Here is a 57,221-nt window from a genome sequence, read left to right on the forward strand (position 1 = left end):
TTCTGAGATTCTGAGATTCTGAGATTCTGAGATTCTGAGATTCTGAGATTCTGAGATTCTGATAAATTTACTGCGTAAATTTATTACCTGCAAGTCTGCAAATAAAAAAAGCCTCTTCAAAAGAAGAGGCTTTAGTACTCAGAGCGGGACTTGAACCCGCACGAACATTGCTGTTCACTGGATTTTAAGTCCAGCGTGTCTACCAATTTCACCATCCGAGCATTGTATGGTTTTAGAGCGAAAAACGGGGCTCGAACCCGCGACCTCGACCTTGGCAAGGTCGCGCTCTACCAACTGAGCTATTTTCGCATTTCAAATTTTATTAAGAACTACAACACTTGATTTGTTCTGTATTGCGAGTGCAAATTTAGGACATTTATTCAATTAAACAAGCGTTTCTCTAAAAAAAAATCCACTTATTTTATAACATTCTGATAACCTAAACTTTAAAATTGAAATTTTTCTGAAATTTATTTTTTAACCAGCATCCTTTTGATTTCATTGAGCTTCATCAATGCTTCGACTGGTGTAATTGCATTAATATCGAGGTTTAAAATTTCCTCTTTTATTTCTTCCAACAACGGATCATCCAAGTTAAAGAAACTCATCTGCATTTCATCGTTGGACGATTTTATTCCGTTTAAAGCATCACTCGAATGATTCTTCTCCAATTTTTTCAAAAGTTTCTGAGCTTTCGAAATTACCAATTGCGGCATTCCAGCCATTTTAGCAACATGAATACCAAAACTATGTGCACTTCCTCCTTTTACCAGCTTTCTAACAAACAAAACCGTATCCTTAAGCTCTTTTACTGCAACATTAAAATTCTGAATTCTCGGCATCGACTCTGTCATTTCATTCAATTCATGATAATGTGTCGCAAAAAGCGTCTTTGCTCTTCCTGGATGTTCGTGTATAAATTCGGCAATTGCCCAAGCAATCGAGATTCCATCGTATGTACTGGTTCCTCTTCCAATTTCATCTAACAAAACCAAACTTCTATCTGAAATATTATTCAAAATCGAAGCAGTTTCATTCATCTCCACCATAAAAGTAGATTCTCCCATTGAAATATTATCCGAAGCTCCTACTCTGGTAAAAATCTTATCTACAATTCCCATTCTAACACTGTCAGCAGGAACAAAACTTCCCATTTGAGCCAGAAGAACAATTAAAGCCGTCTGTCTTAAAATAGCCGACTTACCCGACATGTTAGGACCAGTAATCATAATAATCTGTTGCGTTTCTCTATCCAAGAAAACATCATTTGCAATATAAGGTGTTCCAACTGGCAATTGTTTTTCAATTACAGGATGTCTTCCGTTTTTGATATCCAATTCAAAAGTTTCATCAATTTCAGGCTGTACATATTGATTTTCAACTGCCATCTGCGTAAAAGAACACAAACAATCTAATTGCGCCACCAAATAAGCATTCATTTGAACTGGCTTAATATAAGTAGAAATCCATGCTACTAACTGCTCAAAAAGCTCACTTTCGATTTTATAAATCTTTTCCTCGGCGCCTAAAATTTTCGTTTCGTATTCTTTTAACTCTTCCGTAATATAACGCTCCGCATTTACCAAAGTCTGCTTACGAATCCATTCTTCTGGAACTTTATCTTTATGCGTATTTCTAACTTCAATATAATATCCAAATACATTATTAAACGAAATCTTCAATGAAGAAATCCCCGTTCTTTCGGATTCCCTTTTTTCGATTCCTTCTAAAAATTCTTTTCCCGAAGTTGAGATTGCACGCAACTCATCCAATTCTTCATTGACACCTGCAGCAATTGCATTTCCTTTCGAAATTGCAACAGGTGCATCTTGATTTAGAGTGTTTTTTATCTTTTCGCGAAGCAAATCACAAGCATGAAGACTATCTCCGATCACTTTAACTGCTTCCTGCGGACTCTCGAGCGCAATTGTTTTTATCGGAATAATAGCATCCAGTGATTCTTTTAAATAAACCACTTCACGTGGCGATACTTTTCCTGCTGCAATTTTAGAAATCAGACGCTCTAAATCCGAAATCTGCTTGATTTGATATTGAATATTATGTAAAATCTCAGGATTTAACTTTAAATAAGCAACAACTTCATGTCGACTCTTTACTTTATTTGCATCTTTTAATGGCAACGCCAGCCAGCGCTTAAGCAAACGTCCTCCCATTGGAGAAAGTGTTTTATCAATAACATCCAAAAGTGTTACTGCATTTGGATTATAACTGTGGTATAATTCTAAGTTTCGAATCGTGAAACGGTCCATCCAAACATAAGCATCTTCTGCAATACGTTGAATCGCCGTAATGTGTTGTACACGATTATGCTGTGTTTCGGACAAATAATATAAGATAGCTCCAGAAGCAATAATTCCTTCTTTCAATTCTTCAACCCCAAAACCTTTTAACGAATTGGTCTGAAAATGCTTCGTCAATGTTTCTAACGCATAATCTTCTTTATAAATCCAATCTTCCAGATAGAAACTATGAAAATCTTCGCCAAAAGCATTCTTAAAATCACTTTTATTGTGTTTTGGAACTAAAACCTCACTCGGGTTAAAATTCTGCAATAATTTATCAATGTATTCAGCGTTTCCTTGAGCAGTCAAAAACTCTCCCGTAGAAACATCTAAAAAGGAAATTCCGATATTTTTATTAGCAAAACAAACCGAAGCCAAAAAGTTATTGGACTTAGATTGCAAAACTTCATCATTCAAAGAAACTCCAGGAGTTACAAGCTCAGTAACTCCCCTTTTCACAATCGTTTTAGTCATTTTTGGATCTTCTAATTGGTCGCAAATCGCAACACGAAGTCCAGCTTTAACTAACTTTGGCAGATAAGTATTTACAGAATGATGCGGAAACCCAGCAAGTGCGGTTTCTGTATCAGACCCTGCACCTCTTTTAGTCAATGTTATACCTAAAATTTTAGAAGCCCTTATAGCATCTTCACCAAAGGTTTCATAAAAATCCCCTACTCTGAAAAGCAGACATGCATCAGGATATTTAGCTTTAATTTCATTGTACTGTTTCATTAAAGGTGTTTCCTTCACCACTTTCTCTTTAGCTGCCAAATTATTATGTTTTAAATGAAAAATTAAGACAGCGAATTTATGATTTTTTGACGGTATATCGAAAACTTCAAAAATTAAAATATTTTAAGATTTTTTTAGTTTGCAGTTGAAGTTTTTTACATAGCTTTGTTTATCATTAAAAAAAGACCCTTAAAGATGAAAAAAATAATTTTATTCGCTATGTTAGCTGTAGCTGGTATTACAGCTACTAATGCACAAACAACTAAAAAAGCTAAAGCTACTAAAGTTGCTAAAGTTGAAGGAGCAGGGATGCTTTTCGAAACAGAAACTATTGACTACGGAACTATTGCTCACAATGCTGATGGAAAACGTGAGTTCGTTTTTGTAAACAACGGAACTAAACCATTAATCATCACTAACACTCAAGGATCTTGCGGATGTACTGTTCCAACAACTCCAAAAGAACCAATCGCACCAGGTGCAAAAGGTGTTATCGGTGTAAAATATGCTACTGACAGAGTTGGTGCTTTTACAAAAACTGTAACTGTTACTTCTAACGCTGAAGGACAACCTACAAAAATCCTTACTATTAAAGGTACTGTTTTACCAGATCCAGTAAAAAGCTAATCTGAAAAACACCTAAATAATCAAAAAGCTTCCTTATCTTTGGAAGCTTTTTTTATGACTAGAATTTAACATCAATGAGAAAACTCGAAAACAGCGAACTAGACCGTAAATCTATTGAAGATTTTAAGAAATCTGAAAAAACACCTTTAATATTAGTTTTGGACGATATTCGAAGTCTGCACAACATTGGTTCTGTTTTTAGAACCGCCGATGCGTTTTTGATTGAAAAAATAATCTTATGCGGTATTACTGCAACTCCTCCTAACAAAGAAATCCACAAGACTGCTTTGGGCGCAACTGAAACCGTAACTTGGGAACATCACGAAAATGTGCTTGAAGTTATTGAGAACTTAAAAAAAGAAAATGTTCTTACCATGGCAATCGAACAAGTCGAAAGCTCTATTTTCCTTCAAGATTTTCAAGTCGAAAAAGGACAAAAGTATGCTTTGGTTTTTGGCAATGAAGTTTATGGTGTAGCTCAAGAAGCTGTTGCTATTTGCGATGGATGTATTGAAATTCCACAACTCGGAACAAAACACTCTCTAAACATTTCGGTAAGTGCCGGAATTGTCGTTTGGGATTTATTTCAAAAAATGAATTGGCCAAATAACAATTAAAACAACATTGCTGAAAAATTGTGATTTTATAATTATTCCAAACACATAAATGTTATAAATGTAAAAATATTTTTTTATCATTACAAAATTGATACTTTTATAAAATGAAAAGTGTCAATTTCTCAAAAATATCCTTTTTATTTTTTTTACTGCTTTCAAGTTTTTTTGGATTTGCCCAGCAATATACTGCAATTCCAGATCCAAACTTCGAGAAAGCTTTAATTGATCTTGGCATTGACTCAAGCCCTATTGACGGAAGGGTTTTAACTGCAAGTGTTACTGGTGTGATCTCTTTAAATATTTCAAGCAAAGGATGTACAAATTTAACAGGGTTACAAGATTTCACCTCGTTGCAAGAATTATACTGTGTCCAAAATGCATTATCTAATTTAGATGTTTCACAGAATACTGCTCTTGTTAAGTTAAGTTGTGGCCTTAATATGGTTACAAGTTTAAATACTTCTAACAACACTGCTTTAAAAGAAATCGATTGTCAAAAAAATCGAATAACGAGTTTAGACCTTTCTAAAAACACGGCTCTTACTATTCTTTATTGCAATGAAAATCAATTAGCTGATCTGGATGTTTCTAAAAATACAATGCTTAATTTTTTACAATGTGAACAAAATCAAATCATAAATCTAAATGTTTCTGCGAATCCTTCATTAAATCATTTAAGTTGCGAAAATAATCTAATTACAAATCTAAACATTGCTGCAAGTACGATTTTAACCAATTTAGAATGCAACAATAATAGATTATCTAGTTTAGATGTTTCTAAAAACACTGCTTTAGTCAACATATATTGCAACAATAATCAAATAACCGAACTTGATTTTTCCAAAAATCCTGCTATTCAACGTTTAATCTGCGATAACAACCAGCTTAGTAAATTGAATTTTAAAAACGGTAAAAACACCTATCTTTCTCTTGGTGCTTTTCAAAAAAATTCTTCTCTTACTTGCATAGAAGTTGATAATGAGAACTACTCCACGATAAATTGGCCAAGCTACAAAGACGCAACTTCTGTTTATTCGAATGACTGCAACAAACCTTCAGCTGCAACTGCTCCAATTGTTAGAGCAACTGGAGATCAGTTATACTGCCCACAAAATGCAATAAAAATTGTAACTGATTTTAGCATTACACACGATCCTGCAGAAACAGGAACTAAATCTGTTTATATTCAAATCTCATCTGGCTATTCAAGTGGTTTAGATCAGCTTATGCTTTCAAATCCAGCAGTACATCCTAACGTAACGACAACCTGGGACGTTACAGCAGGAAAATTAAACATAACAAGCCCAACAGGTACTGATGTTTTATATTCCGACTTAGTTAACGCAGTAAAAGATGTAGTTTTCACAAATTCTTCGGCCACAGCTTCTGGAATAAGAACTTTTTCAATAACAATTGGCAATGCCAATTATTTACCTTCAACACAACACTTTTATTTATTTGTTCCAAGTATCGGAATTACATGGAGCGCTGCAAAGGCTGCTGCAGAATCAAACACATATTATGGTCTTAAAGGTTATTTAGCCACAATATTATCTGCTGATGAAGCTAAATTAATTGGCGAACAAGCTTCTGGAACAGGATGGATTGGCGGAAGTGATGCCGAAACAGAAGGTGTCTGGAAATGGGTTACCGGCCCCGAAGCTGGAACTATTTTTTGGAATGGCAACGCTAACGGCTCAACACCAAATTTTGCTTTTTGGAATACTGGCGAACCAAACCAACAAGGTGATGAAGACTACGCACATATAACACAGCCAGGCGTAGGAATCAGAGGTTCTTGGAATGATTTATCAAATACCGGATCAACAATTCCTGGAGACAATTATCAGCCAAAAGGGTATATTGTTGAATATGGCGGAATGCCGGGCGAAGCACCTTTAGAAATCGCTGCAAGTACCAAAATTACTATTCCTGCCGCAATACCAGCAAACCCGCCATCTCCAATTTGTGACTCTGGAAGTTTTATCCTTAACGCAACGGCAACAGACGGAACAACAATTAGATGGTTTGATGCTCCAACGGGAGGAAATTTATTGGCAACAGGAACAACTTATACTACTCCAATTATTAATGCAACTACAACTTATTATGTTGATGCTGGCTGTGAAACGAATAGAAAATCTGTAACAGCTTCTGTTAATATCACTCCAAATACGCCGATTGCAGAACAAAGTTCTTATTCAAACTGCGGAACTGGAACTGTAACTATTCAAGCCACTTCCAATATTGGAAATATTAATTGGTTTACAGGTCCAACAGGAGGCACAAGCATATTCTCTGGAAACAATTTTACAACCCCCACCCTATCAACTAATACAACGTATTATGCTGAGGCTTCAAATAACGGATGCATTAATCCCAATCGAACTCCAATAAACATTATCATTTATACTCCTCCTGTTGTTACCAATGAAAATGTAACATTATGCCAGTTTCAAGATGTAACCTTAGATGCTGGAATTTCAGGAATGAATTATCTATGGTCCAACGGAGCTACAACTCAAACAACCACTGTAAATTCGGGAGGAACTTATACTGTTAAAGTCACAAGTCCGAATCCTGAAAATTGTTCAAGTACAAAAACCATAGTGGTTGAAGAACATAAAACTCCACAAATCGACCGTATTGTAGTCGAAGGAACAAGAGTAATTGTTTATCCTGTAAAAGCAGAAGAATATTATGAATATTCTGTAGACGGAACCAACTTTCAAGATTCTTTCATCTTTTACGATGTTCCAGCTGGGCTACAAACAGCTTACATCAAAGAAAAAAACGAATGCGGACAAGTTACAAAGTTATTTGTAGTTCTTGTTTTTCCTCCATTTTTCACTCCTAATAACGATACTTTTAATGATGTTTGGGAAGTAACCGGAATGGAAAATTATCCTCAGGCAGAAGTCACTATTTTTGACCGATACGGAAAATTAATTGCACAATTAAGCAGATTCAAAATGAGCTGGGACGGAACTTTAAATCAAGTACCTCTTCCTGCTTCAGATTATTGGTATGCACTAAAAATTGATGATACTATGCCCGTTTTAAGAGGTCATTTTACATTAAAAAGATAATTTTTCAATTAGAATGCAGCAATTTGATAATTAGAAAATTCAACCAATTCTTTACTAATTAAATCATTTTACACTTGATTTCATTCAGTATAAAAATATAATCTTCATGTTTTTTCACAAAATCACGATCTGAAACATCTATGATTAAAACATTCAAATCAGTTTGGGATTTAATGTATTCCAAATAACCGTTATTGATTTTTTCTAAATAGGAAGCTTCGATATTTTGTTCGTAAGTACGGCCGCGTTTTTTAATGTTCTGCAAAAGACGTTTTGTATTTTGATATAAATAAACATACAAATCAGGCTTTGGCATTTCTTTGTAGATAATATCGAATAGATTTCTGTACAAACGATATTCGTCTTCCTGCAACGTAATCTTGGCAAAAATGAGCGATTTAAAAATATGATAATCCGCTACGATAAAATCTTTAAACAAATCAAACTGTGCTAAATCATCTGATAGCTGCTGATAACGATCAGCCAGAAAAGACATTTCCAACGGAAAAGCATATCTATTTTGATCTTTGTAAAACTTCGGAAGAAATGGGTTATCTGCAAATCGTTCTAAAACAGTTTTTGCATTAAAATCCTCCGCAATTTTATGCACCAGAGTAGTTTTTCCAGCACCAATATTTCCTTCAAAAGAAATGTAATTAAACTGATTTAAAGGAATTTCGTCAAGCGGATTTTCTAAATCCTGAACGACCGTGCAGACACTTTCGTCTGGGCTAACCGCAATCAATTCGACTATTGTTTTGTGTAAAATAGGATGTTTCCAATTTAATTTTAAATCCTGCATTGGCAGTAAAACAAAATTCCTGTTTTGCATGAAAGGATGCGGAATCTGAAGTTTTTCAGAATCGATAATCTCATCATCAAAAGCAATCAAATCAACATCTATGATTCTAGATTGATAACCTTCTTGATTAGAGCGGATTCGTCCTAATTCTTTTTCAACCTTTAAAACCTGATTTAATATTTTCTGTGCAGAAGAATTGGTATGCAACAGCAGTGCACAATTATAAAAAGCATCACTTTCAAAACCCCAGGCCGGAGTTTCGTAAAGTTTGGAAACCTGAATGACAGTACCTACATTTTGATGGATTAGATCAATACAATTTTGGATATTTTCTAGTCTGCTGCCTTGGTTGCTGCCTATCGATAAAACGACTTGATGCTGTAATTTCATAATTAATGCAAATTAACTAAAACTATTTTAGAATTAACCAATATATTTGTGAAACGACGACTAAGGTTGAATTACAATTTTAGAAGTCTAATTTGTAACATTTTGCCCTTTTTCGCTACTTATTAAAAAAATATACACATGAAATTTTTAGGAAATGTACTTGCTACAGTAATTGGTATTTTTGTTTTCATCATGCTCTTTTTCTTTGGAGTAATATTTATTGCAGCACTTTTTGGTGGAGACGACTCCGTTTCTGTTAAATCTAATTCGGTTATCGAATTGAATTTAAAAGAAATCAAAAACGATTACGCAGGAAAATACAAAGATCCTTGGGTGACTCGTTTTTCTGAACAAAAAGGTGTTGGTCTAACTGATGTACTTAATGCTATCGAAGCGGCCAAAACGGATGACAACATCAAAGGGATTTCGATTTTAAACGACGAATCTTCTCTTGGTCTGGCTCAATACAAAGACTTGAGAAATGCTTTGGAAAGCTTCAAAAAATCAGGAAAATTTGTTTGGGCTTACGCCAATGATTATTCTCAGAAGGAATATTATTTAACTTCTGTTGCCAATACAATTTATATCAATCCAGCGGGAGATTTAGATTTTAAAGGTCTTTCTTCTGAAGTTATGTTTTTCAAAGATTTTCAAGATAAATCAGGAATTCATATGGAAGTAATTCGTCACGGAAAATATAAAAGTGCCGTTGAGCCTTTCTTAGAAAATAAAATGAGTGATGCCAACAGAGAACAAATTACTGCTCTTTTAAATTCAATTTGGAGCACTATTTCTACAGACATATCAAAAAGCAGAAACATTCCGCTTACAAAATTAAACGAAATTGCAAACGGACTTTTAGCCAGAACTCCCGAAATGGCAAAACAACAACATTTGGTTGACGTTATTGCTTATGAAGATGTCTATCACGATGCCATTAGAAAAGCTTTAAAAGTTGATAAAAACGAAGATTACAACAAAATTTCGATTTTAGATTATACTCAAAACAATGTAACAACTGCCTTAACCAATACTGCAACCGATCAGATTGCAATTATTTACGCTCAAGGCGAAATCGGAAGTGGTGAAGGAGATGTTAATACTATTGGTGAAGGTTCAATGCGCCGTTCTTTACAAGAAGCAAGAAAAAATGACGATGTAAAAGCAATTGTTCTTAGAATCGACAGTCCGGGAGGAAGTGCTCTTACTTCTGATTTAATCTGGAGAGAAATTGAAATTACTAAAAAAGTAAAACCAGTTGTAGTTTCTATGGGGAATTATGCAGCATCTGGAGGTTATTATATTGCCTGCAACGCTAACAAAATATTTGCCGAAAACAATACCATTACAGGTTCTATTGGAGTTTTTGGAATGCTGCCAAACTTTAGCCCATTAGCCAACAAATTAGGAATCAATTCTGAGCAGGTTAAAACACACGAGAATGCAGCAAATTACAGTCCGTTTGTTCCTGTCGACGAAAAATTTAAAGCATTCACTTTAGAAGGAGTTGAAAAAATCTACAACACTTTTGTTACTCATGTTGCAGAAGGACGAAAAATGACTTTCGAACAAGTTGATGCTATTGCACAAGGAAGAGTTTGGTCTGGAACAGAAGCTGTAAAATTAGGATTAGTGGATAAAATTGGAGGTTTAAACGATGCTATTGCTGAAGCGGCTAAAATTGCTAAAATCAAAAAGTACAGTACTCAGAATTACCCAGAGTATGAAAAAACTTTAAACGATATTCTTTCTGGACTGCCTTTTGCGAAATCTAAAGAAGCTTTCATAAAAGAAGAAATCGGAGAAGAAAATTATATGCTAATCGAGCAGGTTAAGAAATTCCAAAAACAAAAAGGAATCCAAACCATGATGCCTTACGGAATCAATATTTATTAATTGACTGAAAGATGAATAAGATTATTCTTTTTTTGACGGTTTTATTTTTGAGTGTTTTAAATGCTCAGACTAAAAAAGAGATCACTTTTAAAGAGACTCCAGCTGTTTTAAAAATAAATACCGATCAGTTATTTGGCACGTTGACCACTCCAGATTTAACGAAAAAATATCCCGCTGCTTTAATCATTGCAGGTTCTGGCCCAACTGACCGAAACGGAAATAATGCCATGATGAAAAATAATTCGCTGAAAATGCTGGCAGAAGCTTTAGCTAAAAACGGAATTGCATCGTTACGTTATGATAAAAGAGGAATTGGAGAAAGTAAAGCCGCTGGCGGAGATTCTGAAAGCACTTTGGTTTTTGAAAACTACATACAGGATGTAAAAAGCTGGATTAACTTTTTAAGACAAGACAAACGTTTTTCAAAAGTAATTGTAATCGGTCACAGCGAAGGGTCTCTAATCGGAATGATTGGCGGTGCAAAAGCAGATAAATTTATATCGATTGCTGGAGCTGGAGATTCGGCAGATAAAATCATCAAAACGCAGATCGGAGCCAAAAAGATGAAGCAGCTCGATGATATGACGTTCCCAATAATTGATAGCTTAAAAAGCGGACACACCGTAAACAAAATCGATCCAATGCTGAATTCTCTTTTCAGACCCAGCATTCAGCCTTATCTGATTTCTTGGTTTAAATACAATCCCCAGACAGAAATAAAAAAACTTACAATTCCAATTTTGATTTTACAGGGAACTAGTGATTTACAAGTTTCTCTTCAAGATGCCGAAAATTTAGCCGAAGCTAATAAAAATTCGGAGAAGCAGGTTATTGATAAAATGAATCATATTATGAAAATCATTGAAGGCGACCATAACGATAACATGGCCAGTTACAACAATGAAACACTTCCAATATCGGAAACACTAGTAGACAGGATCGTTTCATTTATTCAGAAATAATAAAATAAATAAGACTTAAAATCCGTTTGAAACTATTTCAAACGGATTTTTTTCATTTAACAAAATAAGTATAATTCTTACATTTTTAAGAAAACTTTATCTTCACACTCTGCTAAAAAAAACTATTTTTGCATGAGTCGATTTTAAAATAGTAAACCCTCAAATCTAATTATATGCTAAAGAAAGTTTTAAAAATAAGTGCCATTGTTATAGTGGTATTTGTTGCTGCATTATTTGCCATTCCGTATTTCTTTAAAGATCAGATTAAAGCCAAAATTGCCGAAGCTATTAACGAAAGCGTCGATGCCAAAGTAAGCTTTAAAGATGCCGATTTAAGTTTATTCAAAAATTTCCCGAATGCAACTGTCGGAATTGAAAAACTGGTTATTATCAACAAAGCACCTTTTGAAGGAGATACTCTGGTTTCTTTGGGAGAATTAAATTTAAAAATGAGTGTTAAAGAACTTTTCAAAGGAAAAGATGAGCCTTTGAGCATTCAGGGAATTAGTTCTACAAACGGATTAATAAATATTATCTTCAATAAAGATGGCGTTGGAAACTTCGACATTGCTTTGAAAGATCAAAAAGAAGATAAAAAAGACGAAGCAAGCAAACCGCTTTCTTTAAAGATTCAAAACTATAAAATTGAAAACTTTACTTTTAGATATATCGATCAAGGCTCTAAAATTAAAATGGTAATTGACAGTTTAAATCACGAAGGAACTGGAGACTTTACCAATTCAAAATTAGATTTAACTACAAAATCTACTGCTAAAGTTTCCTTAGACATGGATAAGATGAATTACATGAAAAATGTAAAACTGACTTTAGATGCGGTTCTTGGAATTGATTTAGACCAAAGTAAATATACTTTTAAAGAAAATAAAGCTTTAATTAATCAATTGCCTTTGGAATTTGATGGATTCATTCAAATGGCTGAAAACAAACAGATTTATGATCTGAAGTTTAAAACTCCTACTTCATCATTTACCAATTTCCTTGGTTTAATTCCGTCTGCTTATGCTTCAAGTTTAGATGGTGTAAAAACTACCGGAGATTTTACTGTAAACGGTTTTGCTAAAGGAGAATTAACAGAAACAACTGTTCCTAAATTCAATATTGAAATCGCTTCTAACAATGCTTCTTTCCAATATCCTAACTTACCAAAATCGGTTCAGAATATTGTAATTGATACTAAAATTATCAACGAGACAGGAATTCTAAATGATACTTACGTCAACTTAGACAAACTTTCTTTCAGAATTGATCAAGATGTTTTTAACGCTAAAGCAAATATTAAAAACATAACTGTAAACCCAATTGTAGATGCGGCTTTGAAAGGAACAATCAATTTGGCTAATCTTTCTAAAGCATATCCAATTAAAATGGACAAACCTCTTGCAGGTATTTTAAAAGCAGATGTGACGACTAATTTTGATATGGCTTCTGTAGAAAAAAGCCAATATGAAAACATCAAAAATGCGGGTACAATGAGTTTATCAGGATTTAAATATACTGATGAAAACAATAAATCGATGAACATCAGCACGGCATTAGTAGAGTTTAATCCGAGCAAAATCAACTTGAAACAATTTGATGCTACAACTGGAAAAAGTGATATTAGCATTAATGGAGTTTTGGAGAATTTCTACGGTTTTATGTTTAAAAAACAAGAATTGAAAGGAAACTTCAATATGAGTTCGAATCAATTGGCTGTTGATGATTTTATGACTGCCGGCGAACCTGCAAAAGAAGAAACCAAAACTGCAGCAAAACCAGCTGAAGCAATGAAGATTCCAGCGTTCTTGAATTGTACTTTAAATGCAAAAGCGACAACGGTTTTATATGACAATTTAAAACTAAAAGACGTTTCTGGGAAACTGTTTATTAAAGATGAAAAAGCAACATTAGAAAACTTTAAAACAAGTATTTTCGGAGGAACAATTGGTTTAACAGGTGCTGTTTCTACAAAAGAAAAAGTTCCAACATTTGATATGAATCTTGGTTTTAATCAAGTGGATATTGCGCAGACTTTTACACAGTTGGATATGATGAAAAAAATTGCTCCAATTGCTGGAATTATCAACGGAAAATTAAATTCGACTATTAAATTGAACGGTAATTTAGATGCAAAAGAATTGACTCCTGATTTAAAATCAATTTCTGGTGATTTATTAGGACAGTTATTATCTACTACGGTAAATGCTAATAATTCTACGCTTTTAAATTCATTAAGTTCAAATGTTAAGTTTCTTAATTTAAACAACTTGAATTTGAATGACTTAAAAATGGCTTTGACTTTTGACAACGGAAAAGTAAATGTAAAACCATTTGACATTAAATATCAAGATATTAAAGCTACAATTGGAGGAACTCACGGTTTTGATCAAACGATGAATTACACGATTAAATTTGATGTTCCAGCTAAATATTTAGGAACTGAAGCTAATAATTTGATTGCTAAATTATCTCCTGCTGATGCTGCAAAACTGGATAATATTCCAATCAACGCTTCTTTAACTGGTAATTTTTCGAATCCAAAAATCAGTACGGATATGAAAACAGCTGTTACCAATTTAACTACGCAATTGGTAAATCAGCAAAAAGAAAAATTGACTCAAAAAGGAACTGCGGCTCTTACAGATTTGATCAACAAAAACACCAAAGCCAAAGATACGACGCAAGCTGCTAAAACAGAAAAAGAGCAAAAAACACAAGAAGTTACAAAGAAAGCCAACGACTTGCTGAATGGTCTTTTTAAGAAAAAGAATCCGTAATTTTTAAGATACTAAGATGCTAAGGCAATAAGATTCTAAGTTTTTACCATAAAAAAATCCTGTTCTTCGAACAGGATTTTCTTTTTATCATTTAATTCTATTTGTTTAGAATCTTATTTATCGCTTTAATAAAATCTGGAACTCCAAGAACACTTGTATCTAAACCTACACTTCCATTTCCATAAGGCTCATATTTTTTCAAGTTTGAAACCGAAAAAAGACCAATTGTCGGCGCTTTTGAAGCGCTTGACAAATGCATAATGCCACTGTCTGCTCCTACAAATACATCTACATTTGCCAAAACAGAACCAATTTCGCGGACATCTTTACTGTAAAAAGTAGGCGCTTCAAAATTGATTTGAGAAACATTTTCTACTGGTAAAACTTCAAAAATATTCTCGTTTGGGTATTCTTTTTTTAGTGCTGCATAAAATTCTCCCCACCATTCAGGATTATAACATTTTTCGCCTGTGGCAAAAGTAAAAATGGCAATAGTTCTTTTATTAGGATCAATAATTTTATCTAAAATCTGCTTACCGTTTGCAATTTCAGTTTCAGATAATTTTAAATCTATTAGCGCTATTGATTCATTTTTATCTTCTATCCCAATCTGGCTTAAAAAGTACCGAAAATTATATACCGGATATTTCGCAATATGTTCGTAATCGTCATACTCCAGAGTAACATTTTCAGGAAGATTTCCAAAAAACTTGTATTTAGCGTTTGAAAATTTTACTGCTAGTCTTCCAGATGAAGAATTTTGATCGACATTGATGACCATGTCGTAATTCTGTTTTTTTATTAAAGTCCAAACCTTAAAGTATTTTACTAATTCTTTAAAAGGCTTCTTAGGAAGAGGAATAATTTTATCTACAACCTCATAATTTTCAAAAACAATTGGCGCAACAAAACCTTTTACAAACACATCGATTTTACAATCTGGAAATGTTTTGGCTACTTCTTCAACTAATGGAGTAATTAAAAGCATATTCCCTAATCGGCCATTTGGTCTACATATTAAGACTTTTTTAATCTTACTATTATCAATAGATCCAGTATTACTGACATTAGAATTGCCGATATTCTTCGTCAGATTGCGCATTAAAGAACGCCTAAAAGCATTAACTTTTTTTAAGTTACTCATGTGGTATTTGTTTGAGGTATTTGTTTTTGAAAATTAAACTTGCTTCAACAATTCAAAGCTATAACTATTCATCAACTAATTAACACAAAACCACAAAATAAATTGTAAATTTTAAATTAAAATAACTTAAAATCAAAAAAACATAACAATTTCATAATAAAAACCCTATACGTTTATTGTCACAACGTATCCTTCTGAACCTCTTACATTAAATACTGTTCCGTTTTCAAACAATAAATACTGTCCTTTAATTCCGGTTAATTTACCACTAAATGATGGCGTTTTATCCAAATTTAAACTGTTTACTTTTGCAGGATAACTCAAAACTGGATATTGCAATTCGTATAAATCATTTTTTTGTGAGTAAAAGTATTCTTTAACCTCAGCAGGAATTAAACTTTCAATCTTTTCTTTTTCTGCCACCAAATCAAAAGCCATAATGTCGTTTTGCAGCATTTTTCTCCAGTTGGTTTTATCTGTATAATGATCTTTTAGCGCCACCTCTGTAATTCCTGCCAAATATCGATTTGGAACCTCAACCACTGCAATCGCCTGCGAAGCGCCTTGATCAATCCAGCGCGTCGGAACTTGAGTTTTACGGGTTACGCCAACTTTAATTTCACAAGCAGCTGCCAAATACACAATATGTGGCTGCAACTGCACTTTTGATTCATACTCTAAATCTCGGTCTGCAATTCCCAAGTGTGCTGTACTTAATTCTGGTCTCATAATCCAATCCCCAACTGCAGGACTAGAGTAAAAACAATCGTAACAAAAACCTTGTCGATATATTTTTTTCTTTTTACCGCAATTCAAACATTGAAATCCAACAAAATTGATTTCGATTTCTTTATCCAGTAATTGATTCACGTTTAGAAAACTATCTTCAAAAACTAAATAATATTGAATTGGACTTCCCAATTCAGTTTGCATTTTTGTCAGGACACCTTGATATTGCATTCGTCTTTTATTTATATTGCTGATTTAGATTGATCAAAAAGAATTAAAGTTTTTAGTGTTAAAATTCGACCTAATTAGTAGAATCTTTGTCTCAAATCGAATTGTTTTTTACAAAAAAATACTATTTTTGATATGACGGCAAAGTTACTATTTGTCTCTCGATATTCAAATTTTAAGTTTTTAGTTTTACATGGATTGTGAGATTTAAAACCTGAAATCAGTAATTTAAAAATCAAATTCATGCCTTTATCCATAATCAATTCGTTTGCCTCTTGGGTTCTTAAACAAAGGATTCATCAAATAGAGCTTTTTTTAAAATATCCAAATGAAGTTCAGGAAGAATTATTGCATAATTTAATCACGGCATCCGAAAATACGGTTATTGGAAAAAAATATGAATTTTCGACAATTAGCTCTTATCAAACCTTTGCCGAAAGAGTTCCTATTGCCACTTACGAAGAATTACAGCCTCTTATCGAACGTACCCGTTTAGGCGAACAAAACGTTTTTTGGGAGACGCCTATTAAATGGTTTGCCAAATCCAGTGGTACCACAAACGCTAAGAGTAAATTTATTCCTGTGAGTAATGAAGCTTTGGAAGACTGCCACTATAAAGGCAGTAAAGATTTGTTATGTCTTTATTTGAACAATAACGAAGATTCTGAGCTATTTTTAGGAAAAAGTCTTCGCTTGGGTGGAAGCTCTCAGATTTATGAAAACAACAATACGTTCTTTGGAGACTTATCGGCTATTTTGATTGAAAACATGCCAATCTGGGCCGAATTCAGCAGTACACCGAGCAGTAAAACTTCTTTGATGAGCGAGTGGGAAACTAAAATTGCTGCTATTATCAACGAAACTAAAAATGAAAACGTAACCAGTTTTGCCGGAGTTCCTTCCTGGATGTTGGTTTTAATGAATAAAGTTTTAGAAAATACCGGAAAACAAAGTTTATTAGAACTCTGGCCAAATCTTGAAGTATATTTTCATGGAGGTGTGAGTTTTTCTCCTTACAAAGAGCAATACAAGAAAATTTTACCAAGTAAAGATTTCAAATACTATGAAATTTATAATGCTTCTGAAGGCTTTTTCGCTATTCAGGATTTGAACAATTCCAGCGATTTATTATTGATGCTGGATTACGGAATTTTCTACGAATTTATTCCAATGGATACTTTTGGAACTCCAAATCAAAAAGTGGTTCGTTTAGCAGATGTTGAATTGAATAAAAATTATGCGATTGTCATTACTACCAATTCAGGCTTGTGGCGTTATTTAATTGGCGATACGGTTCGTTTTACTTCATTGAATCCGTATCGAATTAGAGTTACGGGAAGAACCAAACATCATATTAATGTTTTTGGGGAAGAATTAATGGTCGAAAATACCGATCAGGCGATTGCAAAAGCGTGTCAGGTAACGCAAACGGAAGTTATCGATTATACGGTTGCTCCTATTTTTATGCAGGACAAAGAAAAAGGCGCTCACGAATGGATGATCGAATTCAAGAAAAAACCGGCTGATGTTGGCCTTTTCCAAAAAGTTCTGGATGAAACCTTACAGACTTTAAACTCCGATTACGAAGCGAAACGCTACAATAATATGACTTTGAATCCGCTGGTGATTAATGTTGCCAGAGAAAATCTTTTTTATGACTGGCTCAAAGAAAGAGACAAACTTGGCGGACAGCATAAAATTCCAAGACTTTCTAACCAAAGAGATTATTTGGAACAATTGAAAGAGATGCAACCAACCAAAATATAAATTTTACCCAAATCCGAACAAAACCAACCAAAATGAAAAAGAAGTTCAACGAAATGACTAGTGAAGAACTAGTTAAAACTCAGAAATCATTAAAAACGGTGACCTATTTATTTGGTGTCATTTTACTTCTTTTATTTGGTCTTAACATCTTTCTGATTGCAAATAAAGGTTTTAGCGCTTCGAATGTTATTCCAATTGCATTGCTTCCTATTTTTATTTTGAATATGAATACTTTAAAAGAGATTAAGAAGGAATTGGAGTCTAGAAATTAGCAGTTACAACTTCTTAAAAATAATATTCTTGAATTGCCACTAACTTTAGTTAGTGGTTAAAAGAATGCAAACTACTTATAGGCTTTAGCAGAATTTTTAAGCTGTGTGTTCATTTTGCTAAAGCCTGTTTCTATCTTTATTCTTTTATTCCTCCAGCTAAAGCAGGAGGCAATTCAACTGAAAATCTTACTTTTATTTTAAAAACGATAATTCCACTAAACTGCATGAGGGATAGCAGTGGAAATCCTTTTTGTCTCGTTTTTTTTTAACGAGACAAAAAGATTGTAACGAATAGCCCGACCCGCCTTTTTCTGGCGGGACATGCCCAAATAAAAAACCTCAGTTCTTTATTGAAAAGACTGAGGTTTTGTTTTTTTTTAAGCTAAGTATGTGTCATTTCGACGTAAGGAGAAATGACAAAAATGCGTTGTCAAGCTGGCATTTGGGTTTCACTTAGGGTGACAATTGTATTACATCATATCAATATATCTATCGTGGTATCCTAAAAGGTATAAAACACCATCCAATCCTAAACTTGAGATTGAGGTTGAGGCGCTTTCTTTTACTTTTGGTTTGGCGTGGAAAGCAATTCCGAGACCAGCTAAATTCAGCATTGGTAAATCGTTTGCTCCATCACCAACTGCAATGGTTTGATTGATATGAATACCTTCTTTTTCGGCTATTGCTTTTAAATATTCTGCTTTTTTCTGGCCGTCGACGATATCACCGATATATTTACCCGTTAGTTTTCCGTCTTTTATTTCTAATTGATTCGCATGAACGTAATCTATTCCTAGTTCTTTTTGAAGGTATTCTCCGAAATAAGTAAATCCTCCTGAAAGAATAGCTGTTTTGTAACCGTAATATTTTAGAGCTTTCATCAAACGATGTGCTCCTTGTGTGATTGGCAGATTAATAGCAACGTTTTGTAAAACTTCTTCGCTCAAACCTTCTAAAAGAGCCATACGTTTCTTAAAACTTTCGTTGAAATCAATTTCTCCATTCATAGCCGATTCTGTGATGGCGCGAACCTGATCTCCTACTCCATTTAGTTCTGCCAATTCATCGATTACCTCGGTTTGGATTAATGTCGAATCCATATCGAAGCAAACTAAACGGCGGTTTCTTCTGTAAATATTATCTTCCTGGAATGAAATATCGACATTAAGTGTTCTGGAAATTTCCATAAAACTTGCCGTCATGATAATTTTGTTCACAATTTCTCCCGTTACAGATAATTGAATACATGAACGAGGATATTGCTCTTTTTCGACAATAGAAGTTCTTCCTGTTAATCGGATAATCGAATCGATATTCAGGTTTTGATCTGACATAATTTTGGTAACAGCAGCCAATTGTGAAGCAGCGAGTTTTTCGCCCAAAATATTGATAATATAACGTTGTTTCGATTGTGATTTTACCCACTTTTCGTAATCGTCTATAGAAATTGGAATAAATTTTACTTTGATTTCCAGTTCGTAGGCTTTGAACAAAAGATCTTTTAAAACTGGTGCAGACGAAGATCCTGCCGCAATTTCGAATAAAATCCCTAAAGAAAGTGTATCGTGAATATCGGCTTGGCCAATATCCAAAATATTTGCATCATACGCCGCCAATACAGCTGTTAAACCTGCTGTAACTCCAATTTTATCATGTCCAGAAACTTTTAATAAAATTATCTCTTTATCTTCTGTCGCCATTTTATCTTTATTGATTTTGAAGCGACAAAAATCGGCAATCTATAGTTGATAAAAAAGAATAATGATTGTTTTTTTGAAACGAAAAAGCACATTTTCATGTGCTTTTTCAAGTAATTTAACAATTATGCTCTACTATTAAAATAACGTAACTTTAAAATTATTTCATTGGTTCATTTTTATCAAAACTTACCATCCAGTTTACTCCAAATTTGTCTTTAAACATTCCAAAATAAGATCCCCAGAAAGTGTCGTCCATTGCCATTTCTACTTTTCCTCCAGCTGAAAGTCCGTTAAAGATTTTATCTGCCTCTTCTCTACTTTCTGTGTTAATGGAAATAGAAAAATTATCCCCAAAACCTACATCACCATATCTTGGATGACTGTCGCTTCCCATTAAAATTGTATTTCCAATTGGAAGTGAAACATGCATAATTCTATTCAGAGCTTCCTCTGAAAGTACTTCGCCTTCTTCTGCTGGAGCATCTTTATATTTTCCTATATATGGAAAATCTCCCCCAAATACCGACTTGTAAAAAAGGAACGCTGCCTCGCAAGTCCCATTAAACATTAAATATGGATTTATTGCTGCCATGATGTTTTATATTTTTAATGTTAATTGTTTGTTGTTTACAAAAAATAATTCTTAATTCTATTCTCTTTGTTCTATCTTCTTTATTCCATTTTCTCACCCTTCAGATAACTTCTTAATAATTTCTAAGGCTTTAGGAAAAGCATCTTTAAAATAGTCAATATGCTGTTCAATTACATCAACTTCGACATGAAGATCAACAATATCTCCTTTTTGATCTAACCTATAAGTTTCCATTGAACCATACCACTCATTAGTTTTATTATCGATAGGCAATTCCTTAAAATCTTTGATTTCTCCTAAATGTTTAAAAGCCATATATTCATTCGGAATTTTCTTTTCAATAATACTATTCATTCCGCCACCGCCTGGACCTAGAAAATAAATTTTATCCCCTTCGTTCCAATTCGATTCGGCGTAACTTCCTTCGGCAAAAACGTTTGTCCATTTTCTGTACGTTTCGTCATCCCATAAGACCTTCCAAATTTTTTCTTTAGAAGCCTTTATATCGATATTAAATATTAATTTTTCCATCTCAATTTGGTAATTTACTAAAGTCCATAAATAAAACATTCCAGCGATGACCATCTAAATCGGCAAAACCACAGCCGTACATCCAACCTTGACTTTCTGCTGGAGGAGCAAAAACAGTTCCGCCGGCTTCTGCTGCTTTTTTAGCAAGTTCATCTACTTCTTCCCTGCTTTCTGCATCAATCGAAATCAAAACTTCTGAACCAGATTTCGTGTCAACAACTCCATTTTGAGAAAAACTAGAAAACAACATTTCTTCAAAAAGCATTACTACAAAATTATTTTCGCCCACAACCATACAAGTCGAACTTGGCGTATCGTGTTGTTCATTAAACGAAAATCCAATTTTCCAGAAAAAATCTTTCGCTTTTGCTACATCCTTCACAGGCAGGTTTAACCATATTTGTTTTGTCATCTTTTTTGTTTTTTTGAGTTAGTTAGATAGTTATTCGTTTTTTAAACCATATAAGAGAAATAAGTTATTTTAAGTTACTCTGCACCTTTGAGACTTTGTCACTTTGAACCTGTAAAAAATCAATTGCTTTCTGCGTAATTTTTAAAATTATCCAAAATAGCCTGCCAGCCAGCACGTTGCATTTCTTCCGGATTTTGTGATTCTGGATCAAAACTTTCAACAATTTCAACCCCGTCTGCTGTTTCGGTAAAAATAATTTCGACCTTTCTTCCATCTCCCATCACATACGAAAGTGCTTCATTTGGTTTAACCAAAGTAAATTCTCCTCCAAAATCGAAACTCATGCTTCCATCCTTTGCAGCCATAGTCGATTTGAATTTTCCTCCTTCTCTCAAATCCGCTTCTGCATAAGGTGTGTGCCAATCCGGAGAAGCAAAGCTCCATTTTGTAATATGTTCTGGTGTGTTCCAAAAATTCCACACTTTATCAAGAGATGCATTAACGGTATTTTTTATTGTTATCATATTATATGTTTTATATAGTTCACTCTTATTTATTTTCTACATCTCATTTGGAATCTGACTTTCATCCATATAAAAAACTTCCCAATGGTGTCCATCTACATCCAGAAAAGTTCTCTGATACATCCATCCATAATCCTTTGCTTCAATATAGTCTGTTCCTCCCGCTTTAATAGCTTTTTGTATTGTTTCATCTACTTTTTCACGCGAGTCCAGCGAAATCGAAATCAAAACTTCGCTTGCTTTCGAAGCGTCACAAATCTGCTTCTTGGTAAAAGTTTTATAAAACTCTTCTACCAAAAGCATCACAAATATATTTTCGTCAATAACAATGCAAGCGCCCTTTTCGTTAGTGAATTTTGGATTGGTCGAAAAGCCAAGTTCATTATAAAAAGCCACTGCTTTGTTTAAATCTTTTACGGCAAGATTTAAGAAGATTTTTGTTTTCATCTTTATAAAATTACGAATTAATTAAAACAAATTTAATTTTTTAAGATTAGTTTAAAATGTCAATAGAAGTCATTTTTAGGGGCATTTAAGACAAAATGCGTATTTTTGTTTGAAACTGAATTTCTTAAAACCACAAACCTCATGAGCAAGAAATTAGGATTAATCGTCCCTCACGACTATAAATTATTAAGTATTGCTGCCATTCTGGAAGTATTTGAAACAGCAAATAAATTGAGTCCACCTTCCGAAAAACCATTCGAAATCATGATTTTTCAATCCAAAGAACAACCAGATCAGGGAAATTTATTTGGATATGAAAGTCATTCTATTGAAACCTCAGAGATTAACCTAGACCTCATTTTGATTCCAGCCTTCACGACTGACAATATGAGCGAGATGATAAAAAAGAACCGAAACTTCATTCCATGGCTGCAAAAACAGCATCGAGCTGGAACGGAATTAGCAAGTTTTTGTACAGGAGCATTTTTATTTGCTGCTTCTGGTTTATTAAACGAAAAACTGGCAACTACGCATGTCGATGCCTGCAGTGCTTTTACAAAAGCTTTTCCAATGGTAAAACTCAAACCAGACGAAACCTTAACTGCCGACGGTAGTCTATACACAAGCGGTGGTTCAACCTCAACTTTTCATTTATTGATTCTTTTGATTCAGAAATTCTGTGGCAACGAAATGGCCGTCAAAATTGCCAAGATATTTTCTATTGATTTAAATCGATACAAACAAAGTTATTTCAGTACTTTCAGACCTAATCATTTACACAATGACACTTTGGTTGCCATGTTACAGCAAAAAATAGAAAGTCAGTATCACACTATCGAAAAACTGGAAGAAATTACCAAAGATATTCCAACAAGTGCCCGAAACATGACACGTCGCTTTAAACAGGTTACGGGAATTCCGCCAATTGAATATCTGCAGAATATAAGAGTAGAAAGCTCGAAGAAATATCTAGAACAAACCCAGCTTTCTATTTCAGAAATTATTGAAAAAACAGGTTATAATGATCCAAAAGCTTTTAGGAAAGTATTTTTTAAAATGGTCGGTATGAAACCTATTGAATATCGAGAGAAATTTAGAGTGCAGTAATTTTCAGGAGCAGATCGATTCGTTTTCAAAAGAACCGTTATTCCTGCTCTCCACTATATCTTTTGTTGTCTCGTTAGAAAAAAACGAGACAACAAAAGGATGCCGTTTCGATCAGGGCTATTGAGAAGCTTTAATTTTTCAGAAGAACCAAAGATCAGGACTTAATAACCCACATTAAAACTTTTTTATTTGTTTTCAAAAGTTCGTCAATTTCTTTCATGCTTTCATTGGAAACTGCTGGACAGCCCCAGCCTTCTGGTGTTCCTTCGGGGTAAACTTCACTATCCGAAACAGCTTCCCAAGAATGTAGAACAATGGCGCGGCTTCGGGCATTTGAATTGGTTTTGTCTTTTCCCTGTAAAATATAATTGACTTTAATTCCCCACTGACTTACACCTCGATCCAAAATCACATATTTCCCAATCGAAGAACAATGCGAATCAAATTCGTTGCTTATTTGCGGTTTCTCTTTAGAAGAAGTCCTTCCCCATTGATTATCGCCACAGCCATGACTTACTAAATAGGATTTTGAAACTTCTTTCTTTTTAAAATCGTAAACAAAAAAGCGTTTTAATCCAGAATGCAGTCCTAAATCAATCAATATAAATTTGTTTTGATTGAGATTGTTTGTTTTGCAGTATTGTTGTGCTTCTTGATAGTAATTACTGTAGTTGAATTCGATTTGGGGTTTCTTTTCTGAAACTGTTTCTTTTTTATGTTCATTTTTAGAAACTACTATTTCTTTTTTATCTTTTTGATTACAAGATAAAATCAAAGCTAAACCAATGGCAAAAATCATATTTTTCATGATGCCAATTTACATAAAATCTGAAGCAAAAATCTTACTTAAAAGTATAAAAAAAACCTGCTCAAATTAATGGGCAGGTTTCTAAAAGTAAACTTTGTCAAAGTTTAGAACTTTGACAAAGCGAAATATAGTTTTTAAGAAGCAATTTCCATACGCTTCAATAAGTTTTTACTTAAAGTATGTTCTGCGTATTCTTTGTCGATTGTCAACGTTGTATCATCTGATGTTGGCAGTTCATACATGGCATCTGTTAAGATAGCTTCGCACAAAGAACGCAATCCACGAGCACCTAATTTATATTCTAAAGCTTTGTCTACAATAAAATCTAAAGCTTCTTCTGTAATCGTAAACTCAACATCATCCATTAAAAATAATTTCTGATATTGTTTTATCAATGCATTTTTAGGTTGTGTCAAGATCGCACGAAGTGTTTCTTTATCCAAAGGATCCATGTGTGTTAAAACTGGCAGACGACCAATAATCTCTGGAATCAATCCGAAATCTTTAATATCTTTTGGAATGATATATTGCAGTAAATTGTCTTTATCAATATTATCTACATTTTTAGAAGTCGAATAACCAACTGCCTGACGGTTTAAACGTTTTGAAATAATACGTTCTACTCCATCAAAAGCTCCTCCTGCGATAAATAATATATTCTGCGTATTTACCTCAACAAATTTCTGGTCTGGGTGTTTACGTCCTCCTTTTGGCGGTACGTTTACAACAGTTCCTTCCAATAATTTCAATAAAGCTTGCTGCACACCTTCTCCAGAAACGTCACGCGTTATCGATGGATTGTCGCTTTTACGGGCAATTTTATCAATTTCGTCAATAAATACAATTCCTCTTTCTGCTTTTGCTACATCATAATCGGCAGCTTGAAGTAGACGAGTTAAAATACTTTCAACATCTTCTCCAACATATCCAGCTTCTGTTAACACTGTTGCATCAACAATAGCCAAAGGAACGTCTAACATTTTTGCAATTGTTTTTGCAACCAATGTTTTTCCTGTTCCAGTTTGCCCCACCATGATGATGTTGCTTTTTTCAATTTCCACTTCATCGTCCAATTGCTGTTGCATTAAACGCTTATAGTGATTGTAAACCGCAACCGACATCACTTTTTTAGTCTGGTCCTGACCAATAACATATTGATCTAAGAAAGCTCTAATTTCTTTTGGTTTCTTTAAAATTAAGTCGCCAATATGTTTCGCGCTTCCGCTAGATTTTAATTCTTCTAATACAATTCCGTGTGCTTGTTCAATACATTTATCACAAATGTGTGCATTGATACCAGCAATCAATAAATTAGTTTCTGGCTTCTTTCTTCCACAAAACGAACATTCTAATACTACTTTTGCCATTCTTTATTTAAGTTACTAAGCTGCAAAGATACTAAGTTTCTAAGCTTTTTATTTTAATTAAAACTTAAAAACTTAATTCTCTGCAGCTTAAACCTTTATTTTTTGTTTGATTTTCAAGTTAAACAGAAATACTTAAAATCTTAGCATCTCAGAACCTTAGAATCTTTTAAAATTATCCTCTTCTTAATACTTCGTCGATCATTCCGTATTCTTTAGCTTCATCAGCTTTCATCCAGTAATCACGCTCACTGTCTTTGTGTACTTTATCAAAAGTCTGTCCTGAATGCTGCGAAATGATGTGGTATAACTCATCTTTCAATTTCAACATTTCACGTAAGTTGATTTCCATATCTGTAGCAACACCTTGTGCTCCTCCAGATGGCTGGTGAATCATAACTCTTGAATGAGGTAAAGCAGAACGTTTTCCTGCAGCTCCAGCACATAATAAAACTGCTCCCATAGAAGCCGCCATTCCTGTACAGATTGTCGCTACGTCTGGTTTGATGTACTGCATAGTGTCATAGATTCCTAAACCTGCATAAACACTTCCTCCTGGAGAGTTTAAATAAATTTGGATATCTTTTGAAGCATCAGCACTTTCCAAAAATAATAATTGTGCCTGAACGATATTTGCGATTTGATCATCGATACCTGTTCCTAAAAAAATAATTCTGTCCATCATTAATCTTGAGAACACATCTAATTGAGAAATATTCAACTGACGCTCTTCGATAATATATGGAGTCATGTTTGTTGGTGTCATTGCTGCTACGATTTTATCGTAATACATTGCGTTTACTCCTTGGTGCTTTGTAGCAAATTTTTTGAATTCTTTACCGTAGTTCATATTTTAAGTGTTCTAAGTTTTACGTTTATAATATATCTTTACATCAAAGGTTGTACCTCTTTCTAAAGGATGTCAATTTGTCTTATTTCTAGCCCAGATAGCAGTGGAAAGCTTTTTGAAATGGCAACTATTTTTTGTTGGTAAAAAAAAGCGACCAACGGAAGCTCTTTTTTTATCTTACAAAAAAAGGCAGCCGTAAAAAAACTTGTAACGAATAGCTGGATTAGCTTCTGAAAAGTAATCAAAAATTAATTAAAACAAAAGAGCGTCAGGAAAAAAATCCTGACGCTCCAATATATATAGTTTCTCTAGAAATTATTCTCCGTAAGACGCAGCAATAAATTCTTCGTAAGTAACCTCTTTAGTCGTTGGATTTGCTTTTTCTTTGAATAAATCTAACAATTTAGCTGCTACAACCTGCTCAGAAAGTCTTTTCACTTCTTCCTGGTTAGATAAAACTCTAGCCACGATTCCTTCTACTTCTTCGTCAGTTGGGTTTGTTTGACCAAATTGAGCCATTTGCTGTCTGATCGCACCTGAAGTAAATGATTTCAAATCTTCAAATGTAATTTGAATGTTACTTTGAGCCATTGCTTTTCCTTCGATCAATTGGAAACGTAACCCTTTTTCAGATCTTGCGTATTCCACTTCAGCTTCTTCAGCAGAAAGTTTTTTCTCTCCAACAGTTTGCAACCATTTTTTAAGGAATTCTGCTGGTAAATCGAATTTTGTGTTTTCGATCAAGAAATCTTGAACGTCTAATAATAATTTTTGGTCAGCTTGCTGAGCGAATTGTGCTTCAGCATCTTCTTTAATTTTAGCTTTTAAATCTTCTAAAGAAGCTACTTTTCCTTCACCAAAAAGTTTGTCGAATAACTCTTGGTTTAATTCAGCTGGCTCAGAACCGTTGATTGCTTCGATAGTAAAGTTTACTTCAACATCTAAACCGTGAACACCTTCGTGACCTACTTTTAGGTAATCCATTAATTGGTGATCGTCTTCGAATAAACCTTTTGTGCTTACTGTAACAACATCTCCAACTTTTTTACCTGTGAATTGTTTTTGAGCTTTTTTACTGAATGCATCTACAGCAATTGTAGTTGTATTATTGATTCCGTTTGCTTCGCTAGAGAAAGTTCCAGTTAAGTCAGATTTTGCATCAGATACTTCCTGAGGAACTGCTTTTCCAAATTGTTTTTGGATACGCTCCACTTGTCCGTCGATTAATTTATCGTCAGCAGTAACGATATATTTTACGATATTATTTTTAGCTTCAAGATCAATTTCGAAGTTTGGCACTAAACCAATTTCGTATTCAAAAGTAAGTTCTTCAGCATCCCAGTTAAAATCTTCGTTTACTTTAGCAAGAGGAGTTCCTAAAAGATTTAATCTTTCAGATTGAATATAACGCTCTAAAGCCAAATCAACTACTTTTTTGATCTCTTCTTGCTTAATAGCTTTTCCGTATTGTTTTTCAACAAGATCTTTAGGCACAGCGCCTTTTCTAAATCCTTTTACTTGTGCTAAAGGCATTTTTTCGTTAATTCTTTTTGCTACTTGACCTTTATAATCCATGTGAACAACGTTCATCACAATTGTCTCGTTAACAGCGTCTATTGCTACTCTTTTAATATCCATCTTCTTCTTTAATTTACATAATAAAATTGGGTTGCAAAATTATAAAATTTTTGCAACCCAACCAAGTTTTTAATCTATTGTATTTGAAGCAGTTTTAATCTGCTGTATTTGTTATTATTTATCGTCTCCCAGTATTTTATAAGTAATAGATTGAAGAAGAGACAAAATAATACTGAAAATTAATGCTGTCCAGAACGAATCGACCACAAAACCGCCCACAATCTTAGTAGACAACAAAATAATTACCGCATTGATGACCAGCAAAAATAAACCCAGTGTAACAACTGTTACTGGCAGTGTTAAAACAACCAAAATTGGTTTTATAAAAACATTCAGCAATCCTAAAACTACTGCAACAATTACAGCTGTACCGAAACTCGCCACATGCACTCCGGTCAAAATGTTAGACAACAACAAAACAAGGGCAGCAGTAACAAGGAGTCTAAGTAATAATTTCATAATTATTCAGGTTTTAAATTTATTTAAAAGTACTAAAAATTTTATCAAATTCGGTTATTCTTTTAAAAACTCGGTTGTCAATTCAAAGAACATTTTTGGATTTTCAGCATGTAACCAATGTCCAGCGTTTGGAATGGTTTCTAATTTTAAATTTGGAAAATGTTGACGAATTCCATCTAAATCGGAATCCTGAATATAACCTGAATTTCCTCCTCGAATAAATAAAGTCGGATTATTAAAAATCAAATCATCAGGAAGAGGTTTTCCAATCGCATCCAAATTATTATTGAAGGCATTTAAATAAAATCGGAAAGCCAATTGTCCAGGTTCTTTCCAATAAAGGTTTTTTAATAAAAACTGACGTGTCCCAAAATCCGGAACATATTGCGACAATATTTCTTCAACATCATTTCGGCTTGGTTTTACCGAAAAGTCGACAGCATTTAATCCTGCTAAAATTTCCTGATGGTGCTGTTTGTAAAATCTTGGCCCAATATCGGCCACAATTAATTTATCTACTATTTCTGGATGTGTTGTTGCAAAAAGCATGGCTACTTTTCCTCCCATGGAATGACCAAGAATATCAATTCTATTTAAATTATTTGCTTGACAGTATTCGTAAACATCCTGAACCATGGCTTCGTAACTCCATTCGTCTGAATGGAAACTGCGTCCGTGATTTCTTAAATCTAAAATATGAACCTGAAATCCAGCCTCCACATATTGACCAGCTAAAGTTTTCCAATTATCCGACATTCCAAGAAATCCGTGCATGATGACAAAAGGTTTTCCTTCGCCTTCTATTTTTGAGTATAACATTAAATTTTCCTTTTTAAATTCTACTACAAATGTAAAAAACTTATCTATTAATCTGTAACAGAATGTATTCTCCGTACATTTTGATTAAAAAAAATTAATAAAAAAAAGTTTACAATAGTACGGTTTCCCGTAATGCTTTTAGAATTAAAGAAATTACCTTCGCACCGGAAATTTAACCGACTAATTTAATTAAATACCACAAATCATGATTAAAAAATTCATTTTGTTATCATTGGTTGCTTCTCAACTTATGATTTCATGTTCTAGTGATGACAGCAACGACAAACCTGAAACAGAACAAACAGTTGAAGAGCAAATTGCTGAATTACTAAAAAAGCCTTACTCAAGTCTTACTCCTGCACAGCAAAAAACAAAATTGGAAGCTGAAGCTAACGACATGCTTACGCAATTAGACAAAACAAAAAGTTCAAGCGCTATTGAGGCATTAGAAAATTTATCAAGATTATTGGACATTAACCACATTGATATTTTCAATGGAAAAAACAGTAATCAAGTAGAAGACATTTTAAACATTTCTGGAGTATATGGAGTATATACTTGGAATAATACAAATAAAGTTTGGGTTAAAACTGCTTCTACTACAGAATTAAAATTTGTTTTCCCTGCAAAAGAATCTCAGACAGCAAATAATGCTGTGTTTACTTCAAAAGCAGTTTCTTCAGATGTAAAAGTTGATTTTTTTGATGGTTACAATGGAAATGCTTCTGTATATGATACTATTTTCCTTCCATCTTCTTCAGATGCAACTTTAACTATCGACAATACACAGTCTGCAACCTTTACGCAAACTGCAAAATACTCTTCAAAAAATCAATCACCGGACGAGTTTGCTTATAAAATGACGTTGAACGATGGATATACTTGGGAAATGAGTGGTAAAAAAGGTACTGAGAACACATCAAAAGCAGTACTTACTTATAACGGAAAAAATCTAATTGATTTTAGCGCTGGAAGTAATGCTGAAATCGATAAATTAATAGATAATGATGAGCTTGTTCAATACAGAGGAAAAGCAAACGGTTTATTTAAATTAATGGACAATTTTGTTATTGTTGCTGACATGGATCTGGCTACTGAAGCTGCTGACAAAGAAGCCTTGTACAAAGCCAACATCCGTCCTAAATCTCCTGATTATAGCGACCCTAAAGCAGACTTTAAAGCTTATTACACGGCTTCAAACGCATACGAGAAAAAAATCTCAGAAGGAAACGCTGCTAACTTTAACAAAAACATGAAGTTAATTTTAGTTTCTAAAAAAGATGGAACTAAAATTGCTGACATTGTTCAACATTCAGAAAAAGACGGTGAGTATACATTTAATTTACCCGTTTGGAATGCACAATCTAGCTATTGGAACTTTTGGAATCCTAATGGTGAAACCTTTACACAACCATATCTTTATGACGCTTATTACTTAAAATTCAACGACAATACTGAAGTAGAAATGAGCGTTTATTTCTCTGAAGGATTTGAGAAATTTGAAGCTAAATTTGAAGATTTTATTGCTGCTTTCGAAAAGAAATAACAGCTTTTAAACTATAGCTTAAAGCCGATTTGATATATTTCAAATCGGCTTTATTTTTTTGGAGGCGTTCTGACAATTATTGTACTTTGTCCATATCCTGCCCAAATGCCAATTCCTCCTTTTATATTGGATTTTAAACTGGTGTTGGATGGATAAATCGGATTTTTGCTGTTTACAATTTCGTTCTGCCAACTGTTCCAGAAATCTAATACTTCTTTAGTTTGGGTTCTCAATTTGACATAAATCAAATCTCCATCAGCGAAATAAGGCGTAAACTTTGTTTTTGGAAACAATAAAACACCTCTGTTTATCTGCACAGAAACCGAAGGACTTTCGAAATTTTTATCATCTAAATTACCATAAAAAGAAGGAACAAAAATCGGTTCTTCACCATCAATCTTTGTAGCTATTTGATAATAGTTTTTTTCATTTACAGGATCGTCGAATTTCACAAAAACATAACCCGTTGTATCGGTTGCATTCTTCTTTACATATTCGGCACTTTTTAAAGGCACTGATTTCGGAATCAAAGTTACCGCTTCGATAACGCGATCGAGATATTCAATTTTAATAGAATATTGTTTACCTGCTTCGCCCATTAGTGTCGATCCAAAATACACAAAAGGCGGAATTCTATTTTTATCATTTTTTACTCTTAGAACTTCTGAATTTACACCATCTGAAACTGTAATTTTCGCAGATCTGATTACATGATTTAAAACATTTGTAGAATCAATAACATTTGTAACCGGAATACTGCTCGACAATAAAACATTTGCAAAATCACCTTCTTCAATCCAGCCTTCGACCACTATTTTAGACTCTAGTTTTTTTTGCTCGCTAAAATTATCATTAGAACAGCTCATTATCGTTAAACCGAAAAGAAACAATAGATACTTTTTCATATTCCTTAAAATTTAAATTTCCAACTTACAGAAGGAAGAATTCTGTACAATACTTTCTCTTCTTGTTTTACGACAACTTTGTCCTTGTTTTCATTTACTTCTACATCTAAAACCACATAAATAGGATTTGAGATGTTAAATGTATTGTAGATCGAAAAATTTAATGCACTTTCTTTCTTCGAAGTTTTCACGAAATAGTAATTTGCAGAAAGATCTGTTCTAATATAATTTGGCATCTGTGCATTATTATATCCTGAATATTCTTTTACCGGATTGTTATTGATGAAATACCAAGAAGTCGGCATTGTGAATCGATTTCCAGAACCAAATATTTGAGTTATACCAAAATTCCATTTTGCATTTAAATCGTACATTCCAACTACAGAAAGATTATGTCTTCTGTCATATTTTGCGAAATACGTTTTCCCGTTGTTGAGTTCATCAAAATTGCGATCAGACCAGCTTAAAGTATAACTCAGCCAGCCGCTAAATTTTCCGCTGCTCTTTTTCAGCATCACTTCAAATCCGTAAGCTTTTCCTTTTCCAACATATAAATCATTTTTAAGCGTTGTGATTTCATTAAACTGTGTTATTCCATACGGATATTCAAGCAGATTTTTCATCGAACGATAAAACCCTCCAAAAGAAGATGAGAAATTTCTAGTAATATTTTGGTTTGAACCTATAGAAAATTCATTAGAAGATTGCGGTTTTATTCCGTCAGAACTGGCAATCCAAAAATCAGTCGGAATACCAACGCTTGAAGTCGTGATTAAACTTAAATACTGATATTGCTTGTTGTAAGAAGCATAAAACGAATAATTCTCATTTGCATAATAATTCAAAACCATGCGAGGCTGAAAATGCAAATAAGAATTCGATCCCGAAGTATAATAATTCATTCTAAGCCCCAAATCAGCCGTAACTTTTTCAAATAATTTAGGATTGGCACTCACAAAAACTGCTGCTTCATTTGCAGAAATTGTTCTTTGCGAATAATTATCGACTGTAGTCAGATTTTCTACATTGACTTTTTGAGGCTGTAAATCATGATAAACGTATTGTAATCCAGACTCAAAGGGAATGTTTTTAATCGAAAATTTGACAGCATTTGTAAAACCAAAATCTTTCACATACGAAGAAACTCCAAATTCAATTGTTGCCTGCTCCATATTTAATTCATTTGAATATTGACTAAAGTAAAAAGAATTCGACATACTTATTTTAGGAGAAAAGATAGTATTTAAAGATGGAGAAACAGTAAAATTGCTCCACTTTAAATTGGTTTTCAATGCCAGATTCCTATCATTTATTTTGAGTTCGTCTCCACTTACAAAGGCATTTAATGAAAATAAATTTTTCTTAGAAATCTGAGATAAAAAAGTAAAATTTGCATCAGAAAAACCATATTTCATATTTTGGACGTCGTTGTTCGAACCTGATTTTAATAACGGCCCCATAACTTCATCAATATATGTTTTTCTTCCAGAAACATATAATCCCGTTTTATCTGTAAGCGGAACCGACAAAGTTAACTGTGAAGCCAAAATACCCGCATTCCCCTGAATAGAAAATTCCGACGGTACTTTTTTATTTGTATTTAAAAGTGTAGTAGAACTTAAACGTCCACCGTATTTTGGGTTCGAACTTGATTTATCAAATTCAACATCTTTAATATGGTCTGTATTGTAAAAAGGGAAGATTCCTAACAAATGAGACATTCCATAAATGGGCGCTTCATTATACAGAATTGCATTATGTCCAGGATCGCCTCCACGAACATACAAATACCCATTTGCATCTCCTGAATTTTGAACTCCCGGCATCAATTGTAGTAATTTGATAACATCTGTAGTTCCTAAAACTGTTGGTACAGCATTTAATTCTTTCAAATTAAGAGAAAGCTTTCCTGCAGATAAAGTTTTGATCCCGCTTTTCTTGTCATTTGAAACAATTACTTCCTTTAACTGTGCAGCATCTTTTTCCAAAACAATGGAAATTACGGTGTCTTTTATGACATTACAGTAAATTGTTTTTGGTAAAAAATCTAAATGATTAACTCTGATCATCAAATTTCCCGAAGAAATAATCTCCGAGAAGCTTCCTAAGCTATCAGCAACTGCATAAAACTGTTTTTTATTAATCTCAAAAGAGATATTTGCTCCAGCGAGCTTTTGGTTATCAGAAGATATTATCGTTCCTGTTATCCTTACATCTGACTGGGCAAAAATGTTAGAAAAACAGAATAAAAAAAAGAGAATAGCAGATTTCGACACTTAAATTTTAATAAGAAAAGTGCGAAAATAAACAATTATAACCCAATTACATCAGGTTATAATTGTTTTAATTTTATTCTTATTTCAATTTATTCAAATACATATTTACCACATTATCCAATCCAAGATAAAGTGCTTCTGAAATCAAGGCGTGTCCAATTGAAACTTCCAATAATCCAGGAATATTTTGTTTGAAAAATTGAATATTCTCTAAGCTCAAATCATGTCCAGCATTGATTCCTAAACCTAATTCGTTTGCTAATACGGCTGCTTTTATATAAGGATCTATTCCGTTTTTGTTTCCCAAATCATATTGGTGTGCAAAAGCTTCTGTGTACAATTCAATTCTGTCTGTTCCTGTTTTTTTTGCACCTTCGATCATTTCTAAAACTGGATCAACAAAAATGGAAGTTCTGATTCCGTTTCTTTGGAACTCCTGAATCACTTCTGCCAAATATTCCTGATTTTTAATAGTGTCCCAGCCAGCTGAAGACGTAATTGCCCCAATTGCATCTGGAACCAATGTGACCTGATCTGGCTTGCATTCTAAAACCAAATCAATAAAATTATGCTGCGGATTTCCTTCAATATTATATTCTGTTGTAATAATTGCTTTCAAATCTCGTGCATCCTGATAGCGGATATGGCGCTCATCTGGACGCGGATGAATTGTAATTCCCTGTCCTCCAAAACGCTGAATATCTACAGCAACTTTTAATAAATCCGGAACATTTCCGCCTCTTGCATTTCGAAGCGTTGCAATTTTATTGATATTTACACTTAACTTTGTCATATAAATAGATAATTAATTCTAGTAACACTATATTTGTTACGACAAAAATACAAAGTAAAACGCAGCAGTTTTCGGTATTTTTTGATTATTTTGCATCAAATATCTTCAATGATTTATGACAGAAATTACAAACTATATCACCAACGATTTCAGAGCAATTGATAGTCAGGAAACGATAGCATCGATTCAGGACTTTTTTATTGATGTAAATTTTTCTCATTTTCCAATTCTAGAAGATGGGGTTTTTATCGGAAGTATTTCTTCTGAAGACGTAGAAACATTTGATACCGATAAAAAAGCGATTGATTACAAATATACTTTAGAACGTTTTTTTGCCAGAAAGTCGATGATTTGGCTGGATGTTCTAGAAGTTTTCGCTAAAAACCACACCAATATACTTCCAATTCTTGACGAAAATAACGCTTACATTGGCTATTACGAAATGGAAGACATCATGAAATTCTTTCAGGAAACACCATTTTTAAAAGAACCAGGAGGCATTATTATTGTTCAAAAAGGGCTTTTAGATTATTCTATGAGCGAGGTAACTCAGATTGTAGAAAGCAATAATGGCAAAGTCTTAGGATGTTTTGTATCTGATGGCGACTTAGAAAACGTTCAAATTACTATTAAAATAGGTTTAGGAGCCATCAATGAAATTATTCAGACTTATAGAAGATACGGTTACGAGATTATTTCAGAACATCAAGAAGATACCTATATTAACAGCCTAAAAGAACGCTCCGATTATTTAGACAAATATCTCAACATATAAGTTATGAATGTGCCAATGAGAAAATTAGTTAATTAGATAATTTTCACATTTCCCAATTATCTAACTGACACATTGCCAAATTCTCTAATTTAACAAAGAATGAAAATAGCCATTTACGGACAATATTATCAAAATAGCACAGAACCTATTATAAAAGACATTTTCATGTTCTTCAATTCCAACAATGTTGAAATGGTCATTGAAGAAAATTTCCTAAAAATGCTTTATGAAAAACAGCTTGTAAAAAAAGAATACAAAACTTTTTCTCCAAGCACTGCTTTAGATAATAGCTTTGAAATGCTTATTAGTATTGGTGGTGACGGTACTATTTTAAGAGCAGCAGCATTTGTTCGTAATTCTGGTGTTCCTTTATTAGGTATAAATGCTGGAAGATTAGGTTTTCTTGCCAAAGTACAAAAAGAGAACATCGATATTTTATTGCAATATGTTATCGATCAAAACTACACCACTTCAGAACGTACCTTATTAGGTTTAACGGCTGAACCCCAAAACGAAGCTTTTGAGGAACTTAATTTTGCTATGAATGAAGTTACCGTAAGTAGAAAAGACACTACTTCGATGATTACAGTGGAGACTTATTTAAACAATGAATATTTAAACTCATACTGGGCAGACGGACTAATCATCTCTACTCCAACCGGTTCTACAGGATATTCCTTAAGCTGTGGCGGACCAATATTAACTCCAGATGTAAAAAGTCTTGTAATTACGCCTATAGCTCCTCATAACTTAACCGCCAGACCACTTGTAATTCCGGATGATACTGAAATCACCTTAAGAGTTACAGGAAGAGAAGACCAATATTTGGTTTCTTTAGATTCGAGAATTTCTTCGGTAAAAAACGAGTCTATTTTAAAAATAAAAAAAACAGATTATAAAATTAAAATGGTCGAAATTCCAGGTGAAACTTTCTTAAAAACCTTAAGAAACAAATTACTCTGGGGAGAGGATAAAAGAAATTAAACTCTTTTCTAATTCTCTACTATACGATAATGCCACATTTTCTCGTTCTGCATATAGTGAATCATCATTAAATGGCTCAAAATCATAACGTAAATTGAAAAAGAAGCACATTTAACTAAAGGAACTTTGATTCGTATTGATAATTATTATATTTGCACGCAATTTTGAATTAAATGAAGAAAATTTTTAATTTATTGTTATGTTTTTTCCCCCTTATTACACTAAATGCTCAGATCAATGAGCTTGGTGTTTTTCTTGGTGGAAGCAACTTTGTTGGCGATGTTGGCAAAACAACTTATATCGCTCCAGAAAAAATAGCTTTTGGTGTTCTTTATAAATGGAACAGAAGCCCAAGACATTCATGGAGATTTTCTTATACACAATCAGAAGTTTCTGGAAATGATTATAAATCGGAAGAAACAGGAAGAAACCAAAGAGGATATCGTTTTGACAACAATATAAAAGAGCTTTCTGCGGGATTAGAGTTTAACTTTTTTGATTTCAATCTGCACGATTATCACACAAAAATTACACCTTATGTATATTCGGGATTAAATTTCTTTATCTTCGACAACTTATATAGGTATACTGCAAGTCCGAATGAAATTTATTCTGAACATTCAAGCTCTCTTGCTATACCTTTTATATTAGGTATAAAATCGAACATAACACCGCGTTTCGTTTTGGGACTTGAAACAGGAGTACGTTATACTTTTACAGACAATATCGACGGAAGTAACCCTAATACAAGTAGTTCAAACATTTTAAAGTTTGGAAATTTAAATAATAATGACTGGTATGTTTTTTCAGGTGTTACCTTAACATACACCTTTGGAAAAAAACCTTGCTATTGCGCAGAATAAAATGAATTTAATAGAATCAATAGATCACACAAACTTACCTAAACACCTAGCCATTATTATGGATGGTAACGGACGATGGGCAAAACAACAAGGCTATCTTCGTGCGTTTGGACATGAAAATGGAACAAAATCTGTAAAAGAGATCATCAAAACTTCTGCTAAGCTGGGGATTGAGTATCTAACCTTATATGCTTTCTCTACAGAAAACTGGAACCGCCCAAAACTTGAGGTTCAAGCATTAATGAAAATATTGATCAATTCTTTAAAAAAAGAGCTTGTTACTCTTCAAGAAAACAATATCCGCCTCAATGCAATTGGAAATCTTGACAAATTGCCAAAAACAGCCCAAAAAGAACTTTTGGATGTTATGGAAAAAACTAAAGACAATTCTCGACTAACACTAACTCTTGCTCTAAGCTATGGATCTAGAGAAGAACTGGTAAGTGCTGTAAAGGCAATAAGTGATAAAGTTAAAAATAATATAATTTCAATAGACACTATTGACGATTCAATTATAAATGAGCATCTTTACACGCAAAATTTACCAGACGTAGATTTATTAATACGAACAAGTGGAGAACATAGAATAAGTAATTTTTTGCTTTGGCAAATTGCCTATGCAGAATTGTATTTTACTAATGTCTTGTGGCCAGACTTTAAAGACCAAGATTTATATGAGGCTATTATTAGTTATCAAAAAAGAGAACGTAGATTTGGAAAAACCAGTGAACAAATTAAATAATTTTTTAGTGTTGCAAAAAAAAATACAAATAGTCCTTACCCTCCTAATGCTGGGTAGTTTTTCACAAATTAAAGCACAAGAAAGAGTTCCTTTTGATCAAGGGAAAAAATATATCCTAGCCAAAGTTTCCGTAGTTGGTAAAATAAGCTTCAATGAACAAACCGTTGTAACCTTTTCGGGCCTTCAAAAAGGTCAGGAAATCACGGTTCCTGGAGAAGAAATTAGTAGTGCAATTAAAAAATTAGGTAAACTTGGTTTATTTGATGAAATTGCTTTTTACGTTAATAAAATAGAACAAGATAGTATCTATCTAGATTTAGATATTATCGAACTTCCTAAATTGAATGAAGTAAAATTTGTTGGAGTTAAGAAGGGTAAAGTTGAAGGTTTAATTAAAGATAACAACCTGACTAAGAACAAAATAGTCAATGAAAATCTAATTACAACCACTAAAAATTATATTGAAAATAAATATAAAAAAGACGGTTTCTATAATACAAAAGTTACTATTACAACTACCCCTGACACCATTGCAGGGAATCAAGTAAACATGCTTGTTAGAGTTGACAAGGGAGATAAAGTAAAAATCAGCAATATTGACTTCATTGGAAACAAACAACTTACAGGTAGTCAATTGCGTTCTGCAATGAAAGATACTAAACAGAAAAACTTTATTCGCGTTTTTAAAGCATCTAAGTTTATTCCTGAAAAATATAAAACAGATTTAGAAAAAGTAATCGCTGCCTATAAAGAAAAAGGATATCGTGATGCTCGTATTATTTATGATTCTGTTAAGTATAATAAACAAAAAAATACGCTTGCCATTAAGATTAATGTAGAAGAAGGTAATAAATACTACTTTGGTAATATTAAATTCTTAGGTAATACTGTTTATTCAGACCGCCTTTTAAACAGTTATTTAGGAATCAAAAAAGGAGAAACTTATAATGGCGTTTTACTAGAAAAAAGAATTGCTGATAAGTCTAAACCAGATGCTGAAGATATCACCAATTTATACCAAAATAACGGTTATTTATTCTCAAATATTAATGCTGTAGAGGTTAAAACTGTAAATGACACAATCGATTTTGAGATTAGAGTAACAGAAGGTCCAATAGCATATTTCAACAAAATTACTGTTGTTGGAAATGACAAAACAAATGACCACGTTATTTATCGTGAATTAAGAACTAAACCAGGAGAAAAGTATAGTAAAGAACAACTCGTACGAACTATTCGTGAGATTGGACAATTAGGATTCTTTGACCCTGAGGCAATTGATCCAAAATTCAAAAATGTAGATGCTGGAGCAGGAACTGTTGATATCGAATATAATGTTGTAGAAAAAGGATCCAGCCAAGTTGAGCTCCAAGGAGGTTACGGTGGTGGAGGTTTCATTGGAACATTAGGACTTTCATTTAACAACTTCTCGGCCAGAAAACTCTTTGACAAAGAGGCATATAAGCCTTTACCAATGGGAGACGGACAAAAAGTTGCTTTACGTTTACAAGGAAGTACTTATTTCCAAACCTATAGTTTATCATTCTCTGAGCCTTGGTTTGGAGGAAAGAAACCTGTACAATTTAGTTCTTCTATTTCATACAGTAAGCAATTTCTTAACAATTACATTACTAGAACCGTTGATAGAAGCAAAAGTTTTAATATTTTTACAGTTCAAGTTGGTTTAGCAAAAAGGTTAACTGTACCTGATGACTACTTTGTATTATCACAATCAGTAAGTTATCAGCATTATGATTTGAACAATTACAACACAGGTTTATTTACCTTTGGTAATGGTGCATCAAGAAACTTAGCATATACAATTGGAATTTCAAGAAGTAATAAAGGGGTTAACCCAATATTCCCAACTTACGGTTCTGAATTCAGTATTTCTGCTAAAGTGACACCTCCTTATTCATTATTTAATGGAATTGATTACAGTGATTTAAAAAATCAAAAAGAGTATAAAAGACAATATACTGGTACTAATGGATATGATGATTTTGGTCAACCTCTTAATAATGGTGACTATATCAAAACCGACACACAAGGAAGAGTATCAAGCGTTGGATCAGATTATGCAAGTGCCGATACAGATGTATCTAAAGTCGATCAGAAAAAATACAATTGGTTAGAATATTATAAAGTTAAATTTAAAGGAGATTGGTATACTAAAGTTTATGGAAAATTAGTATTAAGAACCCTTACAGAATTTGGTTTCTTAGGAGCTTATAATCAAGATAGAGGTGTAATTCCGTTTGAACGTTTTTACTTAGGAGGAGATGGTATGGCAAACTACTCAATGGATGGTAGAGAGACTATCCAGTTGAGAGGTTACCCAAACAACTCTTTAACTCCTGTAAATTCTAATGGAGATCCAATTGGAGCAACTATTTATAATAAATTCTCTATGGAATTACGTTACCCAATTACACTAAAAGCATCAGCTTCTATTTATGCTTTAACATTCTTAGAGGCAGGTTCATCATATCCAACGTTTAAAGATTATAATCCGTTTGATTTGAGCCGTTCGGCTGGTGCTGGTTTACGTGTATTTATGCCTGCATTTGGATTGTTAGGTATTGACTTTGGTTACGGATTTGATGCGCTTCCTGGACAAACAAAAGCTAATGGCTGGGAAACACACTTTATTATTGGACAACAATTTTAGAGAAATAGCGTTTGGTTAAAAATCATCAAATAAAGTTATGTTATGAGAAAACAATTTTTATTTATATTTTTAGCCTTGATTGTAGCAAATACAAGTCAGGCACAAGGTAAGACGACTAGAATTGGCTACATCGACATGGAATATATTTTAGAAAATGTTTCCGATTATAAAGAAGCTAAATCCCAGTTAGAGCAAAAAGCTCAGAAGTGGAAACAAGAAGTTGAGGCTAAAAAATTAAATATAAATACACTGAAGGAAAGCTTAAAAACAGAAAAAGCTTTACTTACAAAAGAATTAATTGAAGAGAGAGAAACTGAAATTAAGTTTCTTGAACAAGAAATGATGGATTACCAGCAGAAACAATTTGGTGCTGATGGTAATTTGATGAGACAAAAAGCAGCTTTGGCTAAGCCAATTCAGGATCAAGTTTTTACTGCTGTCCAAGATATTGCAGAAGCTAAAAATTATGATTTTATTTTTGACAAATCATCAGATCTTACAATGCTTTTCAGCAACAAAAGATTTGACATCAGTGATCAGGTTTTAAGAGTTTTAAATCGTACAGAAAAGCGTGAGCAGCTTTCTAAAAAACAATTAAAAGAGCAGGAAGCAAAAGAGAATCTGGAAAATGCAATAGACGAAAACCCAGCAATGGCAGAACGTCAAAAAGCTCTTGATGAGAAAAAAGCGGCTAGAGAAAAACTAATTCAAGATCGAAAATTGGAGCAGGAAGCTAAGAAAAAGGAATATGAAGATCGACGTAACGCTTTAGCAGCTGAAAGAGAGGCTAAAAAAAATGGCACGGTTTCTGAAACAGCTAAAACAACAGCGCCTGCAACAACAGAAGCAGTTAAAACAAATACAACTGCCAAACCTGCTGCAACTGGAACAGAGCAAACAACAACTGCTGATCCAGCTATGACAAAAGCAGAAGAAAGACAGATGCTTTATGAACAGCGCAAAAAAGAGTTAGAAGAAAAAAGAAAGAAAATTTTAGAAGAGAGAGAAGCTGCTAAAAAAGCAAAAGAAGCCGAATCACAAAAAACAAATACGACCAATAATTAATTAATATTTTAAAAATGATGAAACAAATCAAAACTTTACTAATTGCTGCAATTCTAATTTTAGGAGCAAGTAACACAATGAACGCACAAGCGAAGGTAGCTCATGTTGATGTCAGCGAGATTATGTCGAAAATGCCTGCTATGCTAGATGCTCAAAATCAGCTGCAAAAATTAAGTGGAACATATGATGCTGAATACAAAAAGATGGTTGATGAATATCAAGTAAAAATCAAAAAGTATGAGGCAGAAGCTGCTACAGTAACTGATGCTGTTAACGGTGAGCGTTCTAAAGAAGTTCAAGATATGCAAAAAAGAATTGTTGATTACAGAGACAATGCACAAAAAGAACTACAACAAAAAGAAACTGATATTGTAAAACCTTTGATGGAAAAAGTAAAAAATTCTATCCAAAAAGTTGGAAAAGCTAAAGGTTTCCAATACATCTTAGACGGTTCTACTTTATTATTAGCTGATGGTCCAAACATCACTGCTGACGTTAAAAAAGATTTAGGATTCTAAGAAACCTAAAAAATCAAAAAATCAACTGTTCAATTCTACAAAATTGAGCAGTTTTTTTTTACAAAAAATTAAAATAAATCTTCTACATAATTTGAAGAATTGAATTAACTTAGAGTAACAAATTTTATCTAAAAAATAGTAATTTTGCTTTATGACAAACAATAATCCTATAGGCGTTTTTGATTCTGGTATTGGCGGAACTTCCATCTGGAGCGCTATTCACGATCTTCTTCCAAATGAAAAAACCATTTACCTGGCTGACAGCAAAAATGCTCCTTACGGTCAGAAAACTAAGGACGAAATTGTCGCATTAAGCAAAAAAAATGTAGAGTTTTTGCTTGAAAATAATTGCAAACTAATTGTTGTTGCCTGCAATACTGCAACAACAAATGCCATACGAGAGCTGCGCGCAGATTACGATATTCCGTTTGTTGGAATCGAGCCTGCAATTAAGCCTGCCGCTAATAATTCGCAGACACAAGTAATTGGAATCTTGGCTACAAAGGGAACACTAAACAGTGAGTTGTTTAACAAAACTGCCGAAATGTTTCAGAATACCAAAATAATAGAACAAGTTGGTTATGGACTTGTACAACTTATTGAAGATGGCAATTTATACTCTCCAGAAATGACACAGCTTTTGGAGTCTTATCTGAAACCAATGGTCGACGCCAATATCGATTATCTGGTTTTAGGATGCAGTCATTACCCGTATTTAATTCCTCAAATAAAAAAAATTATTCCAGATCATATTAAGATTATTGATTCTGGCGAGGCTGTAGCCAGACAAACAAAAAACCTACTTCAAGACAAAGTAGGCTTTTCAGAAATTAAACAAAATGATCCGATTTTTTATGTCAATTCAGACCCAAAAGTGCTTGAGTCTATCTTAGAATACAAATATCCTGTTATTAAAAAAGACTTTTAATTTATTCAATTTTTCGTTTGACAAACCAAATTCCGTCCAACGTTAAATTAAGTGATATTTTATGGTAGTTTTCTTTTATGAGATCATTTGCTATTCTTCCTTTTTGACCATATGAATATGAAATATTTAAGGACGAAAAAGTATTATCAATAGGCAGATTTAAACCCAATGAAAATGATGCATTATTAACACGATGTGCATCAACTTCAAGATAACCTGTATCATAACTCACACCTGCTGCATACCCTACTCTATCCCAATATTTTCGGGCATTCTTTCTAGAACTGTACGTAAATCCAGCTGCGAAACGATCTTGATTCACAAAATTACCATACAAATCAGATTGTTTTGTATCCTGCCAAAAACTTCGCTCGTAATCTAGAGTAAAACTCAAATTATTTTTAAATCGCTTATTTAAACCAATACCTATTTCTAAAGGCATGTAGTAATCATCTGTATCAGATGCCACATCAGATTCAATTGTAGATGTTACTCCATCGGCAATTGCTGCTACAGATTGTACTTTAGAAGCTTTAATTTTCGAAGGAACCTTAAGTGTTGTTCCAATTGTAAAAGTTGAATCGATTTTATATTGCGCGCCCAATGTAGCACGTACTCCACTATAATCTGTTTTTTTATTAATTGTGGTAAGAGTACTTCCAACTTGAAAAGTACGATCATCAACCGTATTCCCAAAAAGAACAGTTGCAGTTGCTCCCAGTGTGAATTTTTTACCCACTCGATATCCATACGAAAAATCCAAGCTGTTTAATCCACCTGATCCTTCTGCTGTAAGATAATAATATTCCTGGCCATCCATTATTGGCAGTTTTAAATTTGAAATTTTAAACGTCGAACTAGAATAAGGACGAAGAGAAAGACTAAATGCTGATTTCTTAGTAACAGGAAATGCAAATGCCAAATGTGAAAACTGAAAATTATTTCGACTTTCTTTACGTGAACCACTTTGATAAGTAGTTGCAATTGCCTTTCCCCCTATATCAAACAAAAAGTGATTTTGATACATAAAACCTAAAGAAGCTGGATTTAAATTATTGATAAAACTATCTGACGGCAAAGCAATTCCTGAAGAACCAATAGAAGGCAGATAACCAAAATCTGAATCATATAAACTTCCAACACCATACAATGAATAAGGCGAGCTCGATATACTTTGAGAAAAAGAAGTCAGCGACATCAATATGAAGCAGCTCCATAAAACAATTTTATTTTTCATTAATATGAGATGTAATAAATTTTAAGCTGAATTTTATTGTTTAAATGCTTTTGATCTCCTAAAATCAGTCTATTAACCGATTGGGTAAGTTCTGGCAAAGTCAATATTAAAGAAGATCTTGAATCAGACTGTTTAAGCATCTCTTTCTGAAGAAAACTTCCAAGTGAAATTGAATACCCGACATTTTCGTTAAATTCATCGCTTTTCTTATTCAATCTCCCATAAACTGCTCCACCCGCAGAATTTGCGAGAGTACCGCTTATTCTGTTTAAATTATTACCGACATAAACCTTTAAGGAATCTGCCAAAGGATATTTATCCGAATAAGAGTTATTAACTGGTTTAAGAATCAGTTCTGCATCTACAATAGCCCCATTTGTCGAAATATTTTTAAGTTGCTTTATATTAGGAAAATCAATCCGGCAGGCTACTCCAGTTCCAGCTTGAATAAATCCCTGATTATTGGTCAGTAAACTTGACAATTTACTGGTCGAAATGGGGAGGTCTTGTATTAAAGTACCTGTCTTATCTAATAAAATAGAATTAAACTGCTTGGAAGTATCTAAAATTGAGAAATCTAATATATTTGAAGCATTTTCATTGTCTGATTGGTATTTAGAATAATACAATCTAACCTTACTAGAAGAAACACTAAAACCAATGACATTTGAGGATGTTGAATTTTCTGGAACCAGTACCAGACCTTTTAGATATTCTGTAAAACTATCAAAATCTGTAACCTCTCTTTTTTTGATTTTTTGAAAAAGCGCTTCTCCAAATACCTTACTCATTTGAACATTTATAGAATCTTTTTCTTTTGGTCTTGGTTTAAAAGAAATTTTTCCAAGGCTTTCAGAATCATAAGTCAAAGTCGAATTATTATAAAACTGATCATCTTCTTTATTAGGTTTAACTTTTTGAGTTAATCTGTAAATATTAAAGGTCTGCACTCTTGTAGTATCACCATAATAATACTTATCATACTTAAGAATCATAGAAATCGAATCGAAAACATAATTGGTAGATTCAGTATCAGACCCAATACTATTTAAAGCATAACTATTTCCAGATAGCTGAAAATAACTGTCCGACTTTACTTTTCCGAAAAGAGGATCATCATAATTTCCAATTAAAATTCTTCCAGTACTGGAAGTGGCAAGTGAATCAAAATTGATAGTTGACATGTTAACCGTAGCCGTATCAATCAACACCACTTTATTACTTAAAGCCAGATAATCTGACCCGACAGAAAAATCTCCAGTATCTGTATCTGTACCGCATGAAAATAAGCTTAGTACAAAAAGCAAGATCAATATAAACTTGTGCATAATTTATTTTTTGAACAAATATAAAATGCAAGCCTTCGTGCCACACTATAACATATACTATCAAGCTTTTTTAAGCTACAAATCGCATAAAATCATCTATAGTGTACATTGTCATCAAAAAAATCATTTCAACCTTAAAAAAGAGGATTTAGTCTATCAAAACACGTCATATATATATCTTCTTTTTTTTAAGAACACTGTCCGCTTACTTTTGAAACCAATAAAATAAATAATGATAGTACGGTTTTTAATTTGTTCTCTTTTTTCGGTTACATTTTTAAGTATCAAAGCACAAGAAAATTTTGCTGCTTATGCGAATGTCAAAATAGAGCCTACAAATAATATAAATTTTAATGAAACTGATATTGCTGTTTCTTATAAAAAGAATTTAGGAACTAGATACAAAATAGCCAATACGTTGGAGTATTCGAATTTGAAAGTGAGTTATGAACTGAATCAATTTGACTTTTATCAGGAACAAGATAAATTCAATCAGATTCAAAACAAATTTGAATTTTCGCATGAAATATCAGAAAAAACAAAATGGCAGTTTTCTATTATTCCGACAGCTAATTTTCAGCAAAATTTAGATTTATCCGACATTACTGTTTTAGGAAATATAGCAATTAACCAGCAGTTGAGTTCAAAATTAAACTTGGTTATTGGAGCAGGAAGAACCTCCATTTTTGGAGCACCAAAATTTACTCCAATTGCAGCTTTAGATTATAAATTTAGTGACAAAGCTAATTTAAGAGTGGGATTCCCAGATTCTCAAATTATATATTCGAATAATGAAAGAAATGAATTTAAACTGACGAATAGTTTTAACGGAAATTTTTATCATTTAGACACATCAGATGCTGTCGACAAAGTGGTTTTATCGCAAATAACAGCCGCATTTGAATATGATCGTAATGTTAGTAAAAATTGGTTTTTAAATTTTAAAGCCGGTTATGATTTTAATAAAAAATACAAATTAGTAGACAGCAGTAATCGTCAAATATATGACTATAACATAGGAAATGGCTACGTCTTAGGAATAGGGATCAAATACAAACAATAAATAAAATTAAATACACTATGATTAATCTAAAAAAAGGAATTTTATTCACAGCGCTTTTTTCGAGCCTTTTTTTTGTAAGCTGCAGCAATGATGAAGATGACGAATTAATGGGAAACTGGATTAAAAAATCAGCCTTTGACGGCCCTGCAAGATCTAGTGCAACAAGTTTCGTTATTGGAGATTTCGCTTACGTTGTTGGCGGTTATACCGGCGATGAATATTTAAAAGATTTATGGATTTACAATTCTAATGGAGATTATTGGGAACAAAAAGCAGATTTTACTGGTATAGGAAGAAGTTCTGCTTCTAGTTTTGCATTAAATGATAAAGGATATGTCGGTCTTGGTTATGATGGGACAAACAAACTGAAAGATTTTTATCAGTACGACCCTGTCAGCAACAGTTGGTCACAAAAAGCAGATTTTGCAGGAACTGCCCGCTACGCTGCCGTTGGTTTTCAAGTAGGCGGTAAAGCTTATTTTGGTACTGGATATGACGGAAATTATTTAAAAGATTTTTATCAATACAATGATCAGACTGACGTTTGGACACTTGTAAATGGTTTCAGCGGTAACAAAAGACGTAATGCAACAGTTTTTGTAATTGCAGATAAAGCGTACTTAGTAACTGGTGTAAACAATGGTACTTATCAAGAAGATTTCTGGGAATTCGATCCTTCAACAGATACTTGGACAAGAAAACGTGATGTCGATAAAGATACTGACGATGATTACTCATACAATGATGATTATGCAATTGTGCGTTCAAACGCTTCTAGTTTCTCTATGAATGGACTTGGATATATCGTAGGAGGTGAAAATGTAAAAACAGTTTGGGAATATAATCCGACAACTGATTTATGGGAAGAAAGAACTCCAATGGAAGGTGCCATCAGAACAGATGCTGTAGCTTTTGCGATTAATAATAGAGGATATTATATGTTAGGACGAATTGGTTCTACCTATTTTGACGATGCTTGGGAATTTAGACCATTAGAAGAACAAAGTGATGATGATAACTAATGCTAAAAAACACTTCTGGAATTCTATCCAGAAGTGTTTCCTATTTTTTATATTCTTTTTGTTCTTTATTTCCTGTACCAAAAAAGAAGCTCTTACATCTGCCTCTTTTCAAACAAATTCAGGATGGGGATACACGATTGCTTACAAAGAAAAAATTCTAATTAAACAAAGTGTTATTCCAGTAATTAGCGAAAACAAAAGTTTTGCAACAGAAAGTGATGCGATGAAAGTAGCCGATCTTGTAAAACAAAAACTCAAACAAAACTTATCACCAGCGGTAACCAAAAAAGATTTAATTTTATTAAAAATAAAATTATAAATGCAGTTAGATACCTTAAAAAATACCGGATACAACAAAATTCTATTTCATTGCGCAATATGGGTTTTCTTTATTTTAACTTCATTAATTCAGTTTTACGAAAGCCCCTTTAAGATGAGTAGTGATTTTTATGTACAATGGATCACAGGAATTGCATTGTTTTATCTGAACTATTTTTATTTGGTTCCCTCTTATCTTTTACAAAAAAAATACTGGCTCTATTTCTTGTTTGCTTTTGGTCTAATTGCTGTTTTTATGATTATTAGAATCAACTATACGATTCCTGAATTCAGACATTTAAGACCCGAAAACATAATGCCTGCGCGAATGATTCCGCAAGGACCTCATTTTTTTCCGAGACCTACCCACATGATGCCTCAAAGAATTGAAATGAGACAGCCTATTTTCTTTAAACTTGGGCCTTCGTTTTTTTATATTTTGATTATAACAATTAGTGCGATTATTAGAACATTAACCGAGTTTTATAATAATCAACAAAACAAACTGATTGCCGAAACACATAGAACAAATACTGAATTAATATATCTGCGCAAACAAACTAACCCGCATTTTTTATTCAATTCTTTAAACAGCATCTATTCTTTGGCACACAAAAAATCTGATTTGGTCCCTGATGCCATCGTCACGTTATCTGAACTTATGCGCTATATGCTTTATGAAACAGATAACAAAACGGTGGCTTTAGAAAAAGAAGTTAACTATATTCAGAATTACATTGAACTGCAAAAACTGAGATTAAACAATATCGAAGACATTGTAATAAATGTACATGGCGATACCAAAAACAAATTTATCGAACCATTACTTTTGATTTCTTTTGTTGAAAATGCTTTTAAATACGGAACAGATTACAAAGGTGCAGCTCATGTAAAAATTAAAATTCTCATTACTGATAATAATCTTGATTTCTGGATCGAAAACTCTATTGAAAACTATGTTAAAGATCCTGAAAACTCAGGAATTGGATTAGTTAATATTCAGAATCGTCTTGATTTACTATATCCGAATGCACACGAACTATCCATTACTCAAGATAATACATATTACAGAGTTCATTTAAATTTGAAATTGGATGAAATTAAAACAAGCATTTAGTAAATCGAATTATTGTAGCTGGAATATAATTTTAATTTCTTAACCAGTATTTTATGAAAATTTTAAAACTTAATTTACTGGTTTAAAATTACTTTTGAATGCCGAAAACAATTTATAAAACTTAATTCTGAAAAAATGAAATGTGTAATTATCGATGACGAACCTTTAGCAGTAGAATTATTGCAGGATTTTGTCAAGAAAGTAGATTCTTTGGAATTAATGAATTCTTTTAACAATGCGATTGACGCTGTTTCATTTATTAATCAGAATAATGTTGACTTGATCTTTTTGGATATCGAAATGCCTCATTTTTCTGGAATTGATTTTATAAATACTATCGAGAAAAAACCTTTGGTCATTTTCACAACTGCCTATTCAGATTATGCCGTAGAAGGTTTTAATCTCGGTGCAGTCGATTATTTGGTAAAACCAATCCCTTTTCATCGATTTTTAAAAGCAGTCGTAAGGGCACAGCAAGTTTTACAGCCGGCTGTTGTTCCGCAAGCTATTTCTGAAACCACAAATGCAACTGAAATCGAACAGGATTTTATGTTTGTCAGAGCAGAATACGAAAATGTGAAATTAAATTTTGCGGACATTCTTTTTATCGAAGGATTAAAGGATTATGTGAAAATTTATACGACAGACAACAAATTTACGCTGACCCTTATCAGTTTAATCAAATTAGAAAATCTGCTTTCCAGCAAAGGTTTTTCGCGAATTCATAGGTCATACATTATCAATATCAAACATGTAAAATCGATTCAAAAAAATAAGGTTTTGATAAGCGATAAAAGAGTTCCAATTAGCGAAAGCTATAAAAATGCCTTTTTTGAGAAAATCAACCTATAGGTTTTCAAATTCCAATAAAAAGAAATTCCAAATTCCAAGGTTCGACGCTTTTGGAATTTGGAATTTCTTTTTATTGGAATTTTAATTTTTATTCTTCGTTTTTGAACCAGCCTGAATACATTACATAATTATTCGAAATGCGTTCAATTTCGCCAGCAAAATCAGATTGATCAATATCTTTTACTTTTTTGGCAGGAACACCTGCATAAATACTTCCAGAAGTTACAACAGTATTTTGAGTTACTACGGCTCCTGCTGCAATAATTGCATTACTTTCTACAACACAATTATCCATAACGATAGCTCCCATTCCAATTAGAACATTATCATGAATAGTACAACCATGTACAATCGCATTATGACCTATCGAAACGTTATTTCCTATTATAGTTGGATGTTTTTTATAAGTACAATGAATGACTGCTCCATCTTGGATGTTTACTTTATTTCCTATTTTAATAAAATTAACATCTCCTCTTACCACTGCATTAAACCAAACACTGCAGGAATCACCAAAAGTAACATCTCCCACAATTGTAGCATTTTCAGCAACATAACAATCCTCTGGAATCTGAGGTGATTTTCCATTTACAGACTTAATCAGCATAAAAAATAATATTTAGTTAACCGCAGGACAGTTACAGTCGTAACGTTCTTTTTTACAGAATAAATTAATCCCCAAAGTAATCTGATGGTAACCACCAGTATCAAATTTCACATCTCCCATTACTTGCGAATAGGTATAAGCAAACATAAAGTTCTTGAAATTAACACCAACTATAGGCGTAAAAAATTGTAATTTTTGAGAAGCTACACCATTATTTCCAGCAAGATACTGTGCTCCATCAAAACCTCTTCTGTATGATAACGCAGCCCAAAGACTTCCAAAGTCCATACTTTTGTACGCTTTTATGTTTAAATCAAGTGTTTTTTCTTTGGTTTTATCGAAATACTGAAAAAGGATTGAAGGTTCCCAGGTAATGTTGTTATTTTTACCAAAAACATATCCGGCACTTAATAAAAACTTTCTCAGATTATCACTTTCATATTCTGTGTATAACTCTCTTCTTGTTTCTAATAAACCCTGAACTGTTGCATGTGCATAAAAGTCCATAAAGTTATACGAAGCTCCAATATCCATATTAAAATAAGAGTCCTTTTGAATAGAACCAAAAACAATAGGGTCAAAAGTTCCTCCAAATTTCGTTTCGTCCAACTGACTTTGTATCAAACCGCCACTGATACCAAAAGAAAGCTGATTCAAATCAATCTCATCTCTCGAAAACATGATATGATGTGCATAAGTCAGTTTAACTCCTTTTTGAGAATGGTAACCATTTTTATCATTAAAAACAATTATACCAGCTCCAGAGCGTTCTCCAACTCTTCCATTAAAACTTAATGTTTGTAAAGTTGGCGCATCTTCTTGTCCGAACCATTGTTTTCTAGCAGTTAATCTAATCTTGGCACAATTGGCTGCACCTGCCATTGAAGGGTGAATTAAGTAATAATTATCTGATAAATAATCTGAATAAACAGGTATTCCTTCTTGTGAATAAGAAAAAAAGGAGGAAATAAGAAAAATTAATAAAACCCTGATTTTAAATTTCATAAAGGCAATTTTGTATCAATATAATTTTCACTCCTGCAATTTAACACGATTTCCTTGAAAAGAGTCTTAATTATTTTATTAAAAAATCAAATATAGGTATTAGTAGAAAATAACTTTAGTAAATTTGCAAAAAATATACTACCATGACAAAAATCACTATAAAAGAAACTCAAAATCCAACTATTTTAAAGTTCGAGTTTGAGGATTTTATTACTCAAAATCAAAACTTTGAGTTCAAAAACATTGATGAGGCTCAGGCTTCTCCTTTGGCTCAACAACTATTCTATTTACCATTCGTTAAGACTGTTTATATATCTGGGAATTTTATTGCTATCGAAAGATACAGCATTGTAGACTGGGATGATGTTAAAGACGCTGTTGCGGAACAAATCAGCTCTTTTGTTGAAAAAGGCGGGGTTATCATTAAAATTGATGAAACTAAAACTAAAAAACAGCCTGTTACAGTTTATGGAGAAACAACTCCAAATCCTTCTGCTTTAAAATTTGTAGTAAGCAGAATGCTGACTCGTAATGCCGTTGAATACAAAAACATCGACCAGACTGCTTCTTCTCCATTAGCTCAGGAATTATTCAAATTCCCTTATGTAAAAGAAATTTTTATTGATGAGAATTATATTTCAGTAACGAAATATGAAATTAATGACTGGTCTGAAATCACTTTAGAATTAAGAACTTTCATTAAACAATTTATTGAAAACGGCGGTACGGTTTTAGACGAAAGTCTGATTCAAACAGCTACAAAAAATGAAGTTACGAAAGATGAAGCCTTTGACAAGTTAGATGTAACATCACAACAAATCATTAATATCTTAGAAGAATATGTTAAACCAGCTGTAGCTGCCGACGGTGGAAACATTGCTTTCGAATCTTACAATGAAGAAGATAAAACGGTAAAAGTACTTTTACAAGGTGCTTGCAGCGGTTGTCCTTCTTCAACCTTTACTTTGAAAAGCGGTATCGAAAATATGCTGAAAAGCATGCTTAATGATGAAGCTATAAAAGTAGAAGCTTCAAATGCTTAAATCTAAAAATTAGATATATCTTTAAAGCGCTTCAAAAGAGGCGCTTTTTTTTACAGAATATATTTGATATTATGGATTTCTATTTAAATTCTATACAAAAAAGAGTGGCGCTATATTATCATCATCTTTTATTACCAGATCAACAAAATCCATAATATGTCGCTGATGATCAAGATAAAATGTACTATTAGCAATTTCCTGAATGGCTTTCATTGGTAATATTGTTACGGTCAAATTATTACTTAAAGTAATTTGCTCTCTATATTTCTTAAATTGTATTTCACTTTTGCCAATTGTAACTTTTAAATTTTTATTGTTTGACATCAAATTACCAAAAGAATCTGTATACATTACCAATATTTCATCTTCAAACTTTACAGTTCGATTAAATATAATTTTTGCTTCTGTTTGCATATTTATAACTACATAGCACTCATAATTTCTTTCAAAAGGAAATATAATCTGAATGTCATCTACTATTTTTTCATAATACATAATCTTTGTTTATTTTATTAACTATTCAAAATTTCTTCAGCCCTTTTATCAATTAAAAACAGTTTTGTTTTTAATTTTTTCTAGCACAACTTCTTTTTACTTCACATTTTTATACATCCTTCCCGACAGCATGCTTGGAGACCAGTCAAATACCCTGATACTGTCTGCTGCAAAAGGCCGGCCGTTGAGCATAAGTTCTACTGTGTTTTCTTTGGATATCTTGATCTGCATATCAATTCTGTCTCCTGAACTTTGAAAAACCTCGTTTACTTTCTGCCAATTGAAATATAAAAATGCCTGTTTTTTTTCTTCATCCTTTTTGCCGGTCATCCAGACTATATTAATTTCAAACGGAACGGCTCTTTCTTTGTAAACAGGATGGTTTATCCAGGGACGAAGCATACATTCTATTTCGCCGTTATAACAAGAACTCTGGAAACCAATAAGTTTTAAATCAGGATTCTCTGAACTTATAATTGGACACCAATGGTAACGGAAGCGGTAATTGTCCCATTTTGCGGGACTGGCATCTTCAAGAAAATATTCTTTAGCTGCTTCATCATATCGATCTGAACTTAATCTGTACTTAGTCAAATATTTTTGCTTTGTTTTTTCTATTACAGCCCTATCTGTTAATATCTCTGCCTGATATCTTCCAAGCTCGATGCGTGTAATGCCAAAATTGAGCCACACCACCACCATACCTTTGGGAGCAAAACCAAAAACAAGATCACTGAAACTTTCATAAGATTTTCCATTGGAAGATTTGTGGTCTCTGCCCAGTCTTTTGTATTCCTCTGTTTCTCCGTTTGCATCATCAATTCTTGCATAGGCCCTTTCCATATAATCTTTAATAGTATCAATAGGAAAATCGACATTTAAACGATAAAAAACATCTTCGTATCGGGAATAATAAACAATATCAGCTCCAACAGGAGTGCCGTGCTGTTTTGTCCAGGTTTTTCCTGAATCTCCCCAACGTCCGGAAGAACTGCCATAAGGCAGACCTGCAGCAACTCCTTCTAAGGTTTTTATCGTATCGTAAATGGGGGTAATTCTGTATTTATTATCTGGCGCAGATATCTCTACACCAAACTCTGGTAAGTTTTTTTTCATTTCGCATCGTATTATTTGAATAAAAAGCAATAGGAACAGTACACTGGATCCAATTTTAAGCAGCCTATCCATTTTGTATGTTACGGGTTCTTTGGGTTGCTATTTTTATGCCACCTAATCTGGGGCCTAAACCAAATTTTGTAGCGCTGGCAGACCAATGCAGGTATTCTCGTCTTAGTTTTTTTAAATCCTTTAGATCAATAAAATCTTGATACCGTATTTTTTTTACTTCGGCTAAGTATTCTTTTACAATATTTTCTCCTTCTTTAAAACTTTTGAAATATTGATTTCTTAAGCGTGTACAGGTATTAATATAATGCACTAATTGCTTGTTTACATTAATCAAAAAAATATCTTTTATTTGATGATCCAAAACCATATCATTAGAATAAATCACATCAAACTGCTTGGAGTAATGAAACATTTGATTGAGTGCTACCTTATCGTAGCTGTTGTGAATCGCTTTTTTTATACCAACCAAGCCGTAATAGCCTGCTGGATTATCATCATACTCTTTTGGTATTGCCTGGGTAAAATCGGTCGTATAAGAATGTATGATATGCAGTTGATCGGGATTGTACCATCCCTCTTCAATGAGTATCTGCTTAAATTTTTCGCATTCCCGATTAAAGTAACGTTCATAAAAAAGATCAACGGTTTCTGAATCGTTCTCTACATAACAGCCCCCAATATCAGAGTGCACTCCCGGCAGGGTAATTTCTATACCGTTTATTCCGGCACTGTCAATATTGGTTAAATCAAAATTATCACGATGCTCATCATCTGCGGCAAACTGCAAAACGAAAGAAGCTTTTTTTACCGCATCTAATCCTAACTGTTTTGTATCGCTATCGATAATATCAACTCCAAAAACCGACACACCTCTATGATTGACTCCATAGGCAGCAACAGTATCGTAAAGTCCTACAAATCTGAAAATAATTTCATTAGGAACAAATTCCTGCTCCGCCAGACAGGCTCCAAAAAAGCCATGTTTCTGCACTAGTGCATCGTTTTTTTCTGTTTTAGTATAAGTTGCTCCCTGGAGACCATAAGGTGGCATAACGGTTGTCTCGCTACTTAACATTGGTGTATTGCTTGTCGTTGGTGTGTTCGCCACATGCAGAAAATGCCTTGCTGCAGTTGCTCCTCTGCTGAAACCATATACATTTACCTCAAGTACCGTAACTTTTCCTGCATATTTTTGCAATTTTTCTCCTGCGAAAAAACAAGCTTTGGTTACTTTGGCTTTAACTCCTCGTTCTCCTTCTCCCATAGGAATTCCTGAGTTGTCAGGCATATTTCCAAAAAAAGTAGTTTCACTTTCCAAATCTTCCGTACCAATTCCTTCTATATAAATGCATACTTGATTTTCTGCATTTGGGTCTACAGCATCATAACCTCGGGCTACATTAGAATAATCATTGGTATAACTGTCGTCTAGATGGTTGGAGTTTTCATGTTCTTTTCCTGCTTCTGTGTTAGTTTTATTATTTTGTGTTCCGTCAAAAAATAAGTTTAGCCGTACTGTTTTTTCATTAGAAAGCGAATCGTCAGGATGCAGAGGTTCGTAATCATGATAATTCATACCTTCTTTTCCATACTGGATATTATGTTTCGCCGCAGCAATCGTCAAATCTCCTTCTGTGGCACGTATTTCTATATTACCTGTTGCAGTTTTGGTTAGCTTTCCTTCAATAATACTTATTTTACTCATAATTATCCATTTTTAGAAGTTTCTCCACTGTGATTGTTTACGTTTTTTGCACCAAGTATGGTAACACTTTCTTCACTACTGTTTACTAATATTTCTTTAGCTCTTTCTTTAATATCTTTGCTTTCTGTTTCTTTATTTCCTTTTATCCATTCAGTCATGCTTCCTACAACAGTAAGCATGAAATTAAATCCTATTGTAAGATATTTTGAGCCTGTTATTTTTTCTGTATAATCCCCTCCAATAGTATCGGTTTTATTAAGTCCAACATTGGTGCGCATATTTTGCCCTGCACTGAGAATAATATCTTCACCAGCTTCCAATTCAATATTTTTAGGCGCTTTAAATCTTATATTACCATCACCGTGAACAACTGCTATTGTCTGGCCTTTCTGGCTTTCAATTGTAATGTCGCCTGTAGCGTCATCAGAAATTATTCTGTTGCCACTTCTGGTCTGCAGCACTTTCAAATCATTATTAGGTGTGCTGTAGCCGGAATTTGCCTGCCCATTATACTGAGCCCCTATAACAAACGGACACTCAACATTTCCTCCTTCAAAACCCACTAAAACTTCCTCTCCAATTTCAGGAATAAAATAGAAGCCTTTTCCGTTTCCAGAATGGGGCTGTATCATTCGCATCCAGTCGC

51 protein-coding genes and 2 tRNA genes are annotated in these 57,221 nt (G+C 33.3%); 24 read left to right on the forward strand and 29 right to left on the reverse strand.

Annotation, left to right across the window (positions count from 1 at the left end):
- Positions 1–135: 135 nt before the first annotated feature.
- The 3 genes from GSY47_RS16855 to mutS all read right to left on the reverse strand — a co-directional run bounded on the left by GSY47_RS16855 (position 136) and on the right by mutS (position 3,077).
- Positions 136–221, reverse strand: a tRNA-Leu gene (locus tag GSY47_RS16855).
- Positions 222–236: 15 nt separating this feature from the next.
- Positions 237–309: transfer RNA gene (locus GSY47_RS16860), tRNA-Gly, on the reverse strand.
- Between the two features lie 161 nt (positions 310–470).
- Complete coding sequence (gene mutS, locus GSY47_RS16865; RefSeq protein WP_179001501.1) at positions 471–3,077, reverse strand: DNA mismatch repair protein MutS; 2,607 nt, start codon at positions 3,075–3,077, stop codon at positions 471–473.
- 156 nt (positions 3,078–3,233) lie between these two features.
- Between mutS and GSY47_RS16870 the strand changes: the two genes are divergently transcribed.
- The 3 genes from GSY47_RS16870 (at position 3,234) to GSY47_RS16880 (ending at position 7,371) form a co-directional block, all read left to right on the forward strand.
- A complete protein-coding gene (locus tag GSY47_RS16870) occupies positions 3,234–3,665 on the forward strand; it encodes a DUF1573 domain-containing protein (protein WP_109191880.1) in 432 nt (143 codons plus the stop codon).
- Positions 3,666–3,739: 74 nt separating this feature from the next.
- Positions 3,740–4,282 carry an RNA methyltransferase gene (locus GSY47_RS16875; protein WP_179001503.1) on the forward strand — a complete coding sequence of 181 codons (543 nt, stop codon included), beginning with the start codon at positions 3,740–3,742 and terminating at the stop codon, positions 4,280–4,282.
- Between the two features lie 104 nt (positions 4,283–4,386).
- The gene (locus GSY47_RS16880; protein WP_246611345.1) at positions 4,387–7,371 is read left to right on the forward strand and encodes an Ig-like domain-containing protein; all 2,985 of its coding nucleotides are present in this window, start codon (positions 4,387–4,389) and stop codon (positions 7,369–7,371) included.
- Between the two features lie 58 nt (positions 7,372–7,429).
- On the opposite strand, the gene folK is transcribed toward GSY47_RS16880, so the two are convergent.
- A complete protein-coding gene (gene folK, locus GSY47_RS16885) occupies positions 7,430–8,563 on the reverse strand; it encodes a 2-amino-4-hydroxy-6-hydroxymethyldihydropteridine diphosphokinase (RefSeq protein WP_179001505.1) in 1,134 nt (377 codons plus the stop codon).
- 138 nt (positions 8,564–8,701) lie between these two features.
- On the opposite strand from folK, the gene sppA reads away from it, so the two are divergent.
- The 3 genes from sppA to GSY47_RS16900 all read left to right on the forward strand — a co-directional run bounded on the left by sppA (position 8,702) and on the right by GSY47_RS16900 (position 14,198).
- Entirely contained in the window at positions 8,702–10,459 is a 1,758-nt protein-coding gene (gene sppA, locus GSY47_RS16890; RefSeq protein ID WP_179001507.1) for a signal peptide peptidase SppA, read from the forward strand.
- 11 nt (positions 10,460–10,470) lie between these two features.
- Entirely contained in the window at positions 10,471–11,421 is a 951-nt protein-coding gene (locus GSY47_RS16895; protein ID WP_179001509.1) for an alpha/beta hydrolase, read from the forward strand.
- A gap of 173 nt (positions 11,422–11,594) precedes the next feature.
- Positions 11,595–14,198: an AsmA-like C-terminal region-containing protein gene (locus tag GSY47_RS16900; RefSeq protein ID WP_179001511.1), complete on the forward strand. Its 2,604-nt coding sequence runs from the start codon at positions 11,595–11,597 to the stop codon at positions 14,196–14,198.
- A gap of 97 nt (positions 14,199–14,295) precedes the next feature.
- Here the strand turns inward: GSY47_RS16900 and GSY47_RS16905 are convergent, their stop codons facing one another.
- Together GSY47_RS16905 and GSY47_RS16910 are read right to left on the reverse strand one after the other, a co-directional pair.
- Positions 14,296–15,342 (reverse strand): glycosyltransferase family 9 protein, encoded by a 1,047-nt coding sequence (locus GSY47_RS16905; RefSeq protein WP_179001513.1) that lies wholly within the window; start codon positions 15,340–15,342, stop codon positions 14,296–14,298.
- Positions 15,343–15,507: 165 nt separating this feature from the next.
- Positions 15,508–16,302, reverse strand: a complete 795-nt coding sequence (locus GSY47_RS16910; protein WP_179001515.1) for a DUF2797 domain-containing protein — start codon at positions 16,300–16,302, stop codon at positions 15,508–15,510.
- 240 nt (positions 16,303–16,542) lie between these two features.
- Between GSY47_RS16910 and GSY47_RS16915 the strand changes: the two genes are divergently transcribed.
- Positions 16,543–18,066 carry a GH3 auxin-responsive promoter family protein gene (locus tag GSY47_RS16915; protein ID WP_109191868.1) on the forward strand — a complete coding sequence of 508 codons (1,524 nt, stop codon included), beginning with the start codon at positions 16,543–16,545 and terminating at the stop codon, positions 18,064–18,066.
- Positions 18,067–18,098: 32 nt separating this feature from the next.
- A complete protein-coding gene (locus GSY47_RS16920) occupies positions 18,099–18,338 on the forward strand; it encodes a redox-active disulfide protein 2 (RefSeq protein ID WP_179001517.1) in 240 nt (79 codons plus the stop codon).
- A gap of 470 nt (positions 18,339–18,808) precedes the next feature.
- Here the strand turns inward: GSY47_RS16920 and serB are convergent, their stop codons facing one another.
- The 6 genes from serB to GSY47_RS16950 form a co-directional block, all read right to left on the reverse strand.
- Entirely contained in the window at positions 18,809–20,038 is a 1,230-nt protein-coding gene (gene serB / locus GSY47_RS16925) for a phosphoserine phosphatase SerB (protein ID WP_179001519.1), read from the reverse strand.
- A 157-nt stretch (positions 20,039–20,195) separates the two neighbouring features.
- A complete protein-coding gene (locus GSY47_RS16930) occupies positions 20,196–20,630 on the reverse strand; it encodes a VOC family protein (RefSeq protein ID WP_179001521.1) in 435 nt (144 codons plus the stop codon).
- Between the two features lie 93 nt (positions 20,631–20,723).
- The gene (locus GSY47_RS16935; protein ID WP_179001523.1) at positions 20,724–21,161 is read right to left on the reverse strand and encodes an SRPBCC family protein; all 438 of its coding nucleotides are present in this window, start codon (positions 21,159–21,161) and stop codon (positions 20,724–20,726) included.
- A 1-nt stretch (position 21,162) separates the two neighbouring features.
- Positions 21,163–21,573 carry a VOC family protein gene (locus tag GSY47_RS16940; RefSeq protein WP_179001525.1) on the reverse strand — a complete coding sequence of 137 codons (411 nt, stop codon included), beginning with the start codon at positions 21,571–21,573 and terminating at the stop codon, positions 21,163–21,165.
- Positions 21,574–21,692: 119 nt separating this feature from the next.
- Positions 21,693–22,097, reverse strand: coding sequence for an SRPBCC family protein (locus tag GSY47_RS16945; RefSeq protein WP_179001527.1), 405 nt, complete (start codon positions 22,095–22,097; stop codon positions 21,693–21,695).
- Between the two features lie 36 nt (positions 22,098–22,133).
- Positions 22,134–22,544: a VOC family protein gene (locus GSY47_RS16950; protein WP_091492436.1), complete on the reverse strand. Its 411-nt coding sequence runs from the start codon at positions 22,542–22,544 to the stop codon at positions 22,134–22,136.
- 141 nt (positions 22,545–22,685) lie between these two features.
- Here GSY47_RS16950 and GSY47_RS16955 point away from each other — a divergent pair, with 141 nt between their 5' ends.
- A complete protein-coding gene (locus GSY47_RS16955; RefSeq protein ID WP_179001529.1) occupies positions 22,686–23,651 on the forward strand; it encodes a GlxA family transcriptional regulator in 966 nt (321 codons plus the stop codon).
- Positions 23,652–23,805: 154 nt separating this feature from the next.
- Here GSY47_RS16955 and GSY47_RS16960 read toward each other — a convergent pair whose 3' ends face one another.
- The 6 genes from GSY47_RS16960 to GSY47_RS16985 form a co-directional block, all read right to left on the reverse strand.
- Complete coding sequence (locus GSY47_RS16960) at positions 23,806–24,459, reverse strand: murein L,D-transpeptidase catalytic domain-containing protein (RefSeq protein WP_179001531.1); 654 nt, start codon at positions 24,457–24,459, stop codon at positions 23,806–23,808.
- A 134-nt stretch (positions 24,460–24,593) separates the two neighbouring features.
- Entirely contained in the window at positions 24,594–25,826 is a 1,233-nt protein-coding gene (gene clpX / locus GSY47_RS16965; protein WP_179001533.1) for an ATP-dependent Clp protease ATP-binding subunit ClpX, read from the reverse strand.
- Between the two features lie 172 nt (positions 25,827–25,998).
- A complete protein-coding gene (gene clpP, locus GSY47_RS16970; protein WP_179001535.1) occupies positions 25,999–26,673 on the reverse strand; it encodes an ATP-dependent Clp endopeptidase proteolytic subunit ClpP in 675 nt (224 codons plus the stop codon).
- A gap of 315 nt (positions 26,674–26,988) precedes the next feature.
- Entirely contained in the window at positions 26,989–28,311 is a 1,323-nt protein-coding gene (locus GSY47_RS16975) for a trigger factor (RefSeq protein WP_179001537.1), read from the reverse strand.
- 114 nt (positions 28,312–28,425) lie between these two features.
- Positions 28,426–28,770 (reverse strand): phage holin family protein, encoded by a 345-nt coding sequence (locus GSY47_RS16980; RefSeq protein WP_179001539.1) that lies wholly within the window; start codon positions 28,768–28,770, stop codon positions 28,426–28,428.
- Positions 28,771–28,824: 54 nt separating this feature from the next.
- Entirely contained in the window at positions 28,825–29,589 is a 765-nt protein-coding gene (locus GSY47_RS16985; protein ID WP_179001541.1) for an alpha/beta fold hydrolase, read from the reverse strand.
- 205 nt (positions 29,590–29,794) lie between these two features.
- Between GSY47_RS16985 and GSY47_RS16990 the strand changes: the two genes are divergently transcribed.
- The gene (locus tag GSY47_RS16990; protein ID WP_179001543.1) at positions 29,795–31,135 is read left to right on the forward strand and encodes a hypothetical protein; all 1,341 of its coding nucleotides are present in this window, start codon (positions 29,795–29,797) and stop codon (positions 31,133–31,135) included.
- 50 nt (positions 31,136–31,185) lie between these two features.
- On the opposite strand, the gene GSY47_RS16995 is transcribed toward GSY47_RS16990, so the two are convergent.
- The 3 genes from GSY47_RS16995 to GSY47_RS17005 form a co-directional block, all read right to left on the reverse strand.
- Positions 31,186–32,040, reverse strand: a complete 855-nt coding sequence (locus tag GSY47_RS16995; RefSeq protein WP_179001545.1) for a DUF4249 domain-containing protein — start codon at positions 32,038–32,040, stop codon at positions 31,186–31,188.
- A gap of 5 nt (positions 32,041–32,045) precedes the next feature.
- The gene (locus GSY47_RS17000; RefSeq protein WP_179001547.1) at positions 32,046–34,316 is read right to left on the reverse strand and encodes a TonB-dependent receptor plug domain-containing protein; all 2,271 of its coding nucleotides are present in this window, start codon (positions 34,314–34,316) and stop codon (positions 32,046–32,048) included.
- Positions 34,317–34,395: 79 nt separating this feature from the next.
- Positions 34,396–35,109, reverse strand: coding sequence for a pyridoxine 5'-phosphate synthase (locus GSY47_RS17005; RefSeq protein WP_179001549.1), 714 nt, complete (start codon positions 35,107–35,109; stop codon positions 34,396–34,398).
- Between the two features lie 115 nt (positions 35,110–35,224).
- On the opposite strand from GSY47_RS17005, the gene GSY47_RS17010 reads away from it, so the two are divergent.
- The 8 genes from GSY47_RS17010 (at position 35,225) to murI (ending at position 43,655) form a co-directional block, all read left to right on the forward strand.
- Positions 35,225–35,884 (forward strand): CBS domain-containing protein, encoded by a 660-nt coding sequence (locus tag GSY47_RS17010; protein WP_179001551.1) that lies wholly within the window; start codon positions 35,225–35,227, stop codon positions 35,882–35,884.
- A gap of 99 nt (positions 35,885–35,983) precedes the next feature.
- Entirely contained in the window at positions 35,984–36,868 is an 885-nt protein-coding gene (locus tag GSY47_RS17015; protein ID WP_179001553.1) for an NAD kinase, read from the forward strand.
- Positions 36,869–37,041: 173 nt separating this feature from the next.
- Positions 37,042–37,731, forward strand: coding sequence for a type IX secretion system protein PorG (gene porG / locus GSY47_RS17020; protein WP_179001555.1), 690 nt, complete (start codon positions 37,042–37,044; stop codon positions 37,729–37,731).
- Position 37,732: 1 nt separating this feature from the next.
- Positions 37,733–38,473 (forward strand): isoprenyl transferase, encoded by a 741-nt coding sequence (locus tag GSY47_RS17025; protein WP_179001681.1) that lies wholly within the window; start codon positions 37,733–37,735, stop codon positions 38,471–38,473.
- Positions 38,406–41,144, forward strand: a complete 2,739-nt coding sequence (gene bamA / locus GSY47_RS17030) for an outer membrane protein assembly factor BamA (RefSeq protein WP_179001557.1) — start codon at positions 38,406–38,408, stop codon at positions 41,142–41,144. The genes GSY47_RS17025 and bamA overlap by 68 nt, the downstream gene beginning before the upstream one ends.
- Before the next feature lie 42 nt (positions 41,145–41,186).
- Positions 41,187–42,209, forward strand: a complete 1,023-nt coding sequence (locus GSY47_RS17035) for an OmpH family outer membrane protein (RefSeq protein WP_179001559.1) — start codon at positions 41,187–41,189, stop codon at positions 42,207–42,209.
- A gap of 14 nt (positions 42,210–42,223) precedes the next feature.
- The gene (locus GSY47_RS17040; protein ID WP_179001562.1) at positions 42,224–42,727 is read left to right on the forward strand and encodes an OmpH family outer membrane protein; all 504 of its coding nucleotides are present in this window, start codon (positions 42,224–42,226) and stop codon (positions 42,725–42,727) included.
- Positions 42,728–42,878: 151 nt separating this feature from the next.
- Positions 42,879–43,655, forward strand: a complete 777-nt coding sequence (gene murI / locus GSY47_RS17045) for a glutamate racemase (RefSeq protein ID WP_179001564.1) — start codon at positions 42,879–42,881, stop codon at positions 43,653–43,655.
- Position 43,656: 1 nt separating this feature from the next.
- Here murI and GSY47_RS17050 read toward each other — a convergent pair whose 3' ends face one another.
- Together GSY47_RS17050 and GSY47_RS17055 are read right to left on the reverse strand one after the other, a co-directional pair.
- Positions 43,657–44,892: an aromatic hydrocarbon degradation protein gene (locus GSY47_RS17050; protein WP_179001566.1), complete on the reverse strand. Its 1,236-nt coding sequence runs from the start codon at positions 44,890–44,892 to the stop codon at positions 43,657–43,659.
- Positions 44,892–46,220 (reverse strand): DUF4270 family protein, encoded by a 1,329-nt coding sequence (locus GSY47_RS17055; protein WP_179001568.1) that lies wholly within the window; start codon positions 46,218–46,220, stop codon positions 44,892–44,894. The genes GSY47_RS17050 and GSY47_RS17055 overlap by 1 nt, the downstream gene beginning before the upstream one ends.
- 232 nt (positions 46,221–46,452) lie before the next feature.
- Between GSY47_RS17055 and GSY47_RS17060 the strand changes: the two genes are divergently transcribed.
- From GSY47_RS17060 to GSY47_RS17080, 5 genes are all read left to right on the forward strand, one after another.
- Positions 46,453–47,283 carry a DUF6268 family outer membrane beta-barrel protein gene (locus GSY47_RS17060; RefSeq protein ID WP_179001570.1) on the forward strand — a complete coding sequence of 277 codons (831 nt, stop codon included), beginning with the start codon at positions 46,453–46,455 and terminating at the stop codon, positions 47,281–47,283.
- A gap of 17 nt (positions 47,284–47,300) precedes the next feature.
- A complete protein-coding gene (locus GSY47_RS17065) occupies positions 47,301–48,305 on the forward strand; it encodes a Kelch repeat-containing protein (RefSeq protein WP_179001572.1) in 1,005 nt (334 codons plus the stop codon).
- Entirely contained in the window at positions 48,292–48,624 is a 333-nt protein-coding gene (locus GSY47_RS17070; protein ID WP_179001574.1) for a DUF4907 domain-containing protein, read from the forward strand. Before GSY47_RS17065 ends, GSY47_RS17070 begins: the two co-directional genes overlap by 14 nt.
- Positions 48,625–49,740, forward strand: coding sequence for a sensor histidine kinase (locus tag GSY47_RS17075; RefSeq protein WP_179001576.1), 1,116 nt, complete (start codon positions 48,625–48,627; stop codon positions 49,738–49,740).
- 135 nt (positions 49,741–49,875) lie between these two features.
- A complete protein-coding gene (locus tag GSY47_RS17080) occupies positions 49,876–50,592 on the forward strand; it encodes a LytR/AlgR family response regulator transcription factor (RefSeq protein WP_179001578.1) in 717 nt (238 codons plus the stop codon).
- Positions 50,593–50,680: 88 nt separating this feature from the next.
- On the opposite strand, the gene GSY47_RS17085 is transcribed toward GSY47_RS17080, so the two are convergent.
- Positions 50,681–51,199: a gamma carbonic anhydrase family protein gene (locus tag GSY47_RS17085; protein ID WP_179001580.1), complete on the reverse strand. Its 519-nt coding sequence runs from the start codon at positions 51,197–51,199 to the stop codon at positions 50,681–50,683.
- Positions 51,200–51,211: 12 nt separating this feature from the next.
- Positions 51,212–52,204, reverse strand: a complete 993-nt coding sequence (locus GSY47_RS17090; RefSeq protein ID WP_179001582.1) for a PorP/SprF family type IX secretion system membrane protein — start codon at positions 52,202–52,204, stop codon at positions 51,212–51,214.
- 143 nt (positions 52,205–52,347) lie between these two features.
- On the opposite strand from GSY47_RS17090, the gene GSY47_RS17095 reads away from it, so the two are divergent.
- On the forward strand, positions 52,348–53,247 hold the full coding sequence (locus GSY47_RS17095; RefSeq protein ID WP_179001584.1) for a NifU family protein: 900 nt from the start codon (positions 52,348–52,350) through the stop codon (positions 53,245–53,247).
- A gap of 90 nt (positions 53,248–53,337) precedes the next feature.
- Here GSY47_RS17095 and GSY47_RS17100 read toward each other — a convergent pair whose 3' ends face one another.
- The 4 genes from GSY47_RS17100 to GSY47_RS17115 all read right to left on the reverse strand — a co-directional run.
- Complete coding sequence (locus GSY47_RS17100) at positions 53,338–53,742, reverse strand: hypothetical protein (protein WP_179001586.1); 405 nt, start codon at positions 53,740–53,742, stop codon at positions 53,338–53,340.
- 96 nt (positions 53,743–53,838) lie between these two features.
- Positions 53,839–54,858: a DUF2931 family protein gene (locus GSY47_RS17105; RefSeq protein WP_179001588.1), complete on the reverse strand. Its 1,020-nt coding sequence runs from the start codon at positions 54,856–54,858 to the stop codon at positions 53,839–53,841.
- 64 nt (positions 54,859–54,922) lie between these two features.
- Positions 54,923–56,575, reverse strand: a complete 1,653-nt coding sequence (locus GSY47_RS17110; protein ID WP_179001590.1) for a phospholipase effector Tle1 domain-containing protein — start codon at positions 56,573–56,575, stop codon at positions 54,923–54,925.
- Positions 56,576–56,577: 2 nt separating this feature from the next.
- Positions 56,578–57,221, reverse strand: a 644-nt coding sequence (locus GSY47_RS17115; RefSeq protein ID WP_219071488.1) for a phage baseplate assembly protein V, incomplete at its 5' end; no start/stop codon positions are given.

The sequence above is a fragment of the Flavobacterium quisquiliarum genome, assembly GCF_019308285.1.
Taxonomy (GTDB): domain Bacteria; phylum Bacteroidota; class Bacteroidia; order Flavobacteriales; family Flavobacteriaceae; genus Flavobacterium; species Flavobacterium quisquiliarum.

Excerpts from the sequence above, each read along its gene's own strand:
- GSY47_RS16870 (WP_109191880.1), top strand. The coding sequence starts at position 3,234 with ATGAAAAAAATAATTTTATTCGCTATGTTAGCTGTAGCTGGTATTACA.
- GSY47_RS16875 (WP_179001503.1), top strand. The coding sequence starts at position 3,740 with ATGAGAAAACTCGAAAACAGCGAACTAGACCGTAAATCTATTGAAGAT.
- GSY47_RS16880 (WP_246611345.1), top strand. The coding sequence starts at position 4,387 with ATGAAAAGTGTCAATTTCTCAAAAATATCCTTTTTATTTTTTTTACTG.
- folK (WP_179001505.1), bottom strand. The coding sequence starts at position 8,563 with ATGAAATTACAGCATCAAGTCGTTTTATCGATAGGCAGCAACCAAGGC.
- sppA (WP_179001507.1), top strand. The coding sequence starts at position 8,702 with ATGAAATTTTTAGGAAATGTACTTGCTACAGTAATTGGTATTTTTGTT.
- GSY47_RS16895 (WP_179001509.1), top strand. The coding sequence starts at position 10,471 with ATGAATAAGATTATTCTTTTTTTGACGGTTTTATTTTTGAGTGTTTTA.
- GSY47_RS16900 (WP_179001511.1), top strand. The coding sequence starts at position 11,595 with ATGCTAAAGAAAGTTTTAAAAATAAGTGCCATTGTTATAGTGGTATTT.
- GSY47_RS16905 (WP_179001513.1), bottom strand. The coding sequence starts at position 15,342 with ATGAGTAACTTAAAAAAAGTTAATGCTTTTAGGCGTTCTTTAATGCGC.
- GSY47_RS16910 (WP_179001515.1), bottom strand. The coding sequence starts at position 16,302 with ATGCAATATCAAGGTGTCCTGACAAAAATGCAAACTGAATTGGGAAGT.
- GSY47_RS16915 (WP_109191868.1), top strand. The coding sequence starts at position 16,543 with ATGCCTTTATCCATAATCAATTCGTTTGCCTCTTGGGTTCTTAAACAA.
- GSY47_RS16920 (WP_179001517.1), top strand. The coding sequence starts at position 18,099 with ATGAAAAAGAAGTTCAACGAAATGACTAGTGAAGAACTAGTTAAAACT.
- serB (WP_179001519.1), bottom strand. The coding sequence starts at position 20,038 with ATGGCGACAGAAGATAAAGAGATAATTTTATTAAAAGTTTCTGGACAT.
- GSY47_RS16930 (WP_179001521.1), bottom strand. The coding sequence starts at position 20,630 with ATGGCAGCAATAAATCCATATTTAATGTTTAATGGGACTTGCGAGGCA.
- GSY47_RS16935 (WP_179001523.1), bottom strand. The coding sequence starts at position 21,161 with ATGGAAAAATTAATATTTAATATCGATATAAAGGCTTCTAAAGAAAAA.
- GSY47_RS16940 (WP_179001525.1), bottom strand. The coding sequence starts at position 21,573 with ATGACAAAACAAATATGGTTAAACCTGCCTGTGAAGGATGTAGCAAAA.
- GSY47_RS16945 (WP_179001527.1), bottom strand. The coding sequence starts at position 22,097 with ATGATAACAATAAAAAATACCGTTAATGCATCTCTTGATAAAGTGTGG.
- GSY47_RS16950 (WP_091492436.1), bottom strand. The coding sequence starts at position 22,544 with ATGAAAACAAAAATCTTCTTAAATCTTGCCGTAAAAGATTTAAACAAA.
- GSY47_RS16955 (WP_179001529.1), top strand. The coding sequence starts at position 22,686 with ATGAGCAAGAAATTAGGATTAATCGTCCCTCACGACTATAAATTATTA.
- GSY47_RS16960 (WP_179001531.1), bottom strand. The coding sequence starts at position 24,459 with ATGAAAAATATGATTTTTGCCATTGGTTTAGCTTTGATTTTATCTTGT.
- clpX (WP_179001533.1), bottom strand. The coding sequence starts at position 25,826 with ATGGCAAAAGTAGTATTAGAATGTTCGTTTTGTGGAAGAAAGAAGCCA.
- clpP (WP_179001535.1), bottom strand. The coding sequence starts at position 26,673 with ATGAACTACGGTAAAGAATTCAAAAAATTTGCTACAAAGCACCAAGGA.
- GSY47_RS16975 (WP_179001537.1), bottom strand. The coding sequence starts at position 28,311 with ATGGATATTAAAAGAGTAGCAATAGACGCTGTTAACGAGACAATTGTG.
- GSY47_RS16980 (WP_179001539.1), bottom strand. The coding sequence starts at position 28,770 with ATGAAATTATTACTTAGACTCCTTGTTACTGCTGCCCTTGTTTTGTTG.
- GSY47_RS16985 (WP_179001541.1), bottom strand. The coding sequence starts at position 29,589 with ATGTTATACTCAAAAATAGAAGGCGAAGGAAAACCTTTTGTCATCATG.
- GSY47_RS16990 (WP_179001543.1), top strand. The coding sequence starts at position 29,795 with ATGATTAAAAAATTCATTTTGTTATCATTGGTTGCTTCTCAACTTATG.
- GSY47_RS16995 (WP_179001545.1), bottom strand. The coding sequence starts at position 32,040 with ATGAAAAAGTATCTATTGTTTCTTTTCGGTTTAACGATAATGAGCTGT.
- GSY47_RS17005 (WP_179001549.1), bottom strand. The coding sequence starts at position 35,109 with ATGACAAAGTTAAGTGTAAATATCAATAAAATTGCAACGCTTCGAAAT.
- GSY47_RS17010 (WP_179001551.1), top strand. The coding sequence starts at position 35,225 with ATGACAGAAATTACAAACTATATCACCAACGATTTCAGAGCAATTGAT.
- GSY47_RS17015 (WP_179001553.1), top strand. The coding sequence starts at position 35,984 with ATGAAAATAGCCATTTACGGACAATATTATCAAAATAGCACAGAACCT.
- porG (WP_179001555.1), top strand. The coding sequence starts at position 37,042 with ATGAAGAAAATTTTTAATTTATTGTTATGTTTTTTCCCCCTTATTACA.
- GSY47_RS17025 (WP_179001681.1), top strand. The coding sequence starts at position 37,733 with ATGAATTTAATAGAATCAATAGATCACACAAACTTACCTAAACACCTA.
- bamA (WP_179001557.1), top strand. The coding sequence starts at position 38,406 with ATGAGGCTATTATTAGTTATCAAAAAAGAGAACGTAGATTTGGAAAAA.
- GSY47_RS17035 (WP_179001559.1), top strand. The coding sequence starts at position 41,187 with ATGAGAAAACAATTTTTATTTATATTTTTAGCCTTGATTGTAGCAAAT.
- GSY47_RS17040 (WP_179001562.1), top strand. The coding sequence starts at position 42,224 with ATGATGAAACAAATCAAAACTTTACTAATTGCTGCAATTCTAATTTTA.
- murI (WP_179001564.1), top strand. The coding sequence starts at position 42,879 with ATGACAAACAATAATCCTATAGGCGTTTTTGATTCTGGTATTGGCGGA.
- GSY47_RS17050 (WP_179001566.1), bottom strand. The coding sequence starts at position 44,892 with ATGAAAAATAAAATTGTTTTATGGAGCTGCTTCATATTGATGTCGCTG.
- GSY47_RS17055 (WP_179001568.1), bottom strand. The coding sequence starts at position 46,220 with ATGCACAAGTTTATATTGATCTTGCTTTTTGTACTAAGCTTATTTTCA.
- GSY47_RS17060 (WP_179001570.1), top strand. The coding sequence starts at position 46,453 with ATGATAGTACGGTTTTTAATTTGTTCTCTTTTTTCGGTTACATTTTTA.
- GSY47_RS17065 (WP_179001572.1), top strand. The coding sequence starts at position 47,301 with ATGATTAATCTAAAAAAAGGAATTTTATTCACAGCGCTTTTTTCGAGC.
- GSY47_RS17070 (WP_179001574.1), top strand. The coding sequence starts at position 48,292 with ATGATGATAACTAATGCTAAAAAACACTTCTGGAATTCTATCCAGAAG.
- GSY47_RS17075 (WP_179001576.1), top strand. The coding sequence starts at position 48,625 with ATGCAGTTAGATACCTTAAAAAATACCGGATACAACAAAATTCTATTT.
- GSY47_RS17080 (WP_179001578.1), top strand. The coding sequence starts at position 49,876 with ATGAAATGTGTAATTATCGATGACGAACCTTTAGCAGTAGAATTATTG.
- GSY47_RS17085 (WP_179001580.1), bottom strand. The coding sequence starts at position 51,199 with ATGCTGATTAAGTCTGTAAATGGAAAATCACCTCAGATTCCAGAGGAT.
- GSY47_RS17090 (WP_179001582.1), bottom strand. The coding sequence starts at position 52,204 with ATGAAATTTAAAATCAGGGTTTTATTAATTTTTCTTATTTCCTCCTTT.
- GSY47_RS17095 (WP_179001584.1), top strand. The coding sequence starts at position 52,348 with ATGACAAAAATCACTATAAAAGAAACTCAAAATCCAACTATTTTAAAG.
- GSY47_RS17100 (WP_179001586.1), bottom strand. The coding sequence starts at position 53,742 with ATGTATTATGAAAAAATAGTAGATGACATTCAGATTATATTTCCTTTT.
- GSY47_RS17105 (WP_179001588.1), bottom strand. The coding sequence starts at position 54,858 with ATGAAAAAAAACTTACCAGAGTTTGGTGTAGAGATATCTGCGCCAGAT.
- GSY47_RS17110 (WP_179001590.1), bottom strand. The coding sequence starts at position 56,575 with ATGAGTAAAATAAGTATTATTGAAGGAAAGCTAACCAAAACTGCAACA.